This is a genomic window from Mycolicibacter senuensis (genome assembly GCF_002101885.1).
Taxonomy (GTDB): domain Bacteria; phylum Actinomycetota; class Actinomycetes; order Mycobacteriales; family Mycobacteriaceae; genus Mycobacterium; species Mycobacterium senuense.
On sequence record NZ_LQPS01000022.1, the window covers coordinates 56455 to 113625 of the forward strand.

Annotated in this window: 54 protein-coding genes and 1 pseudogene (1 of these 55 only partly in view); 23 read left to right on the plus strand and 32 right to left on the minus strand. The window is 68.4% G+C overall.

Going from position 1 to position 57171, the window contains the following annotated elements:
- Positions 1-921, minus strand: coding sequence for a UTP--glucose-1-phosphate uridylyltransferase (locus AWC24_RS04570; protein WP_085082492.1), 921 nt, complete (start codon positions 919-921; stop codon positions 1-3).
- A 75-nt stretch (positions 922-996) separates the two neighbouring features.
- On the opposite strand from AWC24_RS04570, the gene AWC24_RS04575 reads away from it, so the two are divergent.
- The 3 genes from AWC24_RS04575 to AWC24_RS04585 all read left to right on the plus strand — a co-directional run bounded on the left by AWC24_RS04575 (position 997) and on the right by AWC24_RS04585 (position 2759).
- Positions 997-1593, plus strand: coding sequence for a 5-formyltetrahydrofolate cyclo-ligase (locus AWC24_RS04575; protein ID WP_085082494.1), 597 nt, complete (start codon positions 997-999; stop codon positions 1591-1593).
- A gap of 98 nt (positions 1594-1691) precedes the next feature.
- Positions 1692-2048 (plus strand): FmdB family zinc ribbon protein, encoded by a 357-nt coding sequence (locus tag AWC24_RS04580; RefSeq protein ID WP_085082496.1) that lies wholly within the window; start codon positions 1692-1694, stop codon positions 2046-2048.
- Between the two features lie 66 nt (positions 2049-2114).
- A complete protein-coding gene (locus AWC24_RS04585; protein WP_085082498.1) occupies positions 2115-2759 on the plus strand; it encodes an SAF domain-containing protein in 645 nt (214 codons plus the stop codon).
- A gap of 6 nt (positions 2760-2765) precedes the next feature.
- On the opposite strand, the gene AWC24_RS04590 is transcribed toward AWC24_RS04585, so the two are convergent.
- The 6 genes and pseudogenes from AWC24_RS04590 to rpmF form a co-directional block, all read right to left on the minus strand.
- The gene (locus tag AWC24_RS04590; protein WP_085082500.1) at positions 2766-3194 is read right to left on the minus strand and encodes a large conductance mechanosensitive channel protein MscL; all 429 of its coding nucleotides are present in this window, start codon (positions 3192-3194) and stop codon (positions 2766-2768) included.
- A gap of 229 nt (positions 3195-3423) precedes the next feature.
- A complete protein-coding gene (locus AWC24_RS04595) occupies positions 3424-3918 on the minus strand; it encodes a MogA/MoaB family molybdenum cofactor biosynthesis protein (RefSeq protein WP_085082502.1) in 495 nt (164 codons plus the stop codon).
- 103 nt (positions 3919-4021) lie between these two features.
- Positions 4022-5428, minus strand: coding sequence for a S1C family serine protease (locus AWC24_RS04600; RefSeq protein ID WP_085082504.1), 1407 nt, complete (start codon positions 5426-5428; stop codon positions 4022-4024).
- Positions 5429-5504: 76 nt separating this feature from the next.
- A pseudogene (locus tag AWC24_RS04605) lies at positions 5505-6929 on the minus strand (HAMP domain-containing sensor histidine kinase); the annotation flags it as partial.
- Positions 6929-7621: a response regulator transcription factor gene (locus AWC24_RS04610; protein WP_085082518.1), complete on the minus strand. Its 693-nt coding sequence runs from the start codon at positions 7619-7621 to the stop codon at positions 6929-6931. The gene AWC24_RS04610 and the pseudogene AWC24_RS04605, both read right to left, overlap by 1 nt.
- A gap of 63 nt (positions 7622-7684) precedes the next feature.
- Positions 7685-7858 carry a 50S ribosomal protein L32 gene (gene rpmF / locus AWC24_RS04615; RefSeq protein WP_085082520.1) on the minus strand — a complete coding sequence of 58 codons (174 nt, stop codon included), beginning with the start codon at positions 7856-7858 and terminating at the stop codon, positions 7685-7687.
- Between the two features lie 260 nt (positions 7859-8118).
- Between rpmF and AWC24_RS04620 the strand changes: the two genes are divergently transcribed.
- The 7 genes from AWC24_RS04620 (at position 8119) to AWC24_RS04650 (ending at position 17313) form a co-directional block, all read left to right on the plus strand.
- Entirely contained in the window at positions 8119-9864 is a 1746-nt protein-coding gene (locus AWC24_RS04620) for an acyclic terpene utilization AtuA family protein (RefSeq protein ID WP_109560323.1), read from the plus strand.
- A complete protein-coding gene (locus tag AWC24_RS04625; RefSeq protein WP_085082524.1) occupies positions 9861-11021 on the plus strand; it encodes an acyl-CoA dehydrogenase family protein in 1161 nt (386 codons plus the stop codon). The genes AWC24_RS04620 and AWC24_RS04625 overlap by 4 nt, the downstream gene beginning before the upstream one ends.
- Positions 11018-12613, plus strand: coding sequence for an acyl-CoA carboxylase subunit beta (locus tag AWC24_RS04630; RefSeq protein ID WP_085082526.1), 1596 nt, complete (start codon positions 11018-11020; stop codon positions 12611-12613). Before AWC24_RS04625 ends, AWC24_RS04630 begins: the two co-directional genes overlap by 4 nt.
- 41 nt (positions 12614-12654) lie before the next feature.
- Positions 12655-14646 (plus strand): acetyl/propionyl/methylcrotonyl-CoA carboxylase subunit alpha, encoded by a 1992-nt coding sequence (locus AWC24_RS04635; protein ID WP_085082592.1) that lies wholly within the window; start codon positions 12655-12657, stop codon positions 14644-14646.
- Positions 14643-15821, plus strand: coding sequence for an acyl-CoA dehydrogenase family protein (locus AWC24_RS04640; RefSeq protein ID WP_085082528.1), 1179 nt, complete (start codon positions 14643-14645; stop codon positions 15819-15821). The genes AWC24_RS04635 and AWC24_RS04640 overlap by 4 nt, the downstream gene beginning before the upstream one ends.
- Positions 15822-15831: 10 nt before the next feature.
- A complete protein-coding gene (locus AWC24_RS04645) occupies positions 15832-16620 on the plus strand; it encodes an enoyl-CoA hydratase family protein (protein ID WP_085082530.1) in 789 nt (262 codons plus the stop codon).
- Between the two features lie 93 nt (positions 16621-16713).
- On the plus strand, positions 16714-17313 hold the full coding sequence (locus AWC24_RS04650) for a DUF1707 SHOCT-like domain-containing protein (protein ID WP_085082532.1): 600 nt from the start codon (positions 16714-16716) through the stop codon (positions 17311-17313).
- A gap of 31 nt (positions 17314-17344) precedes the next feature.
- Here the strand turns inward: AWC24_RS04650 and AWC24_RS04655 are convergent, their stop codons facing one another.
- Entirely contained in the window at positions 17345-17986 is a 642-nt protein-coding gene (locus AWC24_RS04655) for a TetR/AcrR family transcriptional regulator (protein WP_085082594.1), read from the minus strand.
- Between the two features lie 67 nt (positions 17987-18053).
- Here AWC24_RS04655 and AWC24_RS04660 point away from each other — a divergent pair, with 67 nt between their 5' ends.
- The 3 genes from AWC24_RS04660 (at position 18054) to AWC24_RS04670 (ending at position 20027) form a co-directional block, all read left to right on the plus strand.
- The gene (locus tag AWC24_RS04660; RefSeq protein WP_085082534.1) at positions 18054-18968 is read left to right on the plus strand and encodes an oxygenase MpaB family protein; all 915 of its coding nucleotides are present in this window, start codon (positions 18054-18056) and stop codon (positions 18966-18968) included.
- A gap of 76 nt (positions 18969-19044) precedes the next feature.
- On the plus strand, positions 19045-19362 hold the full coding sequence (locus AWC24_RS04665) for a DUF2563 family protein (RefSeq protein ID WP_085082536.1): 318 nt from the start codon (positions 19045-19047) through the stop codon (positions 19360-19362).
- Positions 19363-19409: 47 nt separating this feature from the next.
- Positions 19410-20027 carry a class I SAM-dependent methyltransferase gene (locus tag AWC24_RS04670; RefSeq protein ID WP_085082596.1) on the plus strand — a complete coding sequence of 206 codons (618 nt, stop codon included), beginning with the start codon at positions 19410-19412 and terminating at the stop codon, positions 20025-20027.
- Here AWC24_RS04670 and mnhG read toward each other — a convergent pair.
- From mnhG to AWC24_RS04710, 8 genes are all read right to left on the minus strand, one after another.
- Complete coding sequence (gene mnhG, locus AWC24_RS04675; RefSeq protein WP_085082538.1) at positions 20012-20362, minus strand: monovalent cation/H(+) antiporter subunit G; 351 nt, start codon at positions 20360-20362, stop codon at positions 20012-20014. The two genes, AWC24_RS04670 and mnhG, sit on opposite strands and share 16 nt — an antisense overlap.
- The gene (locus AWC24_RS04680) at positions 20359-20643 is read right to left on the minus strand and encodes a monovalent cation/H+ antiporter complex subunit F (RefSeq protein WP_085082540.1); all 285 of its coding nucleotides are present in this window, start codon (positions 20641-20643) and stop codon (positions 20359-20361) included. The genes mnhG and AWC24_RS04680 overlap by 4 nt, the downstream gene beginning before the upstream one ends.
- Complete coding sequence (locus AWC24_RS04685; protein ID WP_085082542.1) at positions 20640-21167, minus strand: Na+/H+ antiporter subunit E; 528 nt, start codon at positions 21165-21167, stop codon at positions 20640-20642. The genes AWC24_RS04680 and AWC24_RS04685 overlap by 4 nt, the downstream gene beginning before the upstream one ends.
- Positions 21164-22762: a Na+/H+ antiporter subunit D gene (locus AWC24_RS04690; RefSeq protein WP_085082544.1), complete on the minus strand. Its 1599-nt coding sequence runs from the start codon at positions 22760-22762 to the stop codon at positions 21164-21166. Before AWC24_RS04690 ends, AWC24_RS04685 begins: the two co-directional genes overlap by 4 nt.
- Positions 22759-23223 carry a Na(+)/H(+) antiporter subunit C gene (locus AWC24_RS04695; RefSeq protein WP_083038713.1) on the minus strand — a complete coding sequence of 155 codons (465 nt, stop codon included), beginning with the start codon at positions 23221-23223 and terminating at the stop codon, positions 22759-22761. Before AWC24_RS04695 ends, AWC24_RS04690 begins: the two co-directional genes overlap by 4 nt.
- Positions 23220-26117 (minus strand): Na+/H+ antiporter subunit A, encoded by a 2898-nt coding sequence (locus tag AWC24_RS04700; protein WP_083038804.1) that lies wholly within the window; start codon positions 26115-26117, stop codon positions 23220-23222. The genes AWC24_RS04695 and AWC24_RS04700 overlap by 4 nt, the downstream gene beginning before the upstream one ends.
- Positions 26118-26369: 252 nt before the next feature.
- Entirely contained in the window at positions 26370-27026 is a 657-nt protein-coding gene (locus AWC24_RS04705; protein WP_083038711.1) for a response regulator, read from the minus strand.
- Positions 27026-28042 carry a sensor histidine kinase gene (locus AWC24_RS04710; protein WP_085082546.1) on the minus strand — a complete coding sequence of 339 codons (1017 nt, stop codon included), beginning with the start codon at positions 28040-28042 and terminating at the stop codon, positions 27026-27028. Before AWC24_RS04710 ends, AWC24_RS04705 begins: the two co-directional genes overlap by 1 nt.
- Before the next feature lie 343 nt (positions 28043-28385).
- On the opposite strand from AWC24_RS04710, the gene AWC24_RS23280 reads away from it, so the two are divergent.
- On the plus strand, positions 28386-29759 hold the full coding sequence (locus tag AWC24_RS23280; RefSeq protein ID WP_083038707.1) for a PPE family protein, SVP subgroup: 1374 nt from the start codon (positions 28386-28388) through the stop codon (positions 29757-29759).
- On the opposite strand, the gene AWC24_RS04720 is transcribed toward AWC24_RS23280, so the two are convergent.
- Both AWC24_RS04720 and AWC24_RS04725 read right to left on the minus strand, forming a co-directional pair.
- Positions 29760-31748: a vWA domain-containing protein gene (locus AWC24_RS04720; RefSeq protein ID WP_083038705.1), complete on the minus strand. Its 1989-nt coding sequence runs from the start codon at positions 31746-31748 to the stop codon at positions 29760-29762.
- Positions 31741-33129 carry a sigma 54-interacting transcriptional regulator gene (locus tag AWC24_RS04725; protein WP_085082598.1) on the minus strand — a complete coding sequence of 463 codons (1389 nt, stop codon included), beginning with the start codon at positions 33127-33129 and terminating at the stop codon, positions 31741-31743. The genes AWC24_RS04720 and AWC24_RS04725 overlap by 8 nt, the downstream gene beginning before the upstream one ends.
- Positions 33130-33220: 91 nt before the next feature.
- On the opposite strand from AWC24_RS04725, the gene AWC24_RS04730 reads away from it, so the two are divergent.
- Positions 33221-34282, plus strand: coding sequence for an alpha/beta hydrolase (locus AWC24_RS04730; RefSeq protein WP_085082548.1), 1062 nt, complete (start codon positions 33221-33223; stop codon positions 34280-34282).
- Here the strand turns inward: AWC24_RS04730 and AWC24_RS04735 are convergent.
- From AWC24_RS04735 to AWC24_RS04765, 7 genes are all read right to left on the minus strand, one after another.
- Entirely contained in the window at positions 34279-34866 is a 588-nt protein-coding gene (locus AWC24_RS04735) for a TetR/AcrR family transcriptional regulator (RefSeq protein WP_085082550.1), read from the minus strand. The genes AWC24_RS04730 and AWC24_RS04735 overlap by 4 nt on opposite strands.
- A 3-nt stretch (positions 34867-34869) precedes the next feature.
- Entirely contained in the window at positions 34870-36645 is a 1776-nt protein-coding gene (locus tag AWC24_RS04740) for an N-acyl-D-amino-acid deacylase family protein (RefSeq protein WP_085082552.1), read from the minus strand.
- Positions 36646-36736: 91 nt separating this feature from the next.
- Positions 36737-38302 carry a bifunctional phosphoribosylaminoimidazolecarboxamide formyltransferase/IMP cyclohydrolase gene (gene purH, locus AWC24_RS04745; protein ID WP_085082554.1) on the minus strand — a complete coding sequence of 522 codons (1566 nt, stop codon included), beginning with the start codon at positions 38300-38302 and terminating at the stop codon, positions 36737-36739.
- Positions 38299-38886 carry a phosphoribosylglycinamide formyltransferase gene (gene purN, locus AWC24_RS04750; protein ID WP_218032852.1) on the minus strand — a complete coding sequence of 196 codons (588 nt, stop codon included), beginning with the start codon at positions 38884-38886 and terminating at the stop codon, positions 38299-38301. The genes purH and purN overlap by 4 nt, the downstream gene beginning before the upstream one ends.
- A gap of 73 nt (positions 38887-38959) precedes the next feature.
- A complete protein-coding gene (locus tag AWC24_RS04755; RefSeq protein ID WP_234807252.1) occupies positions 38960-39391 on the minus strand; it encodes a hypothetical protein in 432 nt (143 codons plus the stop codon).
- Between the two features lie 60 nt (positions 39392-39451).
- Positions 39452-40912 carry a cell division protein PerM gene (locus AWC24_RS04760; protein ID WP_085082600.1) on the minus strand — a complete coding sequence of 487 codons (1461 nt, stop codon included), beginning with the start codon at positions 40910-40912 and terminating at the stop codon, positions 39452-39454.
- A gap of 45 nt (positions 40913-40957) precedes the next feature.
- Positions 40958-41860, minus strand: coding sequence for a DUF5336 domain-containing protein (locus AWC24_RS04765; RefSeq protein ID WP_085082558.1), 903 nt, complete (start codon positions 41858-41860; stop codon positions 40958-40960).
- 165 nt (positions 41861-42025) lie between these two features.
- Between AWC24_RS04765 and AWC24_RS04770 the strand changes: the two genes are divergently transcribed.
- Positions 42026-42874, plus strand: coding sequence for an LLM class F420-dependent oxidoreductase (locus AWC24_RS04770; protein ID WP_085082560.1), 849 nt, complete (start codon positions 42026-42028; stop codon positions 42872-42874).
- A gap of 25 nt (positions 42875-42899) precedes the next feature.
- On the opposite strand, the gene AWC24_RS04775 is transcribed toward AWC24_RS04770, so the two are convergent.
- The 3 genes from AWC24_RS04775 to sucC form a co-directional block, all read right to left on the minus strand.
- A complete protein-coding gene (locus AWC24_RS04775; protein WP_085082562.1) occupies positions 42900-44432 on the minus strand; it encodes an acetyl-CoA acetyltransferase in 1533 nt (510 codons plus the stop codon).
- Between the two features lie 91 nt (positions 44433-44523).
- Complete coding sequence (gene sucD / locus AWC24_RS04780) at positions 44524-45426, minus strand: succinate--CoA ligase subunit alpha (RefSeq protein ID WP_085082564.1); 903 nt, start codon at positions 45424-45426, stop codon at positions 44524-44526.
- Between the two features lie 2 nt (positions 45427-45428).
- The gene (gene sucC / locus AWC24_RS04785) at positions 45429-46604 is read right to left on the minus strand and encodes an ADP-forming succinate--CoA ligase subunit beta (RefSeq protein ID WP_083037321.1); all 1176 of its coding nucleotides are present in this window, start codon (positions 46602-46604) and stop codon (positions 45429-45431) included.
- Between the two features lie 335 nt (positions 46605-46939).
- Between sucC and AWC24_RS04790 the strand changes: the two genes are divergently transcribed.
- Together AWC24_RS04790 and AWC24_RS04795 are read left to right on the plus strand one after the other, a co-directional pair.
- On the plus strand, positions 46940-47896 hold the full coding sequence (locus AWC24_RS04790; RefSeq protein ID WP_085082566.1) for a M23 family metallopeptidase: 957 nt from the start codon (positions 46940-46942) through the stop codon (positions 47894-47896).
- A gap of 9 nt (positions 47897-47905) precedes the next feature.
- Complete coding sequence (locus tag AWC24_RS04795) at positions 47906-48451, plus strand: hypothetical protein (protein WP_085082568.1); 546 nt, start codon at positions 47906-47908, stop codon at positions 48449-48451.
- Positions 48452-48465: 14 nt separating this feature from the next.
- Here the strand turns inward: AWC24_RS04795 and pcrA are convergent, their stop codons facing one another.
- Positions 48466-50778 carry a DNA helicase PcrA gene (pcrA, locus tag AWC24_RS04800; RefSeq protein WP_085082570.1) on the minus strand — a complete coding sequence of 771 codons (2313 nt, stop codon included), beginning with the start codon at positions 50776-50778 and terminating at the stop codon, positions 48466-48468.
- 214 nt (positions 50779-50992) lie between these two features.
- Here pcrA and AWC24_RS04805 point away from each other — a divergent pair, with 214 nt between their 5' ends.
- Positions 50993-51301, plus strand: a complete 309-nt coding sequence (locus AWC24_RS04805; RefSeq protein WP_085082572.1) for a chorismate mutase — start codon at positions 50993-50995, stop codon at positions 51299-51301.
- Between the two features lie 35 nt (positions 51302-51336).
- Positions 51337-53001: a glucose-6-phosphate isomerase gene (gene pgi / locus AWC24_RS04810; RefSeq protein WP_085082574.1), complete on the plus strand. Its 1665-nt coding sequence runs from the start codon at positions 51337-51339 to the stop codon at positions 52999-53001.
- A 10-nt stretch (positions 53002-53011) separates the two neighbouring features.
- Here pgi and AWC24_RS04815 read toward each other — a convergent pair whose 3' ends face one another.
- Genes AWC24_RS04815 through AWC24_RS04825 form a run of 3 tightly spaced genes read right to left on the minus strand, consistent with a single transcriptional unit; the run spans position 53012 to position 55094 of the window.
- The gene (locus AWC24_RS04815) at positions 53012-53761 is read right to left on the minus strand and encodes an SDR family oxidoreductase (protein WP_085082576.1); all 750 of its coding nucleotides are present in this window, start codon (positions 53759-53761) and stop codon (positions 53012-53014) included.
- Between the two features lie 49 nt (positions 53762-53810).
- A complete protein-coding gene (locus AWC24_RS04820; protein ID WP_085082578.1) occupies positions 53811-54674 on the minus strand; it encodes an Fpg/Nei family DNA glycosylase in 864 nt (287 codons plus the stop codon).
- Positions 54675-54692: 18 nt separating this feature from the next.
- Positions 54693-55094 carry a phage holin family protein gene (locus tag AWC24_RS04825; protein ID WP_013827831.1) on the minus strand — a complete coding sequence of 134 codons (402 nt, stop codon included), beginning with the start codon at positions 55092-55094 and terminating at the stop codon, positions 54693-54695.
- A gap of 175 nt (positions 55095-55269) precedes the next feature.
- Here AWC24_RS04825 and AWC24_RS04830 point away from each other — a divergent pair, with 175 nt between their 5' ends.
- The 3 genes in view from AWC24_RS04830 to AWC24_RS04840 are tightly spaced (at most 52 nt apart) and all read left to right on the plus strand, a layout consistent with a single transcriptional unit that may run on beyond the window.
- Entirely contained in the window at positions 55270-56172 is a 903-nt protein-coding gene (locus AWC24_RS04830) for an AurF N-oxygenase family protein (RefSeq protein ID WP_013827830.1), read from the plus strand.
- Positions 56169-56891, plus strand: coding sequence for a DUF4873 domain-containing protein (locus tag AWC24_RS04835; RefSeq protein WP_085082580.1), 723 nt, complete (start codon positions 56169-56171; stop codon positions 56889-56891). Before AWC24_RS04830 ends, AWC24_RS04835 begins: the two co-directional genes overlap by 4 nt.
- A 52-nt stretch (positions 56892-56943) precedes the next feature.
- A protein-coding gene (locus AWC24_RS04840) for a TIGR03619 family F420-dependent LLM class oxidoreductase (RefSeq protein ID WP_085082582.1) crosses the window boundary here: on the plus strand, positions 56944-57171 show its beginning. The gene runs 642 nt beyond the window's last position; the window shows 228 of its 870 coding nt (coding positions 1-228); the start codon lies at positions 56944-56946; its stop codon lies beyond the right edge, outside the window.

A 57171-nucleotide genomic window follows, 5' to 3' on the forward strand; every position in this document is an offset into this window, starting at 1 on the left:
TCAGTTCTCCGCCAAGCCCAACCGCGCCACCAACCACCGGCGCAGGTCCGGACCGTAGTCATCACGATCCAGGGCAAAGTCAACCGCAGCTTTGAGGTAGCCGCCCGGATTTCCCAGGTCGTGTCGCGAGCCGCGGTGGACCACGACATGGACGGGGTGGCCCTCGGCGATCATCAGCGCGATGGCGTCGGTGAGCTGTACCTCCCCGCCGGCGCCGCGGTCGATGCGCCGCAACGCGTCGAACACCGCCCGGTCCAGCACATAGCGGCCCGCGGCGGCGTACATCGACGGCGCGTCGGCTGCCCTCGGCTTCTCGACCATGCCCTTGACCCGCAACACGTCGGGACTGTCAGCCCACTCTCCGGAGGGAACGGGCTCGACGTCGAAAACGCCGTAGGCGCTGACCTCGTCGGGGCTGACCTCGATCGCGCACAGCACGGTGCCGCCCCGGAGGCCCCGCACCTTCGACATCGTCTCCAACACCCCGGTGGGCAGCACCAGGTCATCGGGGAGCAGCACGGCGACCGCATCCTCGTCGGCGGACAGGGTGGGCTCGACGCAGCTGATGGCGTGACCCAGGCCCAGCGGCTCGGCCTGCACCACCGATTCCACCTTGATCAGCTGCGGGGCGCGGCGCACCTTGGCCAGCATCGCCTTCTTGCCGCGCGCCTCCAGCGTGCCTTCCAGCACCAGGTCTTCGACGAAGTGCGCGACCACCCCGTCCTTGCCCTCGGAGGTGATGATCACCAGTCGCTCGGCGCCGGCCTCGGCGGCCTCCGCGGCCACCAGTTCGATCCCCGGGGTGTCGACGACGGGCAGCAACTCCTTGGGCACCGTCTTGGTGGCGGGCAGAAAACGGGTACCCAAACCGGCCGCCGGCACAATGGCGGTACGCGGAATGGAAGCGTTCGGCGTGGGCATTGTTCACACGATAACCGCAATCACCTCCAGCTCCGCCCCTGGCGGTGGGCGAGCCGGGACTGACAGGCTGAAGGCGTGACCGACAACGCGGCGGCGACCGCCAAATCCGCCCTGCGCGCGCGCCTGATCGCGGGGCGGCGCGCCCTGGCGCCCGAAGTGCACGACGCCGAGGCCCGCGCGCTGGCCGGCCACCTCGAGCAGCTCGCCGCCGGCGCCCACACGGTCTGCGCCTACCTGCCGGTGGGCAGCGAACCCGGATCCGCCGCCATGCTCGACGGGTTGACGCGGCGCGGAATCCGGGTGCTGCTGCCGGTGGTGCGCACCGAGGACGACGGCACGCCGCTGCCACTGATGTGGGGCCCGTACCGGCCCGAAACCCTGGTCGCCGGACCCTTCGGCCTGGTCGAACCGGCGCGGCCCTGGCTACCGGCCGAAGTGCTGGCGGAGGCGGATCTGATCGTCGTCCCGGCACTGGCCGTCGACCGCCGGGGCGCGCGACTGGGCCGCGGCGCCGGCTTCTACGACCGCTCCCTGCTGCTGCGCAGGCCGCAGACCCCGCTGGTGGCGGTGGTGCGCGACACCGAACTGCTCGACGAGTTGCCGGCCGAGGCGCACGACGTGCCGATGACCCACGCGCTGACCCCGGGACTCGGCGTGGTGGCCCTGGCGTGATCCCGACGGCCCGGCCAGGAATGCACAAGACCGGATAGCGGTTCTAGCACTTAGCACGGTAGAGTGCTAACCCGATTGTCCCATTCACGGAGGTTCGCGTGCCCACCTACAGCTACGCCTGCACCGAGTGCAGCAACCGCTTCGACGTGGTCCAGGCCTTTACCGACGACGCGCTGACCACCTGCGAGGAGTGCAACGGTCGGCTCCGCAAGATCTTCGGCAAGGTCGGCGTGGTGTTCAAGGGCAGCGGCTTCTACCGCACCGACAGCCGCGACGCGGGCAAGTCGTCCAACGGCAGCAGCTCGGCCAAGACCGGAGTCTCGAGCGACTCCGGCAGCGGCTCGGGTGAGGGCGCCACCAAGTCCGCCGACAAGTCCTCCGGCGACAGCGGCACCAAATCAGCCGACAAGCCCAAGGCGAGCACCGCGTCCACCACCGCTGCCGCCTCCGCGTAACCAGTTATCCACAAGCCGACTCCCGCCGGCGAGCAGCGGGCGGGTCGGCCGTTTAGCGTGACCGCCATGGGCGAGTCGCTCAACCCGAGCTTGGCCAGCCGGTTCTCGCAGTTGCTGCGCCCGGATTGGGCCCGCACCATGCTGGCACGGCGAGTGGTCGCCGGCGGGCTGGTGGTGTTGGCCGGTGTCGCGACGATCCGCTCCGACCCGCAGGGCGATCGGGTCGACGTCGTGGTGGCCAGTCGCGACATCGCCCCCGGCACGCCCTTGACCGCCGAGGATGTCTCGCTCGAATCCCGCTCGGCCCGAACGGTTCCCGATGGGGCCGCCACCGACCTGTCATCGGTGCTGCACACCACCCTGGCCGGGCCGGCGCGCCGCGGCGAACTACTCACCGACGTCCGTCTACTGGGCAGCCGCCTCACCGAGGCAGCCGTCGGGCGAGACGCCCGCATCGTCGGCGTACACCCGGCCGACGCCGCGTTGACCGATCTGGTGCGCACCGGCGACATCGTCGACATCGTGGCGGCCGATGACGCCTCGGATCCCTCGGGCGCACCGAAGGTGCTGGCGACCGGCGGAATCGTAGTGCTGGTGTCGGACAAGCAGCATCACGACGACCGGGTGGTGCTGGTTGCGCTGCCGGCCACCGCCGCGGTGGCGGTGGCCGGTGCCACGCTGGCTCAAGCCGTGACGCTCACGCTGCGCTGAACGGCCTCACGCCGCGGCAGGCTGCGGGCTGGCGCAGAACTTGCACTTGGTCGCCTCCGGGTCGATCTCCGACTTGCACTCCGAGCAGGTCTTGGTGGGTGCCGGGTCCCCGAACACCGTCTTGCCGCGCCGCTTCTGAATGTGCTTGTAGGGCAACACGATGACGAAGTAGATGGTCCCCATGAAGACGATGAAGTAGATGATCGCCGAGATGAACGCCCCCAGGTCGATGAACGTCGCGGCGTTGCCTTCTTCGCCGAGCTGATAGCCCAACCCCAGACCGGAGGAGTCCGGCTGCAAGCCCGCGACCAACGGGTTGATCACGCTGTCGGTGAAGGCTTCGACCAGGTTGGAAAACGCCAGCGCCACCACCAGACCGATGGCCACGGTGATGACGTCATCACGCATCAGGAAATTCTTGAATCCCTTGAGCACCGTAATCCCCTTCTGTACGAGTCCACTGCCAAGCGGCGCCACACCGCCTACGGCGAACCGTAATATCCGCTGCTGGACCGGTACGGGGAATTAGACGAAGTCGAATCTCAACCGTGATGCGGCGGGACGTTGTCCCGCAGCCACCGCTCGCGCTCCTCGGCCTCCCGCGCGTCGTCCGGATCGCGCTCGTCGGAGGACTCCTGGTGCTCGCCGAGGCCGGGCATGGCGGCTATATCTCGAGGCTGGACAGCTGACCGATGATCGCGGTCGCCAGCGGGATCAGCGTCGCCATGCCGTCACGCACCGAGGCACGGGAACCGGCCAGGTTGACCACCAGGGTGCTGCCCGAGACCCCGGCCAGACCGCGCGACAACCCGGCGTCGGCGATGCCGGCGGACAGCCCGGAGGCGCGCAGCGCCTCGGAGATCCCGAGGATCTCGCGGTCCAGGATCTCGCGGGTGGCTTCGGGGGCGACGTCACGCGGGGTGACACCGGTGCCACCGACCGATACCACCAGGTCGACTCCGCCGATCACCGCGGTGTTCAGCGCGTTGCGGATCTCCACCTCGTCGGCGGAGACGGCGACCACGCCATCGACCAGGAACCCGCCCTCGGCCAACAATTCGGTGACCAAGGGACCGCTGTGGTCCTCATCGCCGTGCGCGGTACGGTCGTCGACCACGACCACGAGCGCACGGCCTGCGAGTTCTGGCGTCTGTTCCATGGATGCAACCGTATATCGCCGAATGCCGACGGTTCAGCGAGGCTCGACGAAGAAGAGGCGAAGCCGGAGCCGCCGCATCAACCCGCCGGACTCACCGCTCCCGTCACTGCTGGGCTTTACCGAGGGTGACCTGCACGGTCTTGGACGCCCCACCGGCATCCAGGAAGGTCAGCGTCACCTGGTCACCGGGCGCCTTGGACCGCACGGCGGCGACCAGCGCGTCGGCACTGCCGATCGGGCGCTTGTCGAACGCGGTCACCGTCACGCCTTCGGGCAGACCGGCTTTCGCCGCCGGCTCACCGGGCACCACCTCGACCACCTTGGCGCCGTGCAGGCTGCGCTCGCTGGTGACCCGCACCCCCAGCGAGGCGTGCGACGCCGTGTGATCGGGCGAGTTGATGAGTTCGTCGGCGATCCGTTTGGCCTGGTCCACCGGGATCGCGAAGCCCAGGCCGATGGATCCGCTCTGGGCTTCGGCGGAGTCGCCGCCCATCGTCGCGATCGCGGAGTTGATGCCGACCAGGTCACCGTTCATGTTGACCAGCGCCCCGCCCGAGTTGCCCGGGTTGATGGCGGCGTCGGTCTGGATCGCATCGAGCACGGTGTTCTGGTTGCCGGCCTCACCGCTGGTGGACACCGGCCGGTTGAGGGCGCTGACGATCCCGGTCGTCACGGTGCCCTCCAGGCCGAGCGGCGACCCGACAGCCACCACGTGCTGACCCACCCGCAGGTCTGCCGAGGAACCGAGCGTGATCGGGGTCAGGTCGGAGACGTCCTGCACCCGCACCACCGCGATGTCGCTGGCCGGGTCCGTCCCGACCACGCTGAACGGCGCGGTGCGTCCGTCGGCGAACGTCACGGTGGTCTTCGGCCCCGCCTTGGACATCGCATCCGCCTTGGCCGCGGCGGCCACCACGTGGTTGTTGGTCAGGATCATCCCGTCCGCCGACAAGATGATGCCCGAGCCCTCCTCGGACTGACGTCCCAGATCGGTCTCCAGCATGACGACGCTGGGCACTACTTTGGCCGCAACCTTCTCCACCGAGCCGTCCGGCAGGGTCACCGCCGCGGGCACGCCCGGGGACTGGAAGCTCGTCGAGTGGCCGCCACCGGCGACCGGCTTGTGATCGGAGTGCATCGCCGACCCCACCACGCCGCCGGTCACACCCGACACCACGGCGATGGCGGCCGCACCGAGCACCAGTGCTCCGCCGCGGGGGCGTTTCGGGGGCACGCCGGGGCTCGGGACCGGTGGCCGGCCGTAGGAGGCGCCGTAGGCGGGCCGGTACTGCTGTTGAGCCTGTTGCTGTGCCTGCTGGTGGGCCTGCTGTTGGGCCTGCTGTTGGGCCTGCTGTTGGGCATAGCGCCAGTCGTACGACTGCGAGTACGGGCCCTGCGCGCCCCGGCCGGCGTAACCGGCCGGACCGTGTTGCTCCGTGCCCTGCGCGCCGGTCGGGTTGGACCGTTCCGGCTGCTGGTGCGACGGCGGGTACCCGGGGTAGTTCGTCATGTCTGCTGCCTACTCCTAAAGAAGCGAAGTTGCCTCACCACCATGCCTACGTGGACTGAGAAGCGCCTGTGACCGCCGCGGTCGGTTTCTTGCCGGCTGAGGTGGCTCCGCCCGGCAACACCATCCGGAACGACGTCCCGGGCGGATCCCCGCCGGGAACGGTGTCTTCGATGGTGATCACCCCACCGTGTTTGAGCACCACCTGTTTGACGATCGCGAGCCCCAGGCCGGAGCCGGGCATCGCGCGCGCGGAGTCCGAGCGGTAGAAGCGTTCGAACACCAATTCCCGTTGATTCTCCGGGATTCCGGTCCCCTGATCCGACACGACCATCTCCACGTGCGTCGGGTCCAGCTGGCGCATCCGCAACCCAACGACCCCGCCCGAGGGGCTCCACTTGGCCGCGTTGTCGAGCAGGTTGAGCACCGCACGCGACAGACCCGCCGCGTCGCCGTACACGTGCCACGGCACCACCTGGATGTCGAACTCGATGTCGTTGCGGCGCCGCCTCACCCGCTCCATGCTGCGGTCGACGACCTCGGTGATATCGACCTGTTCGTTGGCGACCTCGCGTTGGTCGTCGCGGGTGAGATCCACCAAATCGCCTACCAGCGTGGACAATTCCTCGATCTGGCCGATCGCGTCGGCACGCAGATCCGCCATCTCCTCCTCGGGCAGCTGGGGCGCGCCCGGTGCCGCGGAGGCCATCAGCAGTTCGACGTTGGTGCGCAACGAGGTCAGCGGCGTCTTGAGTTCGTGCCCGGCGTCGGCGACCAGCCGCGCCTGTCGTTCCCGCGACTCGGCCAGCGCGCTCAGCATTGCATTGAACGCCTCGGTGAGCCGGGCCAATTCGTCGCTGCCGTAGACCGGGATGGGCCGCAGGTCGTCGGTGCGCGCCACCCGCTCGGCGGCCTCGGTCAGCCGGCCCACGGGCCGCAGGCCGGTCCGGGTGACCATCCCGCCGGCGATGGCGGCAACCACGACACCGACCCCGCCGACGACCAGCAGCACCCACCGCAGCTTCATCGTCACCGCGCGGGTGGGCGCCAAACTCTTGGAGATCAACAGCGTGCTGCCGTTGGGCAGGTGTACCGCCAGCACCCGCTGGCCTGCCGCGGTGCGGCGCGACAAGAACAGTTCGCCACGGATGACGGCCTTCTCCTGCTGCCCGACCGGCAGCCGCTGGCCGGGCTGATTGGCGGTGTAGATCGACCGGCCGGGATTGACCAGCATGGCGTTGACGTCGGAGTAGGCGGTGCCCTCGATGGCCTTGCGCGGATCGGCGGCCAGCGAACCGCTGGCGATCAACATCTCGGTGCGACTCTGCAGTTGATTGTCGATGTCGTTGTACAGCGCCGCCGAGATCACCGCGTAGACGGCGACGGCCATCAACACCACCACCAGCGCCACCATCGACATCGCCAGCAGCATCACCCGCCAGCGCAGCGACAGGGATGTGCTCTGCGCCGAAGCGCCGTCCTGCCGCCGGTGGAAAAACTGCATCAGGGTGGTGTCTCGCGAAGCACGTAACCCACCCCGCGAACGGTGTAGATCAGCCGCGGCTCCCCTTCGGCTTCAGTCTTGCGACGCAGGTACCCGATGTAGACCTCCAGCGCATTTCCCGAGGTGGGAAAGTCGAAGCCCCACACCTCCTCGAGAATGCGGCTGCGGGTGAGCACGCGGCGCGGGTTGGCGATCAACATCTCCAGCAACGCGAATTCGGTCCTGGTGAGGCTGATCTGCCGGTCACCGCGGGTCACCTCGCGGGTCACCGGGTCCAGCGTCAGGTCTTCGAACGACATCGCGACCGATTCGGACAGGTCCTCGGCGGTGGTGCGGCGCAGCAACGCCCGCATCCGCGCCAGCAGTTCCTCCAGGGCGAACGGCTTGGGCAGGTAGTCGTCGGCGCCGGCGTCCAGCCCGGCCACCCGCTCGGAGACCGAGTCGCGAGCGGTCAACACCAGAATCGGCAGGTCGTCACCGGTGCTGCGCAGCTGACGGCAGACCTCCAGGCCGTCCAGCCGCGGCATCATGACGTCCAGGATCATCGCATCGGGCCGGTCGTTGCTGATCGCCTCGAGTGCCTCGACGCCGTCAGTGGCCAACGAGACGGAATAACCATTGAACGACAGCGACCTGCGCAGCGATTCGCGCACCGCGCGGTCATCATCAACAACCAGTACCCGGGTAGCCATGTGTGCTATCCAATCATCGAAGGGCGAGCTGGAGCGTCAGGCGCCGGTCGTGTCGGAGCCCTATTAGCGACGGTCGAGATCAATGAGGCCCAGTCGGGCGGCCTTGAGAAGCCGGCGCGGCACCTTGTGTGAGCGGCCGGCGACCGACACGTTGACCAGGCCGGTAGCCTCGGCCTTCCACTGCGCGCGGCGGGAACGGGTGTTCGCGCGCGACATCCTGCGCTTCGGCACGGCCATGGTCGAGCATCTCCTCAAAAATTGTGCGGGCTGCCGCCAGATACCAGGCAGATACCGATAGCGGGACTTCTGCAAAAGAATAGCGCCTAATCGGCGTCGGCTCCAAAATGGCACAGCCGAAGCTTCAGCGGGGCGCGAAAGAAGAGAGGCGAAGCTGGGACCGCCGTATGGGGTCGGCGGCCACAACAGGGGGCCTCCACCTTGACGCGACACCAGCGGTACCGGATAACCTACCGGTTGGTTGAGTGATGGGATGGCGCATGACAGCAGCGGTTCGGATCGGTAACTGCTCAGGCTTCTACGGCGACCGGCACGCGGCGATGCACGAAATGCTCACCGGGGGCGACCTGGACTACCTCACCGGGGACTACCTGGCCGAGCTGACCATGCTGATCCTGGGGCGGGATCGGATGAAGCATCCGGAACGCGGGTACGCCAAGACCTTCCTGACCCAACTCGAACAATGCCTCGGCCTCGCCCGTGACCAGGGCGTTCGCATCGTGGCCAACGCCGGCGGGCTCAATCCGGCCGGACTGGCCGACGCGGTGCGGGAACTGGCCGACCGACTCGGCATCCCGGCGCGGGTGGCCCACGTCGAAGGCGACGACCTGCTGCCCCATGTGGAAGCGCTGGGTCTCGGAGCCGCCGGGCCGGCGACATCAGGCGGCAGCTCTCCCCTGACCGCGAACGCCTACCTGGGCGGCTGGGGCATCGCCGAGTGCCTGGCCGGCGGAGCGGACGTCGTGATCACCGGCCGGGTCACCGACGCCTCACTGACCGTCGGACCCGCCGCCGCACACTTCGGCTGGAATCGCACCGACTACGACCGGCTCGCCGGGGCGGTGGTGGCCGGTCACGTCACCGAATGCGGCATCCAGGCCAGCGGCGGCAATTACGCCTTCTTCACCGAGGTTCCCACCGAGCAGCTGCTGTATCCCGGCTTCCCGCTCGCCGAGATCCACGCCGACGGGTCGTCGGTGATCACCAAGCATCCCGGCACCGGCGGGCTGGTCAGCGTCGACACCGTCACCGCGCAGCTGCTCTACGAGGTCGGCGGGGCCCGCTACGCCAATCCCGACGTCACCGCCCGGATCGACAGCATCGAACTGGCGTCGGACGGCCCGGACCGGGTCCGCATCACCGGCGTGACCGGCGAGCCACCCCCGCCCACCTACAAGGTGTCGCTCAACAGCATCGGCGGATTCCGCAACTCCACCACCTTCGTACTGACCGGCCTGCACATCGAGGCCAAGGCCGAACTGGTGCGCACCCAGCTGGAGGCGGCGCTGCGGGTGCGTCCGGCCGAGCTGGAATGGACCTTGGCCCGCACCGACCACCCCGACGCCGACACCGAGGAGACCGCCAGCGCCCTGCTGCACTGTGTGGTGCGCGACCCCGACCCGGCCAACGTGGGCCGCAAGTTCTCCGCGGCCGGCGTCGAACTCGCATTGGCCAGCTACCCGGGGTTCTGTGTCACCGCCCCGCCCGGTGACGGCCAGGTCTACGGGGTGTTCACCCCGGGCTACGTCGACGCCACGGCAGTGCCGCACGTCGCGGTACACGCCGACGGCACCCGGGTCGACATCGCGTCCGCCTCGGAAACGCTTGAGCTGGCCCCCGCCGAGGACCCCGCACTACCCGAGCCGTTGCCGGCCGGGCCGACCCGGCGCGCGCCGCTGGGGTTGATCGCCGGCGCCCGCAGCGGCGACAAGGGCGGGTCGGCCAATGTCGGGGTCTGGGTGCGCACCGCGGAGCAGTGGCGCTGGCTGGCGCACACGCTGACGCCTGCCAAGCTGCGCGAACTGCTGCCCGAGACCGCCGAGTTGCCGGTCAGCCGCCATCTGCTGCCCAAGCTGCGCGCGGTGAACTTCGTCATCGAAGGCATCCTCGGCCAGGGCGTGGCCTACCAGGCCCGCTTCGACCCGCAGGCCAAGGGGCTGGGCGAATGGTTGCGCAGCCGTCATCTCGAGATACCCGAACAGCTGCTGTCAGAAAGGGCACCGTGAGTATCTGGACCACCGAAGAACGCCAGGCGCTGCGCAAGACCGTGCGCGGTTTCGTCGAGCTCGAGATCGCCCCGCACATCGACGAGTGGGAACGCAGCGGCGAGCTACCGCGCGAACTGCACCGCAAGGCCGCCGAGGTCGGCTTGCTGGGGGCCGGCTTCCCCGAGGAGGTCGGCGGCAGTGGCGGCGACGGCGCCGACGCGGTGATCGTCTGCGAGGAGATGCACCAGGCCGGTGCACCCGGCGGGGTGTTCGCCTCCCTGTTCACCTGCGGTATCGCGGTGCCGCACATGATCGCCTCGGGTGACAACCGGCTGATCGAGGAGTTCGTCCGCCCCACGCTGGCCGGGGAGAAGATCGGCGCACTGGCCATCACCGAGCCCGGCGGGGGCTCTGATGTCGGACACCTGCGCACCACCGCGCGGCTGGACGGGGATCACTACGTGGTCAACGGCTCCAAGACCTTCATCACCTCGGCGGTGCGCGCCGACTATGTGGTCACCGCGGTGCGCACCGGTGGCCCGGGCGCGGCCGGGGTGTCGCTGCTGGTCGTCGAGAAAGACGGCCTCGGCTGCTCACCTGGTCTTCAAGTCTCGCGCAAGCTGGACAAGATGGGCTGGCGCTCCAGCGACACCGCCGAACTGTCCTACGTCGACGCCAGGGTGCCGACGGCGAACCTGGTCGGCGCCGAGAACACCGGATTCGCCCAGATCGCCGCGGCGTTCGTCTCCGAACGGGTCGGGCTGGCCGCGCAGGCCTACGCCAGCGCGCAGCGTTGCCTGGACCTGACCCTGGCGTGGTGCCGGGACCGGGAGACCTTCGGCCGGCCGCTGATCTCTCGGCAGCCGGTGCAGAACACGCTGGCCGAGATGGCCCGCCGGATCGATGTGGCTCGGGTCTACACCCGCCACGTCGTCGAGCGCCAACTGGCCGGGGAGTTCAATCTCATCGCCGAGGTGTGTTTCGCCAAGAACACCGCGGTGGAGGCCGGTGAATGGGTGGCCCATCAGGCGGTGCAGCTCTTCGGCGGCATGGGCTATATGGCCGAATCGGAGGTGGAGCGTCAGTATCGGGACATGCGCATCATCGGGATCGGCGGCGGAACCACCGAGATCCTGACCTCACTGGCCGCCAAGACCCTGGGATATCAATCGTGACGACCTTGAAGTCCACCCTGGACCCCAATTCCCCCGCCTACGTCGAGGCGGCCTCAGCGCTGACCGACAAGCTCGCCGAGATCGATGCCGAGCACGCCAAGGCACTCGCCGGCGGTGGACCGAAGTACGTCGAACGCCACCACGCCCGGGGCAAACTCACCGCGCGGGAACGCATCGAGCTGCTCATCGACGCCGACTCGCCGTTCTTGGAGCTGTGCCCGCTGGCGGCCTGGGGCAGCGACTTCCAGGTCGGCGCCAGCGTGGTGACCGGAATCGGTGCGGTCAGCGGCGTCGAGTGCCTGATCATCGCCAACGACCCGACGGTCAAAGGCGGCACATCGAACCCGTGGACGCTGCGAAAGATTCTGCGGGCCAACCAGATCGCCTTTGAGAATCGGCTTCCGCTGATCTCCCTGGTGGAATCCGGTGGGGCGGACCTGCCCACCCAGAAGGAAGTGTTCATCCCCGGCGGCCAGATGTTCCGCGACCTGACCCGGCTGTCGGCCGCCGGCATCCCGACCATCGCGCTGGTGTTCGGCAACTCCACCGCCGGCGGGGCCTATGTGCCCGGCATGTCCGACCACGTGGTGATGATCCGGGAACGCTCGAAGGTGTTCCTGGCCGGGCCGCCGCTGGTGAAGATGGCCACCGGCGAGGAATCCGACGACGAATCGCTCGGCGGCGCCGAGATGCACTCCCGCACGTCCGGCCTGGGCGACTACTTCGCCAACGACGAGCTCGACGCAGTGCGCATCGGCCGCCGGATCGTGGCCCGGCTCAACTGGGTCAAGCAGGGTCCGCGGCCTCGCCCGGTGATCGAGCCGAAGTACGACGCCGAGGAACTGATCGGCATCGTGCCGGCCGACCTGCGCATCCCGTTCGATCCGCGGGACGTGATCGCCCGCATCGTCGACGGCTCGGACTTCGACGAGTTCAAGGCCATGTACGGCTCGTCGCTGATCACCGGCTGGGCCCGGCTGCACGGATATCCGATCGGCATCCTGGCCAACGCGCGCGGGGTGCTGTTCAGCGAGGAATCCCAGAAGGCCACCCAGTTCATCCAGCTGGCCAACCGGTCCAACACCCCACTGTTGTTCCTGCACAACACCACCGGGTACATGGTCGGCAAAGCCTACGAAGAGGGCGGCATGATCAAGCACGGCTCGATGATGATCAACGCCGTGTCGAACTCGACGGTGCCGCACATCTCGCTGCTGATCGGGGCCTCCTACGGCGCCGGGCATTACGGCATGTGCGGGCGGGCCTACGATCCGCGGTTCCTGTTCGCCTGGCCGAGCTCCAAAGCCGCGGTGATGGGCGGCACGCAGTTGGCCGGGGTCATCTCGATCGTGAGCCGCGCCGCCGCCGAGGCCCGCGGCCAGCAGGTGGACGAGGCGGCCGATGCGGCGTTGAAGGCCGCGATCGAAGCCCAGATCGAAGCCGAGTCGCTGCCGATGTTCCTGTCCGGCCGGCTCTACGACGACGGGGTCATCGACCCGCGCGACACCCGAACGGTGTTGGGAATGTGTCTGTCCGCCATCGCCAATGGCCCGGTCGAGGGGACGTCGAACTTCGGCGTCTTCCGGATGTAGTGGATACCGCCGATGAGCGCTTGCGCGAAGAGGACAATCAGATGAGCATCAGCAATGTCCTGGTGGCCAACCGCGGTGAGATCGCCCGTAGGGTCTTCGCCACCTGCCGCCGACTGGGCCTGGGCACCGTCGCGGTCTACACCGACCCCGACGCGGGCATGCCGCACGTCGCCGAAGCCGACGCGAAGGTGCGACTGCCGGAGACCACCAGCTACCTGTCGGCCGAGGCGATCATCGCCGCGGCCCGTGCCGCCGGCGCCGACGCGATCCACCCCGGCTACGGATTCCTTTCCGAAAACGCCGATTTCGCCGCGGCCGTGCAGGCCGCCGGGCTGACCTGGATCGGGCCGCCGGTGACCGCGGTGACCTCGATGGGCTCCAAGATCGAGTCGAAGAAGATGATGGCCGCCGCCGGGGTTCCGGTCCTGGAAGAACTGGACCCGGCAGCGGTCACCGCCGACCAACTCCCGGTGCTGGTGAAGGCCTCCGCCGGCGGTGGCGGCCGCGGCATGCGGGTGGTCACCGAACTGTCGGCGCTGGCCGACGAGGTCGCGGCCGCCCAGCGTGAAGCCGCCTCGGCATTCGGGGATCCGACGGTGTTCTGCGAGCGCTACCTGCCGACCGGCCACCACATCGAGGTCCAGGTGATGGCCGATGCGCACGGCACGGTGTGGGCGGTCGGTGAGCGGGAGTGCTCGATTCAGCGCCGTCACCAGAAGGTCATCGAGGAGGCGCCTTCCCCGCTGGTCGAGCGCACCCCCGGGATGCGCGCCAAACTCTTCGAGGCCGCCCGGTTGGCGGCGAGCGCGATCGGCTACACCGGCGCAGGGACGGTGGAGTTCCTGGCCGACTCCCGCGGCCAGTTCTACTTCCTGGAGATGAACACCCGACTGCAGGTCGAGCACCCGGTCACCGAGGAGACGACCGGTGTCGACCTGGTCGAGCTGCAGATCGCGGTGGCTGACGGCGCCCGACTCGACCCCGAACCTCCGGCGACCCAAGGGCATTCGATCGAGGTGCGGCTCTACGCCGAGGACCCCGGCAGAGGCTGGCAACCACAGGCCGGGCCGGTGCACGCCATCGACATCCCCGGCGTGGCGGCGCGTTTCGGTTCGCTGTGCCGGCACACCGGTATCCGGCTGGACTCCGGTGTGGTCGACGGATCGACCGTCTCGATCCACTACGACCCGATGCTGGCCAAGGTGATCAGCTACGCGCCCACCCGCCGGCAGGCGGCCACCGTACTGGCCGGCGCGCTGGCCCGTACCCGGCTGCACGGGCTGCGCACCAACCGCGACCTGCTGGTCAACGTGCTGCGCCACCCGGCGTTCCTGGACGGGGCGACCGACACGGCATTCTTCGACACCCACGGCCTGACCGAACTGTCCGCGCCGCTGGCCGACACGGCGACGGTCCGCAGCTCGGCGATCGCGGCCGCGCTGGCCGACGCCGCACACAACCGGGCCACCGCGGAGGCGTTCGGCTCCATTCCCGGTGGCTGGCGCAACGTGCCGTCGGGATTTCAGACCAAGACCTACGCGGCCGACGACGGCACCGAGCACCGGATCGACTACCGGTTCACCCGAACCGGATTGATCGTCAACGATTGCGATGTCAGTCTGGTCTCGGCCGGACCCGACGAGGTGGCGCTGGCCGACCCGGCCGGTGTCGCCCGCACGTTCACGGTCGCCCGCTACGGCCCAGACTTCCAAGACGTCTACGTCGACTCCCCCGCCGGCGGCGTGCACCTGGTGGCGTTGCCGCGATTCCCGGACCCCGAATCCGCCGTCGAGCAGGGATCACTGCTGGCACCGATGCCCGGCAACGTGATCCGGCTGGGCGCCGAACCGGGTGACACGGTGACCGCCGGCCAACCACTGATCTGGCTGGAAGCCATGAAGATGGAGCACACCATCACCGCCCCGGCCGACGGGGTGCTCACCCAGCTCAACGTCGAACCCGGCGATCAGGTAGAAGTCGGCGCCGTGCTGGCCCGTGTCGAACAGCCCCATGCAGAAGGAGACCCACAGTGACCGATTCCACCAGCGACACCAGCTTCATCGAGAACGACGAACGTCGCGCCCTGCGCGAGGCGGTCGCGGCGATGGCCCGCAACTACGGCCAGGACTACTACCTGGAGAAGGCCCGCGCCGGGGAGCACACCGACGAACTGTGGGACGAGGCGGGCAAGCTCGGCTTCATCGGCGTCAACCTGCCCGAGGAGTACGGCGGCGGCGGCGCCGGCATGTACGAGCTGTCGCTGGTCATGGAAGAGATGTCGGCCAACGGCTGCGCGCTGCTGATGATGGTCGTCTCGCCGGCCATCAACGGCACCATCATCTCCAAGTTCGGCACCGACGAGCAGAAGAAGCGGTGGATCCCCGGTATCGCCGACGGGTCGCTGACGATGGCCTTCGCCATCACCGAGCCCGATGCCGGGTCGAACTCGCACAAGATCACCACGACCGCGCGCCGCGACGGGTCGGACTGGATCCTCAAGGGTCAGAAAACCTTCATCTCCGGTGTCGATCAGGCGCAGGCGGTGCTGGTGGTCGGCCGTAGTGAAGACGCCAAGACCGGCAATCTGCGGCCCGCGCTGTTCGTGGTGCCCACCGACACCCCCGGCCTGAACTACACGCCGATCGAGATGGAGTTGGTCAGCCCGGAGCGTCAGTTCCAGGTCTTCCTCGACGACGTCCGGCTGCCGGCCGACGCGTTGGTAGGTTCCGAGGACGCCGCCATCGCGCAGCTGTTCGCCGGGCTGAACCCCGAACGCATCATGGGCGCGGCCAGCGCGGTCGGCATGGGCCGCTTCGCGATCGGCAAGGCCGTCGACTACGTCAACACCCGCCAGGTGTGGAAGACCCCGATCGGCGCGCACCAGGGTCTGTCGCATCCGCTGGCGGCGAACCACATCGAGATCCAGTTGGCCAAGCTGATGATGCAGAAGGCGGCGACGTTGTACGACGCCGGCGACGACTTCGGGGCCGCGGAGGCGGCCAACATGGCCAAGTACGCCGCCGGCGAGGCGTCGACGCGGGCGGTTGATCAGGCGGTGCAGTCGCTCGGCGGTAACGGCCTGACCAAGGAATACGGCATCGCCGCGGCGATCACCTCGTCCCGGCTGGCGCGGATCGCGCCGGTGAGCCGGGAGATGATCCTGAACTTCGTCGCGCAGACGTCGCTGGGCCTGCCTCGAAGCTACTGAGGTCGTACTGATGGACACGCTGGTTTCCTACACCGGTCCCGAAGACACCGGCGACGGCTCAGCCCGGCTGACCCTGGATTCGCCGCACAACCGCAACGCACTGTCGAGCAGGCTGGTCGCCCAGCTGCATGCCGGCCTGCGCGACGCCGCCGCGGACCCGAATGTGCGGGTGGTGGTGCTCGGCCACACCGGCAAGACGTTCTGCGCCGGGGCGGATCTGAGCGAGGCCACTGAGGGCGAGCCGGGCGAGCTGGCCGCCGACCGGGCACGGGAAATGGCGGCCCTGCTGCGGGCGATCGTCGAGTCGCCGCGGCCGGTGATCGCCGCGGTCAACGGTCATGTACGCGCCGGCGGCATGGGCCTGGTCGGCGCGTGCGACCTCGCGGTCGCCGGCCCGGCCAGCACCTTCGCGCTGACCGAGGCCCGGATCGGCGTCGCGCCGTCGATCATCTCGCTGACACTGCTTCCCAAGCTCTCGCCCCGGGCGGCGGCGCGTTACTACCTGACCGGGGAGAAATTCGGCGCGGCCGAAGCCGCCGCGATCGGACTGGTCACGCTGGCCGCCGAGCAGGAGGCCGAGGTCGAGACGATCGTCGCGGGCCTGGTCAGCCACCTGCGGCTCGGATCCCCGCAGGGGCTGGCGGCATCCAAGGCGCTGACCACCGCGGCGGTGCTGGCCGGGTTCGACCGGGACGCCGAGCGGCTCAGCGTCGCCTCGGCGCGGATGTTCGTCTCCGATGAGGCCCGCGAGGGGATGATGGCCTTCCTGCAGAAGCGTCGGCCCAGCTGGGCCGGCTGACACCAGCACGGCGATGCGCCGCGCTCCCGGTCGCCGGGGCACTTTGGGCAACCCTGCTCGTGGCAAATCCGTTCGTCGTAGGCTGTCTAGCCAATGAGAAACTCATCCCGGCGAAGCGACGAGAGCCCCGGCACGCCCTCGCGTGCCGCGGACACCGACCGGATCCAGTTGGCGCAGCTGCTCGGCGACGCCGCTGCGCAGGGCCAACTGCCGATGAGCGAGTACGAGGACCGGCTGACCAAGGCCTACGCGGCGCAGACCTACGACGAGCTCGACCGGTTGCGTGCCGACCTTCCGGGATCGTCGGTGTGCCCGCACCGTGGCGGCGACTGCAAACCCGCGCCCTCCACACTGCTGTTGGCGATCATGAGCTCGTTCGAGCGGCGCGGCCGGTGGAACGTACCCAAGCGGCTGACCACGTTCTCGCTGTGGGGCGGCGGCGTCATCGACCTGCGCTATGCCGACTTCACCGCACCCGACGTCGACATCAACGCCTACTCGATCATGGGCGGACAGACCATCTTGTTGCCGCCGGAAGTCAACGTCGACATCCGCGGGCACGGCGTGATGGGCGGTTTCGACCAGCGTGTCGAGGGCGGGGGCACGCCGGGCGCGCCGACGGTGCGAATCCGCGGCTTCTCGCTGTGGGGCGGCGTGGGCATCAAGCGCAAACAGCGCAAGTCCCGCAACTGAGGGCTGCTTCGGGGTCGCCTCGGCGGACCGATCACGGCTGATCGCGGTAGAGCGCCGGATCGTCGAGTTGGCCCAGTAGTGCGGTCAGCTGGTCCACCAGCTGACCGGGCTGCAGCTGGATGTCACCGGCCAGCCAGGCACCGATCGTCTGGGCCACCCCACCGACCACGAAATGGGCGGCCGCCTTGATCCGGTCGTTGCCCGGCACCCGGAGCACGTTTTCGACGTGGCGGCCGGACAGCATCGCGAACAGCGCGCTCGACTGCGCCCGTTTGCGCACCAGCAAGGCATTGGTCAGCCGGGTGCTGAACAGGATCCTGCCGACTCGGGCATCTCCGGCGATGGCCGCCACCAGGTGTGCCATGCCCGCACGCGTCTGTTCGGCGGGTGGCGCCGCGGCCACCGCGGCCTGGGTGCTGGCAGCCAGATCATCGACCACCCACTCGAAGACGGCCGCCACGAACTCGTCCTTGTCGGTGAAACTCTCGTAGAAATAGCGTGACGCCACCCCGGCCCGGCGACACACCGCACGGACGGTCAACGCGGGCATCTCCCGGCCACCGAGCAGATCGAGCCCGGCGACCAGCAGCCGTTCCCGGCGTTCGGCCAGCCGATCTGCCGCCTGCACCCCCCGGTACGGGCGCTCCGGCGCGACGCTCCCCATACCCACCATGTTGACAGCGGGCCCCAGGCTCGGCAATATCAGGAAACCGATGTTCTCACAATTGCGAGGTGCAGCCATGACGATCAGCGAACCGATCCCCCTGGTGGAGCGTTCGGTCAGCGATTCGACCAGCACGCAACCCGCACCTCGCCGGCGGTCGTTGCTGCCGCAGCCCTCGTGCGCCGACAATCCGATGATGGGTGTGGCGCTGTTGGCCGGGCCCGCAAACGTGATCATGCAACTCGCGCGTCCCGGTGTGGGTTATGGCGTGCTGGAGAGCCGCGTCGAAAGCGGGCGCGTCGACCTGCATCCGATCAAGCGGGCCCGCACCACGTTCACCTATCTGGTCGTGGCCACCCAGGGCAGCGACGAGCAGAAGGCCGCGTTCCGCGAGGCGGTGGACAGCGCCCACCGCCAGGTTCGCTCGACGGCCGACAGCCCGGTGAAGTACAACGCCTTCGACCGCGATCTGCAGCTGTGGGTGGGCGCGTGTCTGTACAAGGGCAACGTCGACGTCCATCGCATCTTCCTCGGCGAGATGGACGACGAGCACGCCGACCGGCACTACCACAACGAGGGCAAGGCCATGGCCACCATGCTCCAGGTGCCCGAGGACATGTGGCCGGCGGATCGGGCCGCCTTCGACCGGTACTGGCAGGAGCAACTGGACAAGGTGCACATCGATGACGCCGTCCACGGCTACCTGCGTCCCATCGCCGCCAGCCGGCTGCGCGGCTTGACCCTGCCGGGACCGCTGCAGCGGGCGAACGAACGGCTCGCGCTGTTGATCACCACCGGGTTCCTGCCGCAGCGCTTCCGCGACGAGATGCAGCTGCCGTGGGACGCCGACAAGCAACGCCGGTTCGACCGGTTGATGGGCCTGCTCCGCGGCGTCAACAATCTGCTGCCGAAGTTCCTGCGGGGCTTCCCGTTCAACCTGTTGCTGTGGGACGTGGACCGGCGCATCCGCACCGGCCGGCCGCTGGTGTAGCGACCGGGTGAATTGACGCCTGCCCACCGATCGCTACCCTTTTTGCAGAGCTGGTGCAGCGGGAAGGTGGTAGGCGATGCACGTCGACCCTCAGGCATTGCGCACCGGGGCCAACGCGTCCGATGACGCCGGGCAGCACGCCAACACCGGTGCACAGCGGCTCGGGGTGGCCGGGGTGACCGCGGGAATGTTCGGCGACTTCGACGAGGCACACAGCTTCCACACCGCGCTGGGCACCGCCAAGGACGGCCACCGCGACGCGCTGCAGCATCACCACCAGAACCTCACCGGCATCGCCGAGAACGTGCGCACCGCCGCGACGGCATTCACCCGCATGGACGACCACAACGCCACGCTGCTGCGAGACGTAATCGGGCCCGTTCCCGGGCGGTGAGGCGTGCGCCTGCCCGCCCCGTGACCCTGCCCTGCCAGAATGGGCTCATGGTCGAGCAGAGCCTCTGGATGCAAAAGGTCGCCGCCGATCCCGGGCATTCACAGTGGTATATCGAACGCTTCCGCCAAATGGCCCGCGCCGGTGACGATCTGGCCGGCGAAGCCCGCTTCGTCGATGCGATGGCAGCACGCGGCGCCCGCATCCTTGATGCCGGCTGCGGGCCGGGCCGGGTGGCCGGCCTGCTGGCTACGGCAGGCCATGACGTGGTCGGTGTCGACGTCGACCCCGAGCTCATCGAGGCGGCCGGACAGGACCATCCCGGGCCGCGCTACCTCGTCGGCGACCTGGCCGAACTGGACCTGCCCTCCCGCGGCATCGCCGAACCGTTCGACGTGATCGTGTCGGCCGGCAACGTCATGACGTTCGTGGCCCCGAGCACCCGCGTCGAGATACTGCGCCGGCTGCGCAACCACTGCGCCGACGACGGGCGGACCGTGATCGGTTTCGGCGCTGACCGCGACTATGACTTCGACCAATTCCTCGACGATGCGGCGACCGCGGGATTCGCCGTCGACCTGCTGCTGGGCACCTGGGATCTGCGGCCCTTCACCGGCGATTCCGACTTTCTGGTGGCCGTGCTGCGCCCGGGTCAGCGCGAGGCCTGATCCTCCTCCTCGGTGAGCTCGACCAACTGGTCGATGCTCAGCACCTCGGTCATGTCCTGCTCCTGGTAGGCCAGGCGGCCCACCCGATGGGCGACAACCGGCGCGGTGATCAAGGTGAAGATGATGCTCACGGTCACCATCCCGGCGTCGTGGCTGCCGCGTAGCCGGATCAGCGCGGCTACCAGCACCAGTATCAGTCCCAGCACCTGCGGTTTGGTGGCCGAGTGCATCCGGGCCAAGGTGTCCGGGAAGCGCACCACCCCGATCGCCGCCGTCAGCGCCAACACCGCCCCGGCGAGACCGAGCACACTGGCGAACACATCGAACACGATCATGGCTGCTTCCTCCCCGCGTCCACCGGTGTGTCCGGCACCCGGAAGCGGGCCACACTGACCGATCCGATGAAGCCGACCAGAGCCAGCGCCGCCAGGCTGTAGGTCACGGTGGTGTCCCGGCTGACCGCCGCCCAAATGCCGATGCCGCACATGGTCATCGCGGCCAACGTGTCCAAGGCCACCAGTCGGTCCAGCGTGCTGGGCCCGGCCAGTAGCCGATACATGGTGATGACCGCGGCGAATCCCAGCAGAACGCCCGCGGTGCCCCAGATCACTGTCATGCGCCTGCTCCCGCCGCCAGCCAGTCCTCGTCGCGCTCGAAGGCATCAATCAACAGCCGCTCCACCTGCGCAGCCTGGTGGTAGAACCGCTCGACTGAACGAGCGTTTCCAACATCGATCACGTGGCAGTACAGGATGCGACGAACCTGGTCGATCTCGAGCACCATCGATCCGGGAATCAGCGTGGTGATGCCGGCCGCCAACACCAGCACCAGATCGGATTTGATGGTCAGCGGCACCCGCAGCACCCCGGTCTGCGGCGGTGGCCCGGGCCTGATCGCCAGCCACATCAACTGGGCACTGGACGCCAGCAGGTACCACCCGAACAGGCCCAGCAGCTTGAGTGCCGACCACGGATGCACCTTGCCCTGCACCGGTACCGGCGGCAGGGGCAGCAGCACCATGATGATCATGGCGACCGCCAGCCCGACGACGAGGTTGGGGATCGTGAAGCGGCCCCACAGCAACGTCCAGATGACGGACAGGCCGCACAGCGCAGCGATCCTCAGCGCGATCGGCCTCACGGCACACCTCCTGCCAACACGGCCGAGATGTATTCGCCGCGGTCGAGCACCTCGGCTGCGGCGCGTTCGGCGTAGCCGAAGATCGGGCCGGCCATGACGGTGAACGCCAGCCCCAGCACGATCAACGCGACCGTCGGCACCACCATCCCGATGGGCATCCGGCCCACATCGGCGCGATCGTCGAAGGCGACCTCGCCGATGTCGTCGAGCAGCACCGGCGGCGCGGCGCGCACCAGCTCTCCCTCGGGGGCGTCGCTGCGCAACCGCCAGAACGTCCGGGTCCACACCCGCGCCAGCACGAACAGGGTCAGCAGACTGGTCACCACCGCGCCGCCCACCAGGATCCAGGCCAGCACCGACCCGTCGCGGACCCCGGCCTGCAACACCGCCGTCTTGCCGATGAAGCCCGAGAACGGCGGGATACCACCGAGATTGAACGCCGGGGCCAAGAACATGAACGCCAGCAACGGATTTGCTACCAGGCCGCCGAGCCGTTTCAGCGACGATGCGCCGCCCTGGCGTTCGATCAATCCGGCCGCCAGGAACAATGTGGTCATCACGATAATGTGGTGCATCACGTAGAAGATGGCGCCGGACATGCCCAATTCGCTCGACAACGCCACCCCGAACACCATGAAACCGATGTGGCTGACCAGCGTGAAGGACAGCACCCGTTTGATGTCGCTTTGCGCGATGGCGCCGAAGATACCGGCCAGCATGGTGAGCAACGCCCCGACCAGCAGCACCGAGTCCAGCCCGGCGTCGGGGAACAGCAGCGAATGGGCGCGGATGATCGCGTAGACACCGACTTTGGTCAGGATGCCGGCGAACACGGCGGTGATCGGGGCGGGCGCGGTGGGATAGGAATCGGGCAACCAGGCCGACAGCGGGAAGACCGCGGCTTTGATGCCAAACCCCACCAGGAACACCGCGAACACCGCGCTGCGGGTGCCGTCTGGCATGCCGGTGGTGCGAACGGCCAACTCAGCCAGGTTCAGCGTGCCGGTCGAGGCGTAGACCAGCGCGATGCCGAGCAGGAAGATCAACGACGACGTCATGGACACCATCACGTAGCCGATACCGGCCCGGATCCGTTCTGCGCTCGCACCGATGGTCAGCAACACGAAGCTGGCAGCCAACAGCATCTCGAACCCGACGAAGAGGTTGAACAGGTCACCGGCCAGGAACGCCAGGGAGACACCGGCCGACAGCGTCAAATATGTGGGCAGGAAGATCGACACCGGTTGCCGGTCGTCACCGTCGCGGACCCCCTGTCCGATGGCGTAGACGATCACCGCCAGCAGCACAACCGCCGACACGATCAGCATCAGTGCCGACAGCCGGTCGACCACCAGGGTGATGCCGAGCGGCCCGCGCCCGCCCTCGGTCGGGCCCCAGCCGCCGACGTGCAACGCCAGGGTGCCCTCTCGGTCGGACAGGAACAGCAGTGCGGCGGTGACCGCGACATCCGCGGCCAACGTACCGATGGTGATCGGCTGCTGCAGCTTGGGACGCCGGCCGACGATCAGGGTCAGTGCAGCGCCCAGCGTGGGCAGTAGTACCGGAAGCGGGATCAGGGCAGCAGCGATACTCACCGCGACACCCCGCTTTCCGCGACAGTGCTTTCCACGACGGCGTCCAATTCACCGGGCGCCACCGGCTCACTGTGGTCGGCCTCGGCGGCGATGATCTCCTCGTCGGAGAGCTGGGACAGCCGGATCGCCTCCTCGTCGTCACCGATGTCGTCGTCGGTGGTCAGGTGGTAGGAGCGGTAGGTCAGGGCCAGCACGAATGCGGCGATGCCCATGGTGATGACGATGGCGGTCAGCACCATGGCCTGGGCCAGCGGGTCGGCGTCGTTTTCCATGCCCTCGGTGCTGTGGTAGATCGGCGGGCTGCCGCCCGGTCCGGAAACATCGATGATCAGCAGGTTGATGGCATTGCCGATCATCATCAGGCCCAGCAACGATCGGGTGAGGTTGCGCTCCAGCAGCATGTACACCCCGCAGGACGTGAGTCCGGCGGCCATCAACAAGGGAACCAGATGTGCGGTCATGGTGTCCTCACCACCGGGCGTTGCGCAGGTCGCTGCTCGGCCACCTGGTCGAGTCGGGCACCGAGGCTGCGCAGGACGTCGAGCACCATGCCGACCACGACCAGATACACCCCCACATCGAAGAACAACGAAGTCACCAGCTTGACCTGGCCCACTATCGGCAGGCTGAACGACAGCGCCGCCGACGACAGCACCGGTGCACCGAGGAACAGCGACGCCAGCGCCGTGGCGGCCACCATGCTCAGGCCCACGCCCAGGATTTTGCCGGAGTCCAGCGGCAGTGTCTCGCCGAGCTCGTATCGCCCGCCCGCCAGATAGCGCAGCGCCAGCGCCAGTCCGGCAGCCAATCCGCCGGCGAAACCGCCGCCCGGATTGTTGTGCCCGGCGAACAGGAAATAGACCGAGACGACCATGATCAGCGGGAAGATCATCCGGCTCGCGACCTCCAACACCAGCGACCGCTGATCGGGATCGTGGTAGGCGCTGCCGCGCAGCCAGGTGGTGGACCCGATCGCGGGGCTGTACGGCGTGGCGACCCGGGGATCCATCCGATGCGCATCGGGATCGGCGGTCCGAGGGGCCCGCCCGAATCGGCGAGTTCGGAACACCATCGAGGCCACTCCGGTGGCCGCCACCAGCAACACCGAGATCTCTCCGAGGGTGTCCCAGGCCCGGATGTCGACCAGGATCACGTTGACGGCGTTGGCGCCGTAGCCGCGCAGATAGGCCGCGGAGGGCAACAGATCGGCGACGCCATCGCTGGTGCGGGCCGCCATCGCGAAGGCCCCCAGCACAGCGACGCTGGCGCCGACCATGATGGACAACACCGCCCGCGACAGCCGGTTCGTCTCCATCGTGGGACGCGCGGTCTCCGCCGGCAGCGTCCGCAGCACCAGCACGAAGATCACCACGGTCACGGTCTCGACGAGCAACTGGGTCAAGGCCAGGTCGGGGGCACCGTGAAAAGCGAACGCCACGGCGCAGCCGTACCCGGTCACCCCGACCATCAGCACCGCAGACAGCCGGTTGCGAGCCACGGTCGCACCGATCCCGCCGGCGACCACCAGCACCGCCACGGTGAGCTGCAACGGGGTGTCCCACAGCTGCAGGTCGACCCGGTCACGCGCACCCAGCATCAGCGCGGCCAGCGGCAGCACCACCAGCGTCACGAATATCACCGCTTGGTTGAACGGCAGCGAGCCACGCTGGGTGATCGCGGTCACCCGGACCGCAGCCACATCGAGCAACCGGATGAAATCGTCGTACATTTCGTCGGCCTTGCCCAGCGGAAGTCGGCGCAACCGGCTCAGGCCCAGCGGGCCGCGCGCGGCGAACACACTGAAGCCCACCAGCAGCACCATCGCCGAGAGCAGTACCGGTAGCCCCGCGCCGTGCCACAACGCAAGGTGGTAGCCGGAGCCGTCGGGCATCGTGTCGGCGTAGCCGTGCAACACCGTGTCCAGCCCGATCGACCACAACCCGAGGCCCAGGCTGGCGGCGGCCAACACCGCGGGGGCCGCCAAGAACGCCGCAGTCGGTCGGTGCAGTTCGGCGACATGCGTGCTGGGCTCGGGCAGGCCTTTGCCGGCGAAGCCGCCCCAGACGAACCGCGCACTGTAGATCACGGTGAATACCGAGGCAACCACCGCGGCACCCAATACATACGGGCTGGAAGAGCCCAACGACGGGGCTCCGGCCTCGGTCCCGAAAATCGTCTCCTTGGCGATGAAACCCACGAACGGCGGCACCCCGGCCATGCTGGCGGCCGCGGCGGCGGCAATCACGAACAGTCCCGGAGCGCGGCGACCCAGGCCGGCCAGCTCCCGCAGGTCGCGGGTGCCGGTGGCATGGTCGATGATCCCCACCACCATGAACAGCGTCGCCTTGGCCGCCGCGTGGGCACACATGGCGGTCAGACCGGCCAACATCAGGTCGCCGCCACCGGCGCCGACCAGTGTGATCATCAGACCCAACTGGCTGACGGTGCTGTAGGCCAGCAGCAGCTTCAAGTCGTATTCGCGGACCGCGCGCCAGCCGGCGAGCAGGGCGGTGGCCAGGCCCAGCACCAGCACCGTCGGCCGCCATCCCGGTGAGTCGGCGAACGCCGGGGTCAGCCGCGCCACCAGATAGATCCCGGCCTTGACCATCGCCGCGGCGTGCAGGTAGGCGCTGACCGGCGTCGGCGCCGCCATCGCGCCCGGCAGCCAGAAATGCAACGGGATGATCGCCGACTTGCTGAGCGCCCCGACCAGGACCAACAGCACGCCGACCGTGACCACTGTGCCGGACGGCGGACTCGCCACCAGCTCCGACAGCAGGTAAGTCCCCGCCGTCTCACCCAGCATGATCAGGCCGACCAGCATCGCCAGGCCGCCGGCGGTGGTCACCACCAACGCCTGGATGGCAGCGCGGCGGTTGATGGCACGTTCGGCGTAGTGACCGATCAGCAGGAACGACAACACCGTGGTCATTTCCCAGAACACGTACAGCACCAGCATGTTGTCGGCGACCATCAACCCGAACATGGAACCGGCGAATCCGACCATCTTCGCGGCGAACCCGGGCAGCCGCGGATCGAGGTCACAGTGGGGGCTGACGGGGCGGAAGTACTCGGCGCAGTAGAACAGCACCAGGGCGCCGATCCCCAGTGCCAGCACGCTCATGATCGCGGCCAGCGAGTCGAAGCGCAGGTCGATGTCCATCGACAGCCCGGGCACCCAGGACACCGTCGTTCGTCGATCGTCGGCCGGGCCGGTGGGCCAGTTCGCCACCACCCACACCAGCGATACCAGCGGGATCGCTCCCAGCGGATAGAACGCCGCCCGTCCCCATCTGCGCACCATCAGCGGAGCCAAAGCCGTGCCGACAGTATGGGCAAGCAGTATCGCTAGCATCACGCTCCACGGGACAAATTGATCCCGGCAACGGAATCAGTTCTAGTACGAACGTCGGACACATGAGCGGCGCCGGACGGCACCGCTGGCGGCCGCGGCAACGACAGGCACGTCGAGTCCGGCTTCAAACGTACCCGAATCGCCCGCCCCGGCTGAATCCAGTTTCTGCGGCAAAACAGTCGAGCGCCATGGAATGCAACCCCCATTCAACGGGGGGGCGGACCCCCACGCAGCCTCCCCTGCGGCGTTTCGCTAGGCCTCGATCAGGCCAGCTCGGATGGCATAACGGGTGAGCGCCAAGCGGTCGCGCAAGCCGAGCTTCTGCAGGGTATTCGTCCGATGCCGGTCGACCGTCTTGGCACTGATACCGAGTGTTTTCGCGATCTCGCGCGCCGAAAAACCTTCGGCGATCAGCTTCAGCACCTCCTCCTCGCGCGGCGTGAGGATGTTGTCCGGCAAATCAGCGCCCTGGCGTGTCCGGTGCAGATAGTCGCGGATCAGCGCGGTCACCGCCCCGGCGTACAGAAACGGTTCGCCGCGCATCGTCGCCCGGCAGGCCTCGAGCAGGTCCCGGTCGGCGACGGACTTGAGCACGTAGCCCGATGCGCCCGCCTTGAGGGCTTCGAAGAAATACTGCTCGTTGTCGTGCATCGACAGCATCAGCACCCGGACATGGGGATGACTGCGGTTGATCTCGCGCGCCGCCTGCAGCCCGGTCATCCGCGGCATCGCGATATCAAGGATCGCCAGATCGACCGGGGTGTTCTGCAGAGCCGTCAGCGCCTCGGACCCGTCGGCCGCTTCGGCCACCACGGATAGGTCCGGCTCGGCATCCAGGATCATCCGCAGCCCGCTGCGCACCAGGGCGTGGTCGTCGGCGAGCATGATGCGGGCCGGCTTTAGCGCCATCACCTACCTCCCGTGCTCAGTCGGACCGGCACCGTCAGCCGGACTTCGGTTCCCTCGTTGCTCGGGGAGCTGATCGTCAGGGTGGCCTGCACCAGCAGGGCGCGTTCCCGCATTCCGGTGATCCCCGCTCCTTCAGCGCTCACCCCGCCCTTGCCGTTGTCGGCGATCCGCAGCGTGAGCCGTGATGCGGCATCGATGTGCAGATCCAGCCATGCCTTCTGCGCTCCGGAATGGCGGGCGATATTGGTCAGGCCCTCCTGGGCGATGCGGTAGCAGACCAAGCTGACGTCGGGGCTCACCTGATCGGCGTGCGAGGTGATCTGCTTGACGACGTCGATGCCGGTCGCCTGGGTGAATTGGTTGCACAACGCTTGCAGTGCACTGCGCAGCCCGAGATCCTCCAGCGCATCCGGGCGCAGCCGGCGGGCGATGCCGCGCACCTCGTCGAGGCTGGCACGCACTATTTCCTGGGCGTCGCCGAGATCCCCGCGGATCTCCGCGGGCGCGGCGTCCACCGCCCGCTTGAGCGTGAGCAGGGCGACGGTAAGAGTTTGGCCGATCTGATCGTGCAACTCCCGGGCGATCCGCTGCCGCTCGTTCTCCTGCACGGTCAGCACCGACGCGTTCGACGAGGCCCGCTCCGTTTCCAGCCGGTCCAGCATGGCGTTGAAGGATTCGATGAGGTGGTGCAGGTCGCCGGCGCCCGGGTCGTGGACGCGGTCACTGGGATTGGGCGGATCGACCCGCCGCATTGACGCGGCGAGCCGATCCAGGGGGGCAAGGCTCGATCGCAACAGCAGTGCGTTGGCGCCCACCACGATGGCCAGCCCGACGACAAGAACCGGGATCTCGGCCAGCTGGATGCGCGTCGACACTCTCGCCGGGGACATGGCAAGCACCAGTGTGCCCAGGGTGAAGACCAGACCGTTGATCAGCACGACCCGGCGAAACAGCCCACGCGCAGGGGGGTGCGCTCGCCGTCGAAACCTGTCGACGACCGCTTTCCACCGGTGCATGCCACCACCATCGTCTCCGCAGCACCCGGTTGTCCATACGGGTTACCGCGCACACCGAATGGGTGTCAAACACCATGGCGACTGACCGGTTCCGGCTCGGAGAATGAAATTACGCCCAGGCTGCGCGACAATTGACGGCGCGTAGGAACCCCGGAGTGTCGAGCGCACCGGTCAGCGCTGGGCGGGTTAGATCGAGGGGATCAGACCGTAGAGTAACCCACATCAACACAGCTGACCCAGAAACCGGAGGGATGCAACGGCGATGAATCGCATTACCGGTTCGCACCCACCGGCCACCGGCCACAACGTGGTCCGGACGCCGCGTCCTGCCCGGGGCTGAGAAATGGATTTCGCGGCGTTACCACCGGAGGTCAACTCCGGTCTGATGTATGCGGGCGCGGGCCCGGGGTCGATGCTGAGTGCTGCCACGGCCTGGGACGGGCTGGCCACTGAGCTCCATCTGGCAGCCACCGCCTACGAGTCAGTGGTCACCGAACTGACGAGCGGGCCCTGGCTGGGGCCCTCGGCCGTAGCCATGGCGGCCTCGATCACCCCGTTCGTGTCGTGGTTGAACATGACCTCGGTCCAGGCCGAGAAGACCGGCATGCAGGCCAAGGCCGCCGTTGCCGCCTACGAGGCCACCTTCGCCACGGTGGTGCCGCCTCCGGCGATCGCGGCCAACCGCGCTGCGTTGATGACGCTGCTGGCCACCAACATATTGGGCCAGAACGCGGCGGCCATCGCCGCCAACGAAGCCGAATACGCCGCGATGTGGGCCCAGGACGCCAGCGCCATGTACAGCTATGCGTCGCTGTCGGCGACCGCCACCGAGATGGAGCCGTTCCAGCCGCCGCCGCACACCGCCAACCCGGCCGGGCCGCTCAACGGCTCGGAGGCCGCCGGACTCAACTCGGCCGCCAACACGGCCCAGACGCTGCCGTCAAAGCTGGCCTCGGCGCTGCCGGGCTCATCCGATGCCGGTTCGCAGTTTCCGGCCATGCTGGCGCAGGCCGACGTGCCGACGGGGCCCTTCGACTGGCTGGGCATCATCGCCGACGAGACCGCTGTCGGTATCGCCCTGCCGCTGTCGATCCTCGGTGTCTGGCTGGCGGGCGCCGCGATGTACTTCGCGGAGTTGGACTCTCGCGAGATCTTCGACACCCAGGACATCCTCCGCGGCGGCCAGCGAAGCATCTTGGAGGCGCTGGGCCAGATCGGCGGTTTCGCGGAGCTGCCCGGCACCGATAACCTTCGGGTGCCCCACGCCTCGGTGGTGGCTGCGTTGGCCGAGGGATTCCCACTCGGAGCGCTCTCGGTGCCGATCAGCTGGGCGGAGTTGGCCCCGGAGATCCGTCATGCCAGCTTCTCGACACCGCTCAGCGCTGCCGCGTCACCAACGCCGGCCGGATTGGGGACGGCTTTCGGTCAGATGGCGCTGGCCGGTATGGGGGGCAGCGCGTTGGCCGGCGCCGTCAACCAGAACCGCGGCCAGCAGACCAAGGCACCGGAAGCCGGCAAGGCGGCACCGGCAGCGTCGGCGGATCCGGCGGCAGCGGAGTCGGGCGCCGGCGCAGCGACGCCCGCCGCGCATTCACCGGCGAGCTCGGTCGTCGAACTGGCAGCCGGGATCCGCGAGCTCGGCGAACTGCACGACGCCGGATATCTCACCGAGGCGGAGTTCGCCGAACAGAAGCGGCGACTGCTGTCCCGGGGATGATCAGCGGCGACGTGACCGTAGGTAGTCGCCCACCACCGCCGCGCCCAGCCCGTCGAGTTCGGGCACCACGACCCGGCCCTGAACCCGTCGCGCCACCTGGTCGATGAACCGGGCCAGACCGGGGTCGTCGCCGAGCCGGAAGATCGTCACCTGGGCACCGAGCCGGGCGACGTCGTCGAAGCCCTTGACGGTGTGGGCGATGGTCCGCGGGTGCGGCGGGTAGTCAAAGAACACCGAGGCACCGTCGCCGCGGTAATCCTCCAGGTGCGCGGTCGGCTCCCCGTCGGTGACCACCAGCACCACCGGCTGGGCGTTGGGGTGCCGACGCAGGTGCCGGCCGGCCAGCGCCAGCGCATGATGCAGGTTGGTGCCCTGCTCGTAGACGCCCTCCAGGCCGGTCAGCTCGGCGGCGGTCACGGTCCGCGCGTAGCGCCCGAATGCGATGATCTGCAACGCATCCGAACGAAACCGGGTGCTCACCAGATGGTGCAGCGCCAGCGCGGTGCGCTTCATCGGCAGCCAGCGGTTGTCCATCACCATCGAGAACGAGGTGTCCACCAGCAGCGCGACGGCCGACTGGGTGCGCGTCTCGGTCTCGGACACCTCGACGTCGTCGACGCTGATCGACAGCCGACCGGTGGCGGCGGGCCCGCCGGGTTCGGCGACTCCGCGCAGCACCGCGTTGGTCAGGGTGCGGGTGACGTTCCAGGGCTCGGTGTCACCGAACTGCCAGGGCCTCGTCGCCCCGGTCAGCTCACCGGCCGCCCCGGCCCGGCGATGGTCGCGTTCGCCGCGACGCCCCGAGAGTTGGCGCGCCACATCGCGCAGCGCCGTTTCGCCGAGCCGACGCATCGCCTTGGGCGACAGCCGCCACTGCCCGTCGGAACTGCGATCCAGGAACCCCTGGTTGAGCAGTGCGCGTTCCAGCTCGGCCAGCGTCCGCGCATCGACAGCGGCCCGGTCGCCGAGCTGGCGGGCCAGCGCCTCGAGGTCGACGTCGTCCATGCTCGCGCCCGGATAGGCCTGCGACAGTTGCTCGGCCAACTGCTCGAGTTCGGCGATGTCGCTCAACGCCTGGGCGCCCTCCCCCATCCCGAGCGGGTCGTTGCCGGAGAACTCCGACGAGCCGGTCCAGTCCTCGCCCGGCCGGGCCGCCTGTAGGTGGGAATCCAGGCGGCCCAGTGCCTGCTGCAACGCCGGCGAGCCGAATGCCTGCTCCGCCAACGAATCCAGTTCGGCGCGCTGCTCGGCGCTCAAGCTGTTGCGAAAGCGCTGCGCGGCGGCGGCCCGCTGGGCCAGCGAGTCGAGCAACTCCTCGACGTTTTGTGGGTTCTCGCCGAAGAACTCACCGTGCTTCTCCATGAACTGCTGGAAGTCCTGGGCGGTGTCCTCGCCGCGGGCGTGCTTGTCGAGCAGGTCGTTGAGGTCGTCGAGCATGTCGGTGACCCGTTGCCGGTCTTCGTCGGTGGCGCCCTCCAGGGCCTGCTTCATGCCGGCGAAACGTTGGTCGAGCATCTCGCGACCGAGCAGATCCCGGATCTTCTCGTAGGACTCCCGGGCCTCGCTGCTGCGCCAGTTGTAGTCGGACAGCTCCTGCACCGCCTTGGCCGGTGACGGCGACAACGCCTCGATCTGCATCTCGGCGAACCGGGCGTCGTCATCGAGTGCGCGGGCCAGCTCTTTGCGTTCGGCCAGCACCGCCTCGTCGAGCAGCTTCTTGATGTCGGCCAGGGTTCCGTCGAGATTGTTGCGCCGCAACAGTTCCCGGCGGCGCCGCTGCGCCTCGGCGGCCAGCCGGTCGGCACCGGTCATCGTTTCGGTGCCCCGCCGCAGCAGCTCCTGCAGAGCTCGCCGTGGCGACGTGCCCTCCATCACGTCGCGGCCGATCTCCTCCAGCGCCTCAGCCAGGTCGACCGGCGGCGCCAACGGATCCGGCCCACCGGTGTAGGCCGAATACCGCGACGCTCGGGAGGAGTGGCCTTTAGCCATAGACGGTTTCGCCCTCATCGGAGGTCTTGTCGATGCGCTTGGCCAGATACAGCGCCTCCAAGGCCAATTCGAGCGCCGCGGCACGTTCGCCGTCGGACTCCGCACCCAGCCGCTGCGCGATGGCCTCGATCACCGGCAGATCCGGTAGCGCCGCGAGCACCGCCTTGGCCGAGACCCGCTCCCCCGTCGTCACCGCAGCGTCCTCGACCGCAGCCACCAACGGCCCGACGTCGATGCCGCCCAGTGCACGCGACGCGGTGTCGGCGGTGGCCCGGCGCAACAGGTGTTCCAGCACCGCCTGCTCGCGGCCCTCTTCACCGGATTCGAATTCCAGCTTGCCGCGCAGCACGTCGACGATGGTGCCCAGATCGACCACCCGGGCCACCGGATCGGTCTCACCCAGCACCGCACCTCGGTGTCGGGCCGAGGCGGCCACGGTCTCGGCCGCCGCGATCGCGAACCGCGCCGAGACCCCCGACCGCTGATCCACCGAGCGGGACTCGCGCAGGTAGCGGGCGAACCGGGCCAGCACCGCCAGCAGGTAGTCGGGCACCTGCGCACTCAAGTGGGCCTCCTGGGCGATCACCCCGACCTCCGCGTCGAGTTCCAGGGGGTAGTGGGTGCGGATCTCGGCGCCGAAGCGGTCCTTGAGCGGGGTGATGATGCGACCCCGGTTGGTGTAGTCCTCCGGGTTGGCGCTGGCCACCACCAGCACGTCCAGCGGCAACCGCAGGGTATAGCCGCGCACCTGGATGTCGCGTTCCTCCATCACGTTGAGCATCGCCACCTGGATCCGCTCGGCGAGGTCGGGCAGTTCGTTGACGGCGACGACGCCGCGGTGCGCGCGGGGGATCAGCCCGTAGGCGATCGTCTCGGGATCACCCAGGCTGCGCCCCTCCGCGACCTTGATGGGGTCGATGTCGCCGACCAGGTCGGCCACGCTGGTGTCCGGGGTGGCCAGCTTCTCGGTGTAGCGCTCGCTGCGGTGCCGCCAGGCCACCGGCAGGGCGTCGCCGAGCTCGGCGGCTCGGCGGATCGACTCGGGGGTGATCGGCGAGTACGGGTGCTCACCGAGTTCGGCGCCCGCGATCACCGGCGTCCATTCGTCGAGCAAGCCGGTCAGCGCCCGCAGCAGCCGGGTCTTGCCCTGGCCGCGTTCACCGAGCAGCACGATGTCGTGGCCGGCGATCAGCGCCCGCTCCAGTTGCGGCAGCACGGTGTCCTCGAAGCCGAAGATGCCCGGCCAGACGGTCGCGGCATCGTCACCGTCGGCGAGGCGGGCCAGCAGGTTCTCGGCGATCTCCTGCTTGACCCCCCTTTCGCGGTGGCCGGCGGCACGCAATTCGCCGAGCGTGGTGGGCAGATCGTGCGGGGCATTCAGCGCGGTCACGACTCCACGCTACGGCGGGCGCGGTAGTCCGTCACGGCGTCCCACTTCATCGCGTCGCCAAATACCCGATACCCTGGGTACCGTGAACTCACTGGAATGGCGGGATCGACCGGCTCAGACCTACTTCGGTCCGGCATCCTGGCAGGCCCGCCTGCTGGCTGTGGGCGCCGCGATCTTCCTGCGCACCTCGATCGCGGTGCTGACGGTCGTCGGCATGATCGTCAATCGGATCTGGCCCGCCGGACTGCAACGGGCGCGCCTGGACCTCATCGACCAACCGATGCGCTATATCCGGGCGCTGCCGGGCACCGAGGTGACGCGAGAGCGTCTGACCGACTGTCCGGCGGAGTGGGTGGTTGCGCCCGGCGCCGGCGACTCGAACCGGGTGATCGTCTACTTCCACGGTTCAGCGCTGGTGACGCTGGGCCTCAATTCGCACCGCCGGTTCGCCAGCAAGCTGTCGGAGGCGACCGGCGCCAAGGTTTTCAACGTCGGTTACCGCTTGGCGCCACTGGCCGGCATCGACGAGGCCATCGCCGACGGTCTGTGCGCCTACCGGCATGTGCTGGATGCCGGGTTCACTGCGGATCGCATTGTGCTGGCCGGAGATTCGGCCGGCGGACTGATGGCGGTCAACACTGCGCTCGCGGCGCGCGACGCCGGGCTGCCGGCACCGGCCGGTCAGGTGTTGATGTCGGCGCTGACATCGTCGGACATGGAGATCAAACGGCAGGCCGCGGGTATCCACCGCGATCCGTTCTTCCCGTTCATGGCGTTCATGTTCATCTATCGGGTGTTCGCCACCGTCAACGGCACCCGCGAATTGCCGGTGATGCCCCCGGAAGCCGAGCTACGCGGCCTGGGTCCGTTTCTGCTGCAAGTCGGCAACAACGAGATGCTGCGCAACGACACCTTCGTGCTGGCCGACAAGCTCACCGCCGCGGGGGTGCCGAACTGGGTACAGATCTGGGACCGCGCATTGCACATGTTCCAGCTCAGCTTCGACGTCAATCCCGACGCGCGCCGCGCGGTCGCTGAGATCGCCGACTTCGTCGACCACGCGATGGCCACCGCCCCGCCGGCTGTCGATGCGGCGCACACCGACGGCGAGATGGCGGGACACCACCCGGCAGCGGGCGCTTAGAGCCGGCCCTCCAGCAGCATCAGCAGCAGCGGAATCCGGTTCGCCTCGATCTCGGGCTGCGGCAGCACGGCCCGCACGATTGCCGCACCGTCGAAGGTGTTGGTCAACAGCGCCACCAGGTTCGGAAAGAGTTCGGGCGGAAACGCATCGGCGCCCGGCAGCACCCGGGCGGCTTCGCCGATCTTGGCACTGTATTCGGCGAGCACATCCTGCAGAGTGGCTCGTAGCTTCTCGTCGGTGCGCGCGGCGATCAGCAGCTCGTAGACCACCGAATTGGTGGAGTTGGCGGTCAGGTCGCGCAGCACCGTCAACACCGCCTCCAGCACCGGCACCTCGGCGGGGATCTCGGCGACCTGCTTGTCGAACTGCTCCAGCTGACGGCGCAGCACCTCCTGCGCGGTGGCGGCCATGAAGTCGCCCATGGTGCCGAAATGACGGAACAACGCCCCGTCGGAGACCCCGGCGCGCGCGGCGATCACCTTGGCCGACGCCCGCGCGTAGCCGACCTCGGCGATGGTGGCGATGCTGGCGTCGAGCAATCCCGCGACGGTGGCCTCGCGGCGTTCCCGCTGGGTGCGAGCCATGGCTTAGACCGGTTGCAGCGCACGGGATCCGGCACGCAGGAAGCGGCCGGACTTCGCCGTCGTGCCGTAGCCGTCGCAGAACTGGCCGTTGCGGAACACCACGGTGCCGCCCACCCCGGTCGCCACCACGGCACCGTCGTTGCGGTTGACCATCCGGGAAAGGCCGCCGTAGAACGGCACCTGTTCCTCGTGGTAGCCGTCCACGGAGTCGTCCAGGCCGGCCGGGTCGATCACCACGAAGTCCGCGCGGTCACCGCGGCGCAGCGTGCCGGCATCGAATCCGAACCAGTCGGCGACCTCGGCGGTCAGCCGGTACACCGCGCGCTCGGTGCTCAAAAACGGCCGGCCGGCCGCCTGCGCCTCGCGGACTCGCTTGAGCAGTCGCAGCGAGAAGTTGTAGAAGGCCATGTTGCGCAGGTGCGCACCGGCGTCGGAGAACCCCATGTGGATGGCCGGTTCTCCTGCCAGCATGTCGAGGTACTTGGGGCGGTGGTTGGCCACGATGGTGGTCCAGCGCACGTTGCGCTCACCGTTTTCCACCAGGACGTCGAGGAACGCATCGAGCGGGTGCAGCTTTCGTTCGTCGGCGATCTGGCCGAAGCTCTTGCCGATCAGGCTCGCATCCGGGCATTCGACGATCGTCGCGTCGTGGAAGTCGCGGTGCCACAACGACGGGCCCAGTTTCTTGCGGTCGAAGGATTTGCGGAAGCGGCGACGGTACTCGGTGTCGGCCAGCAACGCGTTGCGCTCCAACTGGTCTCGCAAGTGCAGCGCGGCGGTGCCGGCGCCGAACTCCTCGAAGACCGGAAGATCGATTCCGTCGGAATACAATTCGAACGGCACCGGAAGATGCTGGAAGCGCACGTTAGCGCCGAGCACGGCGTTGAGCAGCCGGGTGCCCGGACCCATGACCCGCACCGCGCCGGGCGATGACTTGGCGTCGGCGGAGACCAGCAGACTCATCCGCACCCCGCGCCGACGGCCGAACATCCCGCTGCTGGTCAAGAAGAAGTTCAGCGCCGTCAGCGGCTTCTTGACGTTCGGGGCGCTCTGCAGCATGCGGCCGCGCTTGCGCAGCACCTTGATCAGCCGTCGACGCTCCCGCCAGGTGGCGAACGTCGACGGGAGCGCCCGGGACCGGAACCGATCGCCGTCGAGCTTGTCAATCGCCGCGTCCATCCCGGACATACCCAGCAGCCCGGCGTCGAGCCCCTCGTCGAGCAGCGCGGCCATCTTCTCCAGTTCGGCATCGGTCGGTACGACACCGTCGGTGGTGGCGCGGTCCAAGCCGAGCACCGCGGTCCGCAGGTCCGAATGGCCGAGCATGGAGCCGATATTGGGCCCGAGCGGCAACTCGTCGAGGGCTTGCACGTACTCGGCCGGCGTCGACCAGGTCTTGCGGGACCGCAGTGCATCCAGCACGAACTTGCGCGGCACCGCCTCCACCCGACTGAACAGGTCGGCGGCGTCCTCGGCGTCGGCGTACACCGTCGACAGCGAACAGTTGCCCAGCAGCACCGTGGTGACGCCGTGGCGCACGGATTCGCGCAGTCCCGGGTCCAGCAGGACCTCGGCGTCGTAATGGGTGTGCACGTCGATGAACCCGGGGACCACCCACTTGCCGGCCGCGTCGATCACCTCTGGGCAGCCCGCATCATCCAGGTCGCCGGCCACGACGTCGGCGACGACGCCGTCGCGGATTCCCAGCGTGCGGACCTGCGGGACGTTGCCCAGGCCGTCGAACCACAGGCCGTTGCGGATGATCAGGTCGTAGGCCACGACGTCTCCTAACTCGGGGTTGAGTTAGATAGTGAGCGCCTACAATCTTTTTGTCAAGAGTTTGTCGAGGGCCGGGCCCCAGGCCATTCGGCTAGTGCGCGAAGTGCCGCGCCCCGGTCAGATACAGCGTGATTCCGGCCTCGGCGGCCGCCGCGGTCACCTCGTCGTCACGAACGGAGCCGCCCGGGTGCACGATCGCCTTCACGCCGGCCCCGGTCAGCGTCTGCAGCCCGTCGGGGAACGGGAAGAACGCATCGGAGGCGGCCACCGCCCCGGCCACCCGGCCACCGCCGCGCTCCACGGCCAACCGGGCCGCATCCACCCGGTTGACCTGGCCCATCCCGACGCCGACGGTGGCGCCGTTCGCGGCGACCACGATGGCGTTGGATTTGACCGAGCGACACGAGCGCCAGGCGAAGACCAGATCGGCCATGGTCGCCGGATCGGCCGGCGACCCGGTGGCCAGGGTCCAGTTCACCGGGTTGTCCCCCGCCGCGTCGAGGCCGTCACGGCTCTGCATCAACAGTCCGCCGCTGATCTGGCGCCACTCGACACCGCCGCGCAGCGGTTCGGAGGCCAGCAGCACCCGGATGTTCTTCTTGCGCGCCAGGATCTCGACGGCGCCTGACTCATAGGCCGGCGCGACGATGACCTCGGTGAAGATGGTGCTGACGTACTCCGCCATCTCCACGCTGACCTCGGTGTTCGCCGCGATCACTCCGCCGAACGCGCTCAACGGATCGCACTCGTGCGCCTTGCGATGGGCGTCGGCCACCGAGACCGACGAGATCGCGATCCCGCACGGGTTGGCGTGCTTGATGATCGCCACGCAGGTCTCTTCGTGGTCGAATGCAGCGCGCCAGGCAGCGTCGGCGTCGGTGAAGTTGTTGTAGGACATCTCTTTTCCGTGCAGCTGGTCGGCCTGGGCCAAGCCCGGCCAGGCGCTGCCGTCACAGAAGAGAGCGGCTTGCTGGTGCGGGTTCTCGCCGTAGCGCAGCTGCGCCGCCCGACGGTAGCTGCGGCCGAACCACTCCGGCATCGGCTGACGCGGCTCCTCAGGCGCGAGCGTCGACGACATCCAACCGGCCACCGCCACGTCGTACTCGGCGGTATGGCGAAATGCCAGCGACGCCAAGCGTTTCCGCTCGGCGAGGGTGAATCCGCCGGCATTGACCGCGGCCAGCACACCGTCGTACCCGAGCGGGTCGACCACCACCGCCACGCTGGGGTGATTCTTGGCTGCCGCCCTGATCATCGAGGGCCCGCCGATGTCGATCTGCTCGACGCACTCGTCCCTTCCGGCACCCGAATCCACGGTCTCGCTGAACGGGTAGAGGTTGACCACCACCAGTTCGAAGGGAGCGATGTCGAGTTCCCCCAGCGCCGCGGCATGCTCGGGCTTGCGCAGGTCGGCCAGCAGCCCGGCGTGCACCCGCGGGTGCAACGTCTTGACCCGACCGTCGAGCACCTCGGGGAAACCCGTGAGCTGTTCCACCGGCGTGACCGGAATACCCTTGGCCGCGATCGTCTTCGCGGTGGACCCGGTGGAGACGATGTCCACCCCGGCGGCATGCAGTCCGGTGGCCAGGTCGACCAGGCCGGTCTTGTCGTAAACGCTGATCAGCGCCCGCCGAATCGGTCGCTTGCCGTCGGTCATCCTATGGTTGCCTTTCGTCCGGTCCAGGTCACGCCGCCGGTCGCCAGCGCGGCCAGCACGTCCACCAGAAGCTTGCGTTCCACTGTCTTGATGCGTTCGTGCAGGGTGTCTTCGTCGTCGCCGTCGAGCACGGCGACCGGTTCCTGGGCGAGCACCGGACCGGTGTCGGTGCCGGCGTCCACCAGATGCACGGTGCAACCGGTGACCTTCACCCCGTAGGCCAGCGCATCGGGCACGGCGTGCGCACCGGGGAACGCGGGCAGCAGCGCCGGGTGCGTGTTGACGGTGCGTCCCAGAAACCGGGTGAGGAAGTGTGACCCCAGGATTTTCATGAAACCGGCCGAGACCACCAGATCGGGGGCGTGCGCCTCGGTGGCCTCCGCCAGTGCCAGATCCCATGCCGCCCGGTCGGGATGGTCGGCCATCCGCACGGTGAACACCGGCAGCCCCGCCGAGCGGGCGACTTCCACGGCGCGGCAGTCCCGATCGGTCCCGACGGCCACCACCCGCGCGGGGTAGTCACCCACCGCCGCGGCCAGCAGCGACTCGAGCAACGATCCGGTCCCCGACGCCAACACCACCATCCGGGCCGGAACGTTCGGGGCCACGTGGATCGGTTGCACGTGAAGGAGCCTAGCGTGCAGACCGGCCGGACGATCAGGCCTGTTGCCGGCCTTCGTCCCGGGCGATCCGGAGCGCGGCGGCCACCCCGTCGGTCCAGATTTCCACTTTGTCCCAGATCACGTCGGGGTGCCCGGCCGGGTGGATGCCGTGGGTTATCTTGTCGACCCGTCCGCACGCGAGGTCCTGGAAGTCCGCGTCGTCCAGCTCCGGGAATTCCTCGTATTCACTACACAGCTCGGCGCCCGCCAACGTTTCGTACAGCGCGTCGGCCAACCGGCTGCTCACCCCCACCGGTGTCGGGTGCTCGACCATCTGGAAGCCGGCCGTGAGCCCGTCCAGCCAGATCGTCGCCATGATGTCGAGGATCGGGTCGTGTCCGGGCGGCAGCACCAGCCGCGTGAGCAGCTCGGCGCGGGTGCGTGCCAGGCGGCGCAGATTCCGGACATCGACGTCCGCTGTGCTCATGACAGGGGTCATGTCTCTATGCGACCAGGCCGCCGGTCCGGATATAAGGGACCGAAGTCCTCAATTTGTGTTGTTGAACCCGTCGTCGTCGGTGAACATCAGGTCTTCGGGATCTTCCAGCGGTCCGGGCGGCTCGGTCGGTGCAGGCGAGTCGAACTGTCGCGGCGGCTCGGGGTCGGGCGTCCAGCTCAGTTCACCGCCGTCGGCCACCTCGTCGGGCTCGAACAACTCGTCGGGCTCGAACAGCCGCTCGGGTTCTTCGGGATCGACGACCTCGACCTGTGCCGGGGCCGGCTCGGGCGCCGGCTCGGGGGCCGACTCGGTCTCGGCGACGCTGTCGGGCTCCGCAGCGCGAGCGGACGCCGCCGGCGTCATCGGCCGCGGCCCGGCCGTGCCTCGCGTCACCCCGCCGATCATCACGACCGTCAGCGCACCGATCGCGGCGAACCAGCAGAACACCGCCGGCCCGAAGGTGGCCTGGTCCACCCCGACGTCGCCGAAGTTGCCCAGCCGGCCCCCACCGGCGAAGCCGAGCAGCGCCATCGCCACCGCGGCGATGACCGCGGCGGTCAGCACCTTGGCCAACGCGGGAAGCAGCGGCAGCGCCCGGCGCGCACACTGCTGGCCGACGGCCACACCCGAGGCGGCGCCGATGATCAGCAGCGCCACCCAGACCGGGCCCAGCGGCGGGGAGGGCGCCGCGGCCAGGATCGGCACCGCCGGGATGTCGCCGCCGAGGACGGTGAACGCACTGAACAATGCCGGACCGATGTGCGCACTCGACCCGACCGCCATCGCTGCGGCGCCGACCAACACATTGGGCACGTACAGCAACGCCAGCAGGGTGAGGCTGAGTTGCCCGAACAACGAATCGGTGATCGCGTAGAGCTCGTGCATGGTCCCCCAGTGCACGACCAGCGAGATGACCGTCGCGGCGCCGGCCAGCCCGAACAGCGCCAGCATGCCGGCGGCGGCGGCCCGCAGTGAATCGGCCAGCCAACTCGGCAGCGGCGTCTCGGTCAGCACCCGCCGGCCCATCCGCGATCCCACTCCGATCGCGGCGCCGATCGCATGGACCACCAACACGTGGGTGAAGGCGTTCAGGGCCTGCGGGGTCTGCAGTTCGGTGATGACCGACGCGGCGTCGTGGATGACCGCCAACGAAATCGCCGCGATCAACAGCGGGCCACCCAATGCCGATGCCACGATCCAGCGGACCACGAACCAGGAGGCGCGCTCGGAGGTGGCCTGCGCGGTGGTCCGTGCGGTTCCGGCCACCATCAGTAGCACCGGCAGCAGCGGCAACACGCCCAGTTCCCGACCGTCGATCGAGATCGGCACCTGATGCACTCCCAGCCAAATGCTGGCTATGGCGCCCGATGCCCCGGTCATGTCGCTGTTGGCGATCAGCAACTGCAGCAGCGTCACCGCTGCGATGACCGTCAACGCCACGACGGAGGGACCGAACGCGACCCGCACCAGGTCGCGGGTCGGGTTCGAGGCTGGTCTACCGCCTGCCACCGGTGTCACGCTGCGAGCACGATCGACTCGGCGCGCCGGGGCGCGTTAGGGCTGCGCCGGCCCCGACGAAGCGGAGCCACCCTGCGACTGGTGGCCGCCGGTCGAGCTCTGCCCCTGCCCGGATCCGCCCTGGCCACCGGTCGAGGAGCCCTGGCCGCCCGTCGACGAACTGCCCGAACCACCGGTCGGCGGGGGGCTGAAGCTGGGAAATCCGGTCGGCGGTGTGGGCGGGCCCTGCGGTGCCGACTGCGCCTGCTGCTGTGCGCCGGAACCGAATCCGCCGGTCGATGGCGCCGACTGGGCGCCGAAGCCTCCGCTGGACGGCGCGGAGGGGTAGTTGCCGTACGAGGGGTAGCCGGACTGCTGCGGACCTTGATGTCCGTAGCCCTGTTGGCCCGGTTGGCCGTAGTAGTTGCCGCCCGGCGGCAGCCCGTACTGCGCGTAGGGGTCGTACTTGGGGCGCGGAGCCGGCGCGGTGACGACGCCGGCCTCGAGCAACAGCGCCCCGACGGCGGCGACGGCCTGCAGAACGCTGAAGGTCAGCACCAGCCACAGGCCCCAGCCGATCGTGTAGTTCTCGCCCGCATCGGCGATGGTCGAAATCGCCAGCAACGCGGCCAGCGTGGCGATCGCGGCGACCACGGCCGTGTAGACCTTCGCCTTGGGCAGCAGGCTCGCCCCGGCCAACAACGCCGCGAGCAGGGCCAGCGGAACCGTATGACCGGCGTCGCCGAGAATCAACGGGAATTCGCCGTCGGTGACGGTCACGATCGGACCGAAATTCCCCAGATAGACACCGAAACCCAGCACCACCACGGCGATCTGCAGGTACAGCGGAAACTTGCTCTCGGCATCGCTGCCGGACTTGGCGAACGACGGCGGCGACTGTCCGTAGGAGCCTGGCGGCTGGGCAGGCTGGAAGCCGGGATTCCCGGGCGAGTAGGTCATGACCTCTCCTGTGCTTGTGGGGCGCCGGTGTGGCGGGGCGGCGCGGTTCGATCATCCACGCTAGCGCACTTGCGGCTGTGCCCGGCGGGTCAGCACCGCGCGGTAACCGCGCGGTTGGGGGACCCCCGGTTGCCCGCCGAACAAGAACACGTTCTAATCACGGATATGGATTACGGGCTTGTGCTGTTCACCAGTGACCGTGGAATCACCCCGGCGGCGGCCGCCAAACTCGCCGATGATCATGGCTTCACCACGTTTTATGTACCCGAGCACACCCATATTCCGGTCAAGCGCCAGGCCGCCCACCCGACCACCGGCGACGAGTCGCTGCCCGACGACCGCTATATGCGCACCCTGGACCCGTGGGTGAGCCTGGGCACCGCTTGTGCGGTGACCTCGCGGGTGCGGTTGTCCACCGCGGTGGCGCTGCCGGTCGAGCATGATCCGATCACGCTGGCGAAATCGATCGCCACGCTCGATCACCTCTCCGGTGGGCGGGTCAGCCTCGGGGTCGGTTTCGGCTGGAACACCGACGAACTGGCCGACCACGGGGTGCCGCCGGGGCGCCGGCGCACCATGTTGCGTGAGTATCTGGAGGCGATGCGGGCGCTGTGGACCGAAGAAGAAGCCTCCTTCGAAGGGGAGTTCGTCAACTTCGGCCCCAGCTGGGCCTGGCCCAAGCCGGTGCAGGCGCACATTCCGGTGCTGGTGGGTGCGGCCGGCACGGAGAAGAACTTCAAGTGGATCGCCCGCAGCGCCGACGGCTGGATCACCACGCCGCGTGACTTCGACATCGACGAACCGGTGAAGCTGCTGCAGGACACCTGGGCGGGCGCCGGTCGCGAGGGCGCCCCGCAGATCGTCGCGCTGGATTTCAAGCCGGTGCCCGAGAAGCTCGCGCACTGGGCCGAGCTGGGCGTGACCGAAACCCTGTTCGGGTTGCCGGACAAGCCCGAAGCCGAAGTGGCCGCCTACGTGGAACGGCTAGCCGGCAAGCTCGGGATCAGCGCCTGACCTCACACCGCGCGGGCGTGCGTGGTCAGCGCAGACTGCAACGGTTGCCGTAGTCCAGGGCGCGCACCGTGATCGGCGTTCCCAGCGGCTCGCCGTCGGAGAGCAGCGCCACCAGATCGTCCTCCTCGGTGGTCGCCAGGAACCGGCTGCCGTCGGCGTCGAGCCGGCCGATGATGATCCCGGTCCGGGTCTCCCAGTCGTAGCGGACGCTGTAGGTCTCGATCGTCGCCGGGCCCTCGGCCCGCTCGGTGACCGCCACCTTGGGCGCGGCGTCGAGCACGGCCTGCGGTTGAGCGCTGCGATCCGGCGTCCACGGCGCCGGAGCAGCCGAGTACACCCCGACCGAATATTTGCTCATCATCCCGCCGTTGGCGCCGACGAACGCGAATCGCCCTGCGGCGCTTCGGGCTACGGCGACCGCCTCGGCGATGGCGTGCATCGAGTAGTTGTTGCCGGCGCCACCGAAGAACGGCAGCCCGCCGGTCAGGGTCAACCCGCGCGGGTCGTCGCCGGCCAGGCCGAAGGCGTCGCAGATGTTGAACACCGGAACCGGAAAGCAGCTGTAGAGATCCATCGCCGCGATGTCGTCGAAGCCGATCCCGGCCATCGCGAGAGCCTCGGTGGTGGCCGCCACGGCGGCCGGATAGGCGCCCAGGTCGGTGCGTTCCAGCAGGCGCTGCGAATGCGTGTCGGCATGGCCGTGCAAATACACCCAGCGGTCTTCGGACACACCCAGCCGACGAGCGGCCGCCACCGACATCACCAGCGCCGCGGCGCCCTGGTTGACCTGGTCTCGCGCCACCAGCAGCCGCGGGTAGGGGTCACAGATCATCCGGTTGGTGGTGCTGATGGTGGTCAGCTCATCGACGGTGCGTTCCACCGGAGAGGCCGAGAAGGGGTTCTTCGCGGCGATCTTGGACATCGGGGCGAACAGCTCGCCCATGGCCTGCAGGTAGTCGGCCGTATTCATGCCCAGCCGGGCACGCCGGGCGTTCTCGAGCAGCCCGTACTGCACCGGCGCGCCGGTGAGCCCGTGGATGACGGTGTAGTGCTCGACGAACTCCTCGAGCCCGTAGCCGCGATCCTCGAGCTGACCCTCGACGGTCTCGCCGAAATCCGGTTTGTCCTCGGCTTTGGCGAAGTGACGCAGCGTCGAGGTCGCGTCGGATCCGCACAGCAGCACCACGTCGGCAGTGCCCGCGGCGATCTCGGCGGCGAACTCGCTGAGCAGCTTCTGCGGCCCCTGACCACCCACCTTGTCCAGCACCGCCCGCGCCGGTTCCGCCCCGATCAGACGGGCCACCGAGCGCGGGAAGTTGTTCGACTTCCCTAGTGGTGCAGGGGCTTTGGGGATCGAATTCTCGAACTGCCGGGTAGCCACCACTGCGTCGATGGCTTGCGCGAGGCGCGCGGGCTCGACACCCGAATCGGCCAGTGCGGCCTGCGCGGCGGCAGCGGCCAACTCCACCGGCGACATGGCGCGGTAGTCGGTGTCCTCGATGCGTTCGGCGGACTGCCCCACGCCGACGACGACGGGCGTGCGCGGATCGATGCTCATGTGCTCACCTCGTCTATGGCGAGCAGACGCGAAAGCCCCCAAAACCGCTTCCGATAGGGAGCTTTCACGTCTGCTCGCGCCAAAGAAACCGCTACAGGCTTTGCAGGATCTCCCGAGCCAGCGCCGCGGTTGCCGACGGGGTCTTGCCCACCTTCACCCCGGCTGCTTCCAGGGCCTCCTGCTTGGCGGCCGCGGTGCCCGACGAGCCGGACACGATCGCGCCGGCGTGCCCCATCGTCTTGCCTTCCGGAGCGGTGAACCCGGCGACATAGCCGACCACCGGCTTGGTGACATTGGCCTTGATGTAGTCGGCGGCCCGCTCCTCGGCGTCGCCGCCGATCTCACCGATCATCACGATGACCTTGGTGGCGGGGTCCTTCTCGAACGCCTCGATCGCGTCGATGTGGGTGGTGCCGATCACCGGGTCCCCGCCGATGCCGATCGCGCTGGAGAACCCGAAGTCCCGCAGCTCGTACATCATCTGGTAGGTCAGCGTGCCGGACTTGGACACCAGGCCGATCGGCCCGGAGCCGCTGATGGTGGCCGGGGTGATCCCGACCAGGCACTCGCCGGGGGTGATGATGCCCGGACAGTTCGGCCCGATGATGCGGGTCTTCTGACCGTGATCCACGTTGTAGGCCCACGCATATGCGCTGTCCTGCACCGGGATGCCCTCGGTGATGACGACCAGCAGCGGGATCTCGGCGTCGATCGCCTCGATCATCGCGTCCTTGGCGAACTTCGGCGGCACGAACGCGATCGACACATCGGCGCCGGTCTTCTCCATGGCCTCGGCCACACCGCCGAACACCGGCAGCTTGATCATCCGGCCGCCCTTGTCCTCATGCGTGACCGTGGTGCCGGCCTTGCGGGCGTTGACGCCGCCGACGATCTGGGTGCCGGCCCGCAGCATCCGGGCGGTGTGGATGGTGGCTTCACTGCCGGTGATGCCCTGGACGATGACCTTGCTGTCCTTGTTGACGAAGATCGACATGCTTATGCGTCCTTTCCGGCGTACGCGAGCTCAGCGGCCTTGTCGGCGGCCTCGTCCATGGTGTCGACGAGGGTTACCAGCGGGTGGTTGGCGTCGGCCAGGATCTGCCGGCCTTCCTCGACGTTGTTGCCGTCGAGCCGGACCACCAGCGGCTTGGTGGCCGCGTCGCCGAGGATCTGCAGCGCCGCCACGATGCCGTTGGCCACCGCGTCGCAGGCGGTGATGCCACCGAACACGTTGACGAACACGCTCTTGACCTGCTTGTCGCCCAGGATCACATCCAGACCGGCGGCCATCACCTCCGCGGAGGCGCCGCCGCCGATGTCGAGGAAGTTGGCCGGCTTGACGCCGCCGTGCTTCTCACCGGCGTAGGCGGTGACGTCCAGCGTGGACATGACCAGGCCGGCGCCGTTGCCGATGATGCCGACCTCGCCGTCGAGCTTGACGTAGTTCAGGTCGTTCTCCTTGGCCTTGAGCTCCAGCGGGTCGGTCGCCTCGATGTCGGCGAACTCGGCGTGGCCGGGCTGGCGGAACTCGGCGTTGCCGTCGAGGGTGACCTTGCCGTCGAGAGCCAGGATCTGGTCATCGGGGGTGCGCACCAGCGGGTTGACCTCGACCAGCGTGGCGTCTTCGGCGACGAAGACCTCCCACAGCTTCTGGATGGTCACCGCGGCGGCGTCAAGCACCTCGGCGGGCAGATGGCCCTGCTCGGCGATGGAGCGGGCGAACGCCAGGTCGACACCCTTGACCGCGTCGACGGGCACCTTGGCCAGCCGCTCGGGCTTGGTCGCGGCGACCTCTTCGATCTCCATGCCGCCCTCGACCGAGCACATGGCCAGGTAGGTGCGGTTGGAGCGGTCGAGCAGGAACGAGATGTAGTACTCCTCGGCGATGTCGCTCGCCTCGGCTACCAGCAGTTTCTTGACGATGTGGCCCTTGATGTCCAGGCCGAGGATGTTCTGCGCGTGAGTGAAGGCGTCGTCCGCGGTGGCGGCGTACTTGACACCACCGGCCTTGCCGCGGCCGCCTACCTTGACCTGGGCCTTCACCATGACGGGCCGACCGATCTCGGTGGCGATGGCCTTGGCGTCATCGGCCGAGGTGGTCACCCGGCCCGGAGTGGTCGGCACGTTGTGCTTGGCGAACAGTTCCTTCGCCTGATACTCGAATAGATCCATGGGCTCACTGTCTTATATGGGTGCCGGCGCGCCGGCGATGTCGGATAGAGGGGGATTTCGCCCCGGAGGCACTGTATCGACACTGCGGCGACGTTCCGAACTCCGCTACCACCGCTGTGGCAGATCTCACCGCCCGAAATAACGTGATTCGTTTCACATTCGAGGCCGTATTTGACCGATAGCTTGCCTCGGCGGCGCGGAACTGGTTACCGTCTCCAAGTCCAGGTCTTTATAACGTTCTGATCACGACCAGAGGATCTTCCAGGCTGATGCAGCACGGATCACCCTTGCGCCCGATTCCCGGTGGTGCCCCCCGCCGCCATAGGAACGGCACTATGGCCCGGTCCTCGGTTCCCGGTCCCGCCGAGGTCACCGACATCATCCCGTTCAACGAATTCGGACGGCTCGATTACGCCATGTTCAGCGAAAACGCCTTCGATGACGTGTCCGAGGTGCTGCTGGCCCCGGAGCTGGACGATCTGACCGACACCGACAACATGCCGGTCCTGCAACTGGCCTTCCCGCGCGGCGGCTACCCGGACGAGTACCTCCCCCGTCCGCACGGAACCGACCGGCCGGTCCCGCCCGCTCGGGGCGGCAGACACCGCAGCCAGCCCACGAGCGCGGTCAAGAGCCGTGTGATGATCGCCGCGATGGCCGCCGGAGCGGCCGCTGCCGCCGCGCACGCCGCCACCCACTCCTCGGACGAGACCGTCTCCCGCCCCGCCGTGCTGGCGGCCAGCAAGACGATGCTGAACGACGGCGCCGCCACCACCTCCAGCCACGGCATGCAGATGATCACGGTCAAGGCCGCGGCCAATGTCGTCGTGCACAACGAGGAACTGGCCAAGGGGGTGGCCTACGCCCAGGAGCGCGCCGAGCGTGAGGCCCGGCTGCAACGCCCGCTGTTCGTCGCGCCGACCCAGGGCGCGTTCACCTCGAACTTCGGCTACCGCTGGGGTGTGCTGCACGCCGGCATCGACATCGCCAACGCCATCGGCACCCCGATCCTGGCGGCCTCCGACGGCGTCGTGATCGAGGCCGGTTCCAGCGCCGGCTACGGCATGCTGGTCAAGCTGCGCCACTCCGACGGCACCGTGACGCTCTACGGTCACATCAACCGGTCGCTGGTCAGCGTCGGCGAGCGGGTGATGGCCGGCGACCAGATCGCCGAGATGGGCAACCGCGGCTACTCCACCGGCCCGCACCTGCACTTCGAGGTGCTGCAGAACGGCACCAGCCGGATCGACCCGACCACCTGGCTCGCCAAGCGCGGGATCAATTTCGCTTAACCTGGTTGGGTGACCGACCGCCACCATCCGCCCACCGGCGCGTCTCCTTCCGGCGACAGTCCGGCCGGCACCGCCAGCCGCATCATTCGCCGTGCCCCGACCGGCACTATCCCGACCGTCACCGGCGCGGGGCGGATACCGCCGGCGATGCGGCCGCCCGAAGCGCTGCAGCCGGGCGTAACCCAGCTGCCCTCGGCGGCGGTTGCGATCAGCGCCTGCGTGTTCGCCATCCTGGGATGCTGGGCCACCTCGGTGGTGACCACCGACCTGATCGCCAGCTGGTGGCACACCGACCGGTTGTTCTGCGTCGCGGTCGGATTCTTGAGCCTGGTGTTCGCGGTGACGTCGATTTCCGGCGTGATCATGCTGCTGCTGCGACGCCCGCTCGGCCGCTACCTGATCGCGATCGGGGCCGTGGTTGCGCTGCTGACTTTCGGCAGCCTGTTCCTGGCGGGCGCCCGGGTGCCGTGGATCGTGCACGCCATACCGATCATCCAGGGCGTCACGGTGCTGCTCGCCCTGCACCCGGCCACCCGGCGCTGGCTCGGCGTCTGACCCTGGGGCGGCCGCTAAAGCTTGGTGACCGGCGCGTGGTTGTGCATCAGCTTGACCCGCCCGGAACTGCCGAAATCGATCAGCGACATCGCCGACTCCCCCGCGCCGGACACTTCCTCCACCCGGCCCAGCCCGTACTTGTCGTGCGAAACCCGGTCTCCGGGCGACAGCACCACCAGCGGCCGGTTGCCCGACCGCGCCGGTGCCGGTCGGGGCGTACCGAACCGGCCGGCACCGCTGACCGGGGCACTGGGCGACGCAGCGGCGTCGGTACGCCGCCAGTCGATGAGCTGCTGCGGGATCTCCCGCAGGAAACGCGATTCCGGGTTCAGCATGGGCTGGCCCCACGACGAGCGCACCTTCGCGCGGCTCAGATAGAGCCGTTGCCGGGCCCGGGTCAGGCCCACGTAGGCCAGCCGGCGTTCCTCGGACAGCTCGCGGGCGTCCCCCAGTGAGCGCATGTGCGGGAACATGCCGTCCTCCCAGCCGACGACGAACACCACCGGGAACTCCAGGCCCTTGGCGGTGTGCAGCGTCATCAGCGTGACCATGCCGGCGCCGTGTTCGGGAATCTCGTCGGTGTCGGCGATCAATGAGACCCGCTCCAGGAACGCCGCCAGCACCCCCACATCGGGCACATCCTCTTCGTCGGCGGCTCCGTCTTGGTCGGCGAGCGCGTTGGCACGATCGATGCTGAATTCGTGTGCGACGCTGACCAGCTCATTGATGTTGTCCAGCCGGGCGAGATCCTGCGGGTCGGTGGAGGCTTCCAGTTCGGCCCGATAGCCGGTGCGGTCCAGCACCGTCTCCACCAAACCGCCGAGGTCGTCGTCGCACGAGTGCAGCTGGACGCGAAGCTCATCGAGCATCGCGACGAAACCCGCGATCGCATTCTGCGACCGGGTGTTGAGCATCGGAACGTGCCCCTCGGCGGCCGCGCGCAGTGCGGCGGCGAAGCCGGTGCCGGTGTTCTCGGCGTGCACCGACACGCACGCCTCGGCGCGATCCCCGATCCCGCGGCGCGGCGTGTTGAGGATGCGCCGCAGGCTGACGGCGTCACCGGGGTTGTCCAGCACCCGCAGGTAGGCGATGATGTCGCGGATCTCTTTGCGTTCGTAAAAGCGCACCCCGCCAACGACTTTGTAGGGGATACCGGCGCGGATGAACACCTCTTCCAGCGACCGTGACGAGTTGTTGGTGCGGTAGAACACCGCGATGTCGCCGTAGTTGAGCGTGCCTGCGTCGGATAGCGCCTCGATCTCCTGCGCGACGAACCGCGCCTCGTCGTGTTCGTTGTCGGCGACGTAGCCCACGATCAGCTCGCCGTCGCCCGCGTCGGTCCACAGCCGCTTCTCCCGGCGCCCGGAGTTACACGAGATCACCGCATTGGCCGCCGACAAGATGTTCTGGGTGGAGCGGTAGTTCTGCTCCAGCAACAGCGTCGTCGCGTCGGGGTAGTCGCGTTCGAAGTCCTCGATGTTGCGGATGGTGGCCCCGCGGAAGGCGTAGATCGACTGATCGGCGTCACCGACCACGCACAGCTCCGCGGGCGGGATGTCCTGCCCACCTGCCTGTGAATGCCCCGCCAACTCGCGCACCAGTACGTACTGCGCATGGTTGGTGTCCTGGTACTCGTCGACCAGGATGTGCCGGAACCGGCGCCGGTAATGCTGGGCGATCTCCGGGAACGCCTGCAGGATCGCGACCGTCTCGCCGATCAGGTCGTCGAAGTCCAGCGCATTGGCCGAGCGCAGCCGGCGCTGGTATTCGACGTAGACCGTGGCCACCACGCGGCTCAGGTCGTCGGAGTCGTCGGTGAGGTCGGCCAGCGCCCGGTCGGGGTCGATGAGTTCGTTCTTCAGATTGGAGATGGCGGTGGCCAGCAGCCGCGGCGTGTGCCGTTTGACGTCCAGGCCCATGTCGCGGCCGATCATCAACAGCAGCCGACGCGAGTCGTCGGCGTCGTAGATGGAGAAGTTGGAGTTCAGACCCGGCACCACCGAGGCCTGGTTGCGCAGGATCCGCACGCAGGTGGAGTGAAACGTCGACACCCGCATCGCACGCGCCCGCGGCCCGATGAGCCCAACCACCCGTTCGCGCATCTCGGCGGCGGCCTTGTTGGTGAAGGTGATCGCCAGCACCTGCCCCACCCCGACGTCGCGGGCGGCCAGCAGGTAGGCGATGCGCCGGGTGAGCACCGCGGTCTTGCCCGAGCCGGCCCCGGCGACGATCAGCAGCGGGGAGCCCTCGTGCAGCACGGCACGGCGCTGCTGCGGGTTGAGCCCGTCGAGGAGGTGATCGATTTCTGGCGTCGCATGCACGGTCATAACGCAACCCAACGTACCGCCGGGCACGGACACTCTTTGCGCTGGCACGGCCCTTAGTGGCAGACTCGGTTCGTGCTCGACATGCAGCGTCGATTTTGCTTTTCCAATTCCTACGGGCAGTGGTACGCGGAGCCCGTGGTTTAGCTGCAACGCCAAGCCCCGCGGTCCGCGTCGCCGACCCGGGGCTCGTCTGTTGTGTGAGGCCGGATCGCCGATGGGACCAGAACACACCAACAGCGAGAATCTGGAGTCCGAACCCATGACCAACCAAACCCAACAGCTACCCGACATCGACGAACTGCGCCACGAGATCGACCGGCTCGACGCCGAGATCCTGGCCGCGGTCAAGCGCCGCACCGAGATCTCGCAGGAGATCGGTAAAGCCCGGATGGCGTCCGGCGGCACCCGCCTGGTGCACAGCCGCGAGATGAAGGTGCTCGAGCGCTACAGCGAACTCGGCCAGGACGGTAAGGACCTGGCGATGCTGCTGCTGCGGATGGGCCGCGGCCGGCTCGGTCACTGAGGGCCGCGCCCGGGCGCGCCGCTACTGTCGGTGTGATGAGCTCCGTTCGACAGATCCCCGACATCTCCGCCACCCCGGCCTGGGACGCGTTGCGCAAGCACCATCAGCGGATCGGCGACACCCACCTGCGGCAGCTGTTCGCCGACGACCCCGAACGGGGCGAGAAGTTCACCGTCGCCGTCGGCGACCTCTACATCGACTACAGCAAGCACCGCATCACCGCTGAGACCGTGGCCCTGCTGGTCGACCTGGCCCGGGCGGCCGGCCTGGAGGAACGCCGCGACGCGATGTTCGCCGGGGCGCACATCAACACCTCGGAGGGCCGGGCGGTGCTGCACACCGCGTTGCGGTTGCCGCGCGACGCCGACCTGAATGTCGACGGCCAGGACGTGGTCGCCGACGTGCACGCGGTGCTCGACGCGATGGGTGACTTCACCGACCGGCTGCGCAGCGGAGAATGGACCGGCGAGACCGGAAGGCGCATCGAGACCGTCGTCAACATCGGTATCGGCGGCTCAGATCTGGGTCCGGTGATGGTCGACCGGGCGTTGCGCCATTACGCCGACGCCGGCATCTCGGCCCGGTTCGTCTCCAATGTCGATCCTGCTGACCTGATCGCGAAGCTGGCCGGATTAGACCCCGCCACAACGCTTTTCATCGTGGCCTCGAAGACGTTCTCGACGCTGGAGACCCTGACCAACGCCACCGCGGCCCGCCGCTGGCTGACTGAGGCGCTGGGTGATGCCGCGGTGTCGAAGCATTTCGTGGCGGTCTCCACCAACGCCCGACTGGTCGACGAATTCGGCATCGACACCGCGAACATGTTCGGCTTCTGGGACTGGGTGGGTGGACGGTACTCGGTGGATTCGGCGATCGGGCTGTCGGTGATGGCGGTGATCGGCCGCGAGCGCTTCGCCGAGTTCCTGTCCGGCTTCCACATCGTCGACGAGCATTTCCGCACCGCGCCATTGGAATCCAACGCCCCGGCGCTGCTCGGGCTGATCGGACTGTGGTACTCCAATTTCTTCGGCGCCCAGTCCCGGGCGGTGCTGCCCTACTCAGGCGACCTGGACCGCTTCGCCGCCTACCTGCAGCAGCTCACCATGGAATCCAACGGTAAGTCGACTCGCGCCGACGGCACTCCGGTCGTCACCGACACCGGTGAGATCTTCTGGGGTGAGCCGGGAACCAACGGCCAACACGCGTTTTATCAACTGCTGCATCAGGGCACCCGGCTGGTGCCGGCCGACTTCATCGGCTTCTCCCAGCCCGTCGACGACCTGCCGACCGCCGACGGCACCGGCAGCATGCACGACCTGCTGATGAGTAACTTCTTCGCCCAGACCCAGGTACTCGCATTCGGCAAGACCGCCGAGGAGATCGCCGCCGAGGGAACGCAGCCAGATGTCGTGCCGCACAAGGTGATGCCCGGTAACCGTCCGACCACATCGATTCTTGCCACTCGGCTCACCCCCTCGGCGCTCGGCCAGTTGATCGCGCTCTACGAGCATCAGGTGTTCACCGAGGGCGTGGTGTGGGGAATCGACTCCTTCGATCAGTGGGGCGTGGAACTGGGCAAGACGCAGGCCAAGGCGCTACTGCCGGTGCTGACCGACGACGCCTCCCCGCAGTCGCAGACCGACAGCTCCACCGACGCACTGGTACGTCGCTATCGGGCCGAGCGGGGCCGGGCCAGCTGAGCGGATCGGGTCAGGCGAAGCGTTTGGTGAGGCTGGGCGGCATCCGGCGCATCGCCCAGACCAACGGCGTCCACGGCCATGGCGGCACCACCGCCCGGCCGGTCTCGCGCTCGATCGCGTGCACCATGGACTTGACCCCGGATTCGTTGTCCACCATCAACATCGTCGAACCCGATTTGGCCGTCATCTCCGATTCGATGTAGCCCGGCTCGAGCACCGTGACTTTGATCGGGCCGCTCGAGTACTCGGCGCGCAGCGACTCGCCCAGTGAGGACACCCCGGCCTTGCTGGCGGCGTAGGCCGCCTTGACCCCGGGCACGCCCTTGTTGCCCAACACCGAGGAGATCAACACCAGATGCCCGCTGCCGGCGGATTGGAACATCTCCAGCGCTGTCTCGACCTGCACCAGCGCGGCGACCAGGTTGGTCTCGATGGTGGCCTTGTTGGCCCACAGCTTGCCCGATCCCAGCGGGGCGCCCTTGCCGATCCCGGCGTTGACGATGACCCGGTCGATTCCGCCGAGTTCATCGGCGAATCGGGCGAACACCTTGGGCACCTCGTCGTGGTCGTTGACGTCGAGGGCGGCCACCGAGATCTTGACACCGGGATGCTGCTGGCTCAGTTCATCTCTCAGTTCCTCAAGCCGATCGATCCGGCGGGCGCACAGGGCCAGGTCACGGCCGTGTGCGGCGAATGCGCGGGCCATACCGGCGCCCAGTCCTGAACTGGCACCGGTGATGAGGATTCTGCGACGAGTCACCCGGGCAGCGTATCCCGGATCCGCGGTCGTCAAACAACCGCGGGTCGGCCTACTTGAGCAACCGCGACATCCGCCGGTCGGCCAGCACTTTGCCGCCCGTTTGACAGGTCGGACAGTACTGAAAAGACTTATCGGCGAACGATATTTCTCGAACGGTGTCACCGCAGACCGGACAGGGCAGCCCGGCCCGGGCGTGCACCCGCATCCCGGAGCGCTTCTCCCCTTTGAGCGTGGCCGCCTGCTGGCCGACGGAACGGGCAACCGCGTCGGCAAGAACGGCTTGCATCGCCTGGTGCAGGGCGGCGACCTGTTCATCGGACAACTTGGCGGCGGTGGCGAACGGCGAAAGACGCGCGGTGTGCAGTATTTCATCGCTGTAGGCGTTGCCGATACCGGCGAGCACCTTCTGGTCGGTAATGACCGTCTTGATGCGGCCGGTGTTGCCGGTCAGCAGCGCGACCAACTCGTCGGCCGTCACCTCCAACGCGTCGGGTCCGAGACCGGCGATGCCCGGAACCTTGTCCGGATCGTCGACCAGCCAGACCGCGAGGCGTTTCTGGGTGCCTGCCTCGGTGAGGTCGAACCCCGGCGCCTGCCCCGGGGTGCCCAGGTGCACCCGCAGCGCGATCGGCCCTTTCCCGGGGCGCAGCGGCGCCGGCGCCAGCTTGTCCGACCAGCGCAGCCAGCCCGCCCGGGACAGGTGCGCGATCAGGAACAGGTCGCCGACTTCTAGGGCGAGGTACTTACCCCAGCGGCGCGCCCCGGTGACGGTCTGGCCGTGCAACGCCGTGGGCGACGGGTCGAAGGTCTTGAGCACCGAGAACGCCGCCACGTCGATGCGGCCGATGCTGCACCCCACCGCATGCCTGCGCAGGTGGTCGGCGAGGGCCTCGACTTCGGGCAGTTCCGGCATGCACTCGAGTCTGCCCGGTCAGCGCGTGATCCGCCGGGCGTCGCGCAGCACCAGCGACAGCACCCAGCTCACCAGTGACAGCACGATCGCGGCCCAGATGGCATCCCACCAGAAGTCGGCGATGTACAGCCCCCAGTGTTTGGCGGTCTTGTCGGTGATCCATGCGGTGATCCACAGCATCAGCGCATTGACCACGATGTGGAACAACCCCAGCGTCAGGATGTACAGCGGGATCGACAGCAACTGCACCACCGGTTTGATGAAGGCGTTGACCAGCCCGAAGATCAACGCGATGACGAAGATGATGCCTACCCGCTCCACGGTGGTGTCGCCGCCGACGATCTCGATCCCCGGAACGATCTGGGTGACCACCCACAACGCGAGTCCGGTCAGTGCGGCGCGGATCAGGAACGATGCCATGGGCAGATCTTGCCACCCGGCCGGCCGCCGATCCCCGGTTTCGCGGTCGACGCGGTCACCGCGTCGCCGGACTCCACCCCTACCCGAACCGGAAGTATCCGGTACCGTCGGTATTGACATAGTTCGCGCGGACTTCTAAGTTCCTTGGAAATCCGACGTCGAAAGGGGTTTCCCGATGACCACTGTCACGCGGCCGAGCGGCCCGTCCCGGGAGGAATTCGCCGAACGCCTACTGAAGGGCTCGGTGAAGAAGTCCTACGCTCCCGTCGTCGACATCGACTGGGACGCCGAAATCGACCCGGACAAGTTCTTCCTGCCACCGCGGATGTGCACCCTCTACGGCACCGAGCTGTGGGAGGCGATGACCCGCGAGCAGCAGATTGAGATGTCGCGCCAGGAGTTGGTCAACGTGCTGTCGGCCGGCGTGTGGTTCGAGAACATCCTCAACCAGGCGCTGCTGCGCGACATGATGCACAAGAACCCCACCGCACGCACCACGCACTACTCGCTGACCGAACTGGGCGACGAGACCCGCCACATGCTGATGTTCGGCAAGACCATCGACCGGATCGGCGGCGTGCCGGTACGCCCCAAGCGCTACCAGCGCATCGCCATCAACGCGCTGCCCTTCGTGTTCCGCGGCAGCATCCTGTGGGGAGCCGCGCTGGTGGGCGAGGAGATCTTCGACGCGCTACAGCGCCAGATCCTCGACGACCCGGACCTGCAGCCGATCGTGCGGCGGGTGATGCGCATCCACGTCACCGAGGAAGCCCGCCACATCCAGTACGCCCGCGACGGCCTTCGGCGCAGCGTCCCGGCCATGCCGCGCTACCGGCGCGCCCTGCTGGCGAACCTGCAGGGGGTCGGCGGTCCGTTCTACCGCCACCTGTTCACCCTGCCGATCGTCTACAACCGCGTCGGCCTCGACGGCCGCGAGGCGCGCCGGGTGGCACGGGCCAATCCGCACTTCCACGCCGCCGCCCGCTCGTCGTTCGCCCCATTGGCCGCCTTCTTCGAAGAGGTCGGGTTGATGGGCCGACTGGCGCGGCGGATGTGGCGGCGAGCCGGATTCCTGTGAGCCACAACGGCAGCTGCGAGGTGGTCGTGCTGGGCGACCCGGCCCGCCTGCACGGACTGCTCGACGCCGCCCGGGTCGTCGGCCCGGATGCGGCGACCCGGTTCGACAGCGGCAGCGACACCTGGACGGTGATCACCGCCGACGGTGAGCGCCTCGCCGCCCGGGTGATCGTCCACGCCTCCGCTTCGCCGGACGACGTCGTCGCCGCCCACGGCATGCCCAACCGGTTCCGGATCCCGGGCCCGCATACCCGCCGGCAGGCCCGGTACGTGGCCCGGCTCGTCGACGGCCTGCGCCGCAGTGGAGCCAGCCGCATCGAGGCCCGCCCGGCCCGGGTACGGGTGCGCCGGTATCTGCCGACCCGAGGACTCTCCCGGTTCTATCTGACCGGATCGGAGAGCACCGACACCGAGGTCTATGACGGGCCGGCGATATTGACTCACAACGGCCAGGACTACCCGACCCGGGTGCGACTGGCGGGCCATTTCGATCCCATTGACGGTCAATACCATTGGCAAGGCATGTTTTTCATCGACCTACCGGGGAGCAATGCGACCGGCTCCAAGGTCAGCATCCGGGTCGGTGAGCACACCGCGGACGGGCGGGTCGCCGAGCGGACGCCGTGGGGCACGCTGACGGTCACCGGCGCCGGCGGATATCCCCCCTATCCCCTGGAGGACCCCGAAGAGGTGCGGATCGCGATGCCGCCTCGGGTCTAAGCTGCTCGGAGAGTACGCCCAGCGACCACCGAGGAGACTTGAGGAGTTTCAAGTGCGGTTCACCTATGCCGAGGCGATGACCGACCCGAGCTACTACATTCCGCTCGCCAAGGCCGCCGAGGCGGCCGGCTACCACAGCATGTCGATCCCGGACAGCATCGCCTACCCGTTCGAATCGGACTCGAAGTATCCCTATACCCCCGACGGCAACCGGGAGTTCCTGGACGGCAAGGCATTCATCGAGACGTTCGTGTTGATCGCGGCGCTGGGTGCGGTCACC

Bases quoted from the DNA above. Each gene is read 5' to 3' on its own strand.
- AWC24_RS04570 (WP_085082492.1), bottom strand. From the start codon at position 921: ATGCCCACGCCGAACGCTTCCATTCCGCGTACCGCCATTGTGCCGGCG.
- AWC24_RS04585 (WP_085082498.1), top strand. From the start codon at position 2,115: ATGGGCGAGTCGCTCAACCCGAGCTTGGCCAGCCGGTTCTCGCAGTTG.
- AWC24_RS04595 (WP_085082502.1), bottom strand. From the start codon at position 3,918: ATGGAACAGACGCCAGAACTCGCAGGCCGTGCGCTCGTGGTCGTGGTC.
- AWC24_RS04600 (WP_085082504.1), bottom strand. From the start codon at position 5,428: ATGACGAACTACCCCGGGTACCCGCCGTCGCACCAGCAGCCGGAACGG.
- AWC24_RS04610 (WP_085082518.1), bottom strand. From the start codon at position 7,621: ATGGCTACCCGGGTACTGGTTGTTGATGATGACCGCGCGGTGCGCGAA.
- rpmF (WP_085082520.1), bottom strand. From the start codon at position 7,858: ATGGCCGTGCCGAAGCGCAGGATGTCGCGCGCGAACACCCGTTCCCGC.
- AWC24_RS04620 (WP_109560323.1), top strand. From the start codon at position 8,119: ATGACAGCAGCGGTTCGGATCGGTAACTGCTCAGGCTTCTACGGCGAC.
- AWC24_RS04635 (WP_085082592.1), top strand. From the start codon at position 12,655: ATGAGCATCAGCAATGTCCTGGTGGCCAACCGCGGTGAGATCGCCCGT.
- AWC24_RS04645 (WP_085082530.1), top strand. From the start codon at position 15,832: ATGGACACGCTGGTTTCCTACACCGGTCCCGAAGACACCGGCGACGGC.
- AWC24_RS04650 (WP_085082532.1), top strand. From the start codon at position 16,714: ATGAGAAACTCATCCCGGCGAAGCGACGAGAGCCCCGGCACGCCCTCG.
- AWC24_RS04655 (WP_085082594.1), bottom strand. From the start codon at position 17,986: ATGGTGGGTATGGGGAGCGTCGCGCCGGAGCGCCCGTACCGGGGGGTG.
- AWC24_RS04660 (WP_085082534.1), top strand. From the start codon at position 18,054: ATGACGATCAGCGAACCGATCCCCCTGGTGGAGCGTTCGGTCAGCGAT.
- AWC24_RS04665 (WP_085082536.1), top strand. From the start codon at position 19,045: ATGCACGTCGACCCTCAGGCATTGCGCACCGGGGCCAACGCGTCCGAT.
- AWC24_RS04670 (WP_085082596.1), top strand. From the start codon at position 19,410: ATGGTCGAGCAGAGCCTCTGGATGCAAAAGGTCGCCGCCGATCCCGGG.
- mnhG (WP_085082538.1), bottom strand. From the start codon at position 20,362: ATGATCGTGTTCGATGTGTTCGCCAGTGTGCTCGGTCTCGCCGGGGCG.
- AWC24_RS04680 (WP_085082540.1), bottom strand. From the start codon at position 20,643: ATGACAGTGATCTGGGGCACCGCGGGCGTTCTGCTGGGATTCGCCGCG.
- AWC24_RS04695 (WP_083038713.1), bottom strand. From the start codon at position 23,223: ATGACCGCACATCTGGTTCCCTTGTTGATGGCCGCCGGACTCACGTCC.
- AWC24_RS04700 (WP_083038804.1), bottom strand. From the start codon at position 26,117: ATGCTAGCGATACTGCTTGCCCATACTGTCGGCACGGCTTTGGCTCCG.
- AWC24_RS04705 (WP_083038711.1), bottom strand. From the start codon at position 27,026: ATGGCGCTAAAGCCGGCCCGCATCATGCTCGCCGACGACCACGCCCTG.
- AWC24_RS04710 (WP_085082546.1), bottom strand. From the start codon at position 28,042: ATGCACCGGTGGAAAGCGGTCGTCGACAGGTTTCGACGGCGAGCGCAC.
- AWC24_RS23280 (WP_083038707.1), top strand. From the start codon at position 28,386: ATGGATTTCGCGGCGTTACCACCGGAGGTCAACTCCGGTCTGATGTAT.
- AWC24_RS04720 (WP_083038705.1), bottom strand. From the start codon at position 31,748: ATGGCTAAAGGCCACTCCTCCCGAGCGTCGCGGTATTCGGCCTACACC.
- AWC24_RS04735 (WP_085082550.1), bottom strand. From the start codon at position 34,866: ATGGCTCGCACCCAGCGGGAACGCCGCGAGGCCACCGTCGCGGGATTG.
- purH (WP_085082554.1), bottom strand. From the start codon at position 38,302: ATGACCGACGGCAAGCGACCGATTCGGCGGGCGCTGATCAGCGTTTAC.
- purN (WP_218032852.1), bottom strand. From the start codon at position 38,886: ATGGTGGTGTTGGCGTCGGGGACCGGATCGTTGCTCGAGTCGCTGCTG.
- AWC24_RS04755 (WP_234807252.1), bottom strand. From the start codon at position 39,391: ATGAGCACAGCGGACGTCGATGTCCGGAATCTGCGCCGCCTGGCACGC.
- AWC24_RS04765 (WP_085082558.1), bottom strand. From the start codon at position 41,860: ATGACCTACTCGCCCGGGAATCCCGGCTTCCAGCCTGCCCAGCCGCCA.
- AWC24_RS04770 (WP_085082560.1), top strand. From the start codon at position 42,026: ATGGATTACGGGCTTGTGCTGTTCACCAGTGACCGTGGAATCACCCCG.
- AWC24_RS04775 (WP_085082562.1), bottom strand. From the start codon at position 44,432: ATGAGCATCGATCCGCGCACGCCCGTCGTCGTCGGCGTGGGGCAGTCC.
- sucD (WP_085082564.1), bottom strand. From the start codon at position 45,426: ATGTCGATCTTCGTCAACAAGGACAGCAAGGTCATCGTCCAGGGCATC.
- sucC (WP_083037321.1), bottom strand. From the start codon at position 46,604: ATGGATCTATTCGAGTATCAGGCGAAGGAACTGTTCGCCAAGCACAAC.
- AWC24_RS04790 (WP_085082566.1), top strand. From the start codon at position 46,940: ATGGCCCGGTCCTCGGTTCCCGGTCCCGCCGAGGTCACCGACATCATC.
- pcrA (WP_085082570.1), bottom strand. From the start codon at position 50,778: ATGACCGTGCATGCGACGCCAGAAATCGATCACCTCCTCGACGGGCTC.
- AWC24_RS04805 (WP_085082572.1), top strand. From the start codon at position 50,993: ATGGGACCAGAACACACCAACAGCGAGAATCTGGAGTCCGAACCCATG.
- pgi (WP_085082574.1), top strand. From the start codon at position 51,337: ATGAGCTCCGTTCGACAGATCCCCGACATCTCCGCCACCCCGGCCTGG.
- AWC24_RS04820 (WP_085082578.1), bottom strand. From the start codon at position 54,674: ATGCCGGAACTGCCCGAAGTCGAGGCCCTCGCCGACCACCTGCGCAGG.
- AWC24_RS04825 (WP_013827831.1), bottom strand. From the start codon at position 55,094: ATGGCATCGTTCCTGATCCGCGCCGCACTGACCGGACTCGCGTTGTGG.
- AWC24_RS04830 (WP_013827830.1), top strand. From the start codon at position 55,270: ATGACCACTGTCACGCGGCCGAGCGGCCCGTCCCGGGAGGAATTCGCC.